The sequence below is a fragment of the Corallococcus sp. CA047B genome (assembly GCF_003612065.1).
GTDB classification, from domain to species: domain Bacteria; phylum Myxococcota; class Myxococcia; order Myxococcales; family Myxococcaceae; genus Corallococcus; species Corallococcus praedator.
In genome coordinates, this window is the sequence record NZ_RAWD01000013.1 from 1 (window position 1) to 55773 (window position 55773).

General features: G+C 69.5%; 52 protein-coding genes and 1 tRNA gene (1 of these 53 only partly in view). 32 read left to right on the top strand and 21 right to left on the bottom strand.

Annotated elements, in window-relative coordinates; all coding sequences use genetic code 11:
• Positions 1-86 precede the first annotated feature (86 nt).
• The 4 genes from dnaG to D7X74_RS04175 all read left to right on the top strand — a co-directional run bounded on the left by dnaG (position 87) and on the right by D7X74_RS04175 (position 4713).
• A complete protein-coding gene (gene dnaG, locus D7X74_RS04160) occupies positions 87-1922 on the top strand; it encodes a DNA primase (RefSeq protein ID WP_120531605.1) in 1836 nt (611 codons plus the stop codon).
• 90 nt (positions 1923-2012) lie between these two features.
• Positions 2013-4133 carry an RNA polymerase sigma factor RpoD gene (gene rpoD / locus D7X74_RS04165; RefSeq protein WP_120531606.1) on the top strand — a complete coding sequence of 707 codons (2121 nt, stop codon included), beginning with the start codon at positions 2013-2015 and terminating at the stop codon, positions 4131-4133.
• A gap of 85 nt (positions 4134-4218) precedes the next feature.
• On the top strand, positions 4219-4548 hold the full coding sequence (locus D7X74_RS04170) for an MGMT family protein (RefSeq protein WP_120531607.1): 330 nt from the start codon (positions 4219-4221) through the stop codon (positions 4546-4548).
• A 92-nt stretch (positions 4549-4640) separates the two neighbouring features.
• Positions 4641-4713: transfer RNA gene (locus D7X74_RS04175), tRNA-Ile, on the top strand.
• Between the two features lie 157 nt (positions 4714-4870).
• On the opposite strand, the gene D7X74_RS04180 is transcribed toward D7X74_RS04175, so the two are convergent.
• The 4 genes from D7X74_RS04180 to D7X74_RS04195 form a co-directional block, all read right to left on the bottom strand.
• On the bottom strand, positions 4871-5752 hold the full coding sequence (locus D7X74_RS04180; protein WP_120531608.1) for an SDR family oxidoreductase: 882 nt from the start codon (positions 5750-5752) through the stop codon (positions 4871-4873).
• Positions 5749-6315, bottom strand: coding sequence for a TetR/AcrR family transcriptional regulator (locus tag D7X74_RS04185; RefSeq protein ID WP_199732729.1), 567 nt, complete (start codon positions 6313-6315; stop codon positions 5749-5751). Before D7X74_RS04185 ends, D7X74_RS04180 begins: the two co-directional genes overlap by 4 nt.
• 88 nt (positions 6316-6403) lie before the next feature.
• Positions 6404-7405 (bottom strand): PD40 domain-containing protein, encoded by a 1002-nt coding sequence (locus D7X74_RS04190; protein WP_158620332.1) that lies wholly within the window; start codon positions 7403-7405, stop codon positions 6404-6406.
• 246 nt (positions 7406-7651) lie between these two features.
• A complete protein-coding gene (locus D7X74_RS04195; RefSeq protein ID WP_120531610.1) occupies positions 7652-9592 on the bottom strand; it encodes a M61 family metallopeptidase in 1941 nt (646 codons plus the stop codon).
• A gap of 114 nt (positions 9593-9706) precedes the next feature.
• Here D7X74_RS04195 and D7X74_RS04200 point away from each other — a divergent pair, with 114 nt between their 5' ends.
• From D7X74_RS04200 to D7X74_RS04245, 7 genes are all read left to right on the top strand, one after another.
• Positions 9707-10618: a LysR substrate-binding domain-containing protein gene (locus tag D7X74_RS04200; protein WP_120531611.1), complete on the top strand. Its 912-nt coding sequence runs from the start codon at positions 9707-9709 to the stop codon at positions 10616-10618.
• Between the two features lie 252 nt (positions 10619-10870).
• Complete coding sequence (locus D7X74_RS04205; protein WP_120531612.1) at positions 10871-12451, top strand: hypothetical protein; 1581 nt, start codon at positions 10871-10873, stop codon at positions 12449-12451.
• A 717-nt stretch (positions 12452-13168) separates the two neighbouring features.
• The gene (locus D7X74_RS04220; protein WP_120531615.1) at positions 13169-13636 is read left to right on the top strand and encodes an FBP domain-containing protein; all 468 of its coding nucleotides are present in this window, start codon (positions 13169-13171) and stop codon (positions 13634-13636) included.
• Between the two features lie 503 nt (positions 13637-14139).
• Positions 14140-14874 (top strand): hypothetical protein, encoded by a 735-nt coding sequence (locus D7X74_RS04230; RefSeq protein ID WP_120531660.1) that lies wholly within the window; start codon positions 14140-14142, stop codon positions 14872-14874.
• 104 nt (positions 14875-14978) lie between these two features.
• A complete protein-coding gene (locus D7X74_RS43975; protein ID WP_233601958.1) occupies positions 14979-15983 on the top strand; it encodes a hypothetical protein in 1005 nt (334 codons plus the stop codon).
• A gap of 48 nt (positions 15984-16031) precedes the next feature.
• Entirely contained in the window at positions 16032-18095 is a 2064-nt protein-coding gene (locus D7X74_RS04240) for a protein kinase (RefSeq protein ID WP_199741759.1), read from the top strand.
• On the top strand, positions 18095-18844 hold the full coding sequence (locus D7X74_RS04245) for a hypothetical protein (protein ID WP_233601966.1): 750 nt from the start codon (positions 18095-18097) through the stop codon (positions 18842-18844). Before D7X74_RS04240 ends, D7X74_RS04245 begins: the two co-directional genes overlap by 1 nt.
• A gap of 87 nt (positions 18845-18931) precedes the next feature.
• Here D7X74_RS04245 and D7X74_RS04250 read toward each other — a convergent pair whose 3' ends face one another.
• Positions 18932-19270 carry a hypothetical protein gene (locus tag D7X74_RS04250; RefSeq protein WP_233601960.1) on the bottom strand — a complete coding sequence of 113 codons (339 nt, stop codon included), beginning with the start codon at positions 19268-19270 and terminating at the stop codon, positions 18932-18934.
• A gap of 218 nt (positions 19271-19488) precedes the next feature.
• On the opposite strand from D7X74_RS04250, the gene D7X74_RS04255 reads away from it, so the two are divergent.
• Positions 19489-20727 (top strand): styrene monooxygenase/indole monooxygenase family protein, encoded by a 1239-nt coding sequence (locus D7X74_RS04255; RefSeq protein WP_120531619.1) that lies wholly within the window; start codon positions 19489-19491, stop codon positions 20725-20727.
• Positions 20728-20790: 63 nt separating this feature from the next.
• Positions 20791-20940 carry an RCC1 domain-containing protein gene (locus D7X74_RS42910; RefSeq protein ID WP_158620333.1) on the top strand — a complete coding sequence of 50 codons (150 nt, stop codon included), beginning with the start codon at positions 20791-20793 and terminating at the stop codon, positions 20938-20940.
• Positions 20941-21015: 75 nt separating this feature from the next.
• Here the strand turns inward: D7X74_RS42910 and D7X74_RS04260 are convergent, their stop codons facing one another.
• Complete coding sequence (locus D7X74_RS04260) at positions 21016-21399, bottom strand: GatB/YqeY domain-containing protein (RefSeq protein ID WP_233601961.1); 384 nt, start codon at positions 21397-21399, stop codon at positions 21016-21018.
• Between the two features lie 125 nt (positions 21400-21524).
• The gene (locus tag D7X74_RS04265) at positions 21525-22919 is read right to left on the bottom strand and encodes an SH3 domain-containing protein (protein ID WP_120531620.1); all 1395 of its coding nucleotides are present in this window, start codon (positions 22917-22919) and stop codon (positions 21525-21527) included.
• Positions 22920-23196: 277 nt separating this feature from the next.
• Here D7X74_RS04265 and D7X74_RS44810 point away from each other — a divergent pair, with 277 nt between their 5' ends.
• The 6 genes from D7X74_RS44810 (at position 23197) to D7X74_RS04290 (ending at position 26249) form a co-directional block, all read left to right on the top strand.
• Positions 23197-23319 carry a hypothetical protein gene (locus D7X74_RS44810; protein WP_255424357.1) on the top strand — a complete coding sequence of 41 codons (123 nt, stop codon included), beginning with the start codon at positions 23197-23199 and terminating at the stop codon, positions 23317-23319.
• Between the two features lie 231 nt (positions 23320-23550).
• On the top strand, positions 23551-24087 hold the full coding sequence (locus D7X74_RS04270) for a DUF4833 domain-containing protein (protein WP_120531621.1): 537 nt from the start codon (positions 23551-23553) through the stop codon (positions 24085-24087).
• Positions 24088-24183: 96 nt separating this feature from the next.
• Positions 24184-24564, top strand: coding sequence for a hypothetical protein (locus D7X74_RS04275; RefSeq protein ID WP_120531622.1), 381 nt, complete (start codon positions 24184-24186; stop codon positions 24562-24564).
• A gap of 65 nt (positions 24565-24629) precedes the next feature.
• On the top strand, positions 24630-25508 hold the full coding sequence (locus D7X74_RS04280) for a DMT family transporter (protein ID WP_120531623.1): 879 nt from the start codon (positions 24630-24632) through the stop codon (positions 25506-25508).
• Between the two features lie 109 nt (positions 25509-25617).
• The gene (locus D7X74_RS04285; protein WP_120531624.1) at positions 25618-25878 is read left to right on the top strand and encodes a hypothetical protein; all 261 of its coding nucleotides are present in this window, start codon (positions 25618-25620) and stop codon (positions 25876-25878) included.
• A 107-nt stretch (positions 25879-25985) separates the two neighbouring features.
• Entirely contained in the window at positions 25986-26249 is a 264-nt protein-coding gene (locus D7X74_RS04290) for a hypothetical protein (RefSeq protein ID WP_120531625.1), read from the top strand.
• Positions 26250-26295: 46 nt separating this feature from the next.
• On the opposite strand, the gene D7X74_RS04295 is transcribed toward D7X74_RS04290, so the two are convergent.
• Complete coding sequence (locus D7X74_RS04295; RefSeq protein WP_120531626.1) at positions 26296-26775, bottom strand: STAS/SEC14 domain-containing protein; 480 nt, start codon at positions 26773-26775, stop codon at positions 26296-26298.
• A gap of 515 nt (positions 26776-27290) precedes the next feature.
• On the opposite strand from D7X74_RS04295, the gene D7X74_RS04305 reads away from it, so the two are divergent.
• Positions 27291-28571: a S8 family peptidase gene (locus tag D7X74_RS04305; RefSeq protein WP_120531628.1), complete on the top strand. Its 1281-nt coding sequence runs from the start codon at positions 27291-27293 to the stop codon at positions 28569-28571.
• Positions 28572-28669: 98 nt separating this feature from the next.
• On the opposite strand, the gene D7X74_RS04310 is transcribed toward D7X74_RS04305, so the two are convergent.
• The gene (locus D7X74_RS04310; RefSeq protein ID WP_120531629.1) at positions 28670-30097 is read right to left on the bottom strand and encodes an alpha/beta hydrolase; all 1428 of its coding nucleotides are present in this window, start codon (positions 30095-30097) and stop codon (positions 28670-28672) included.
• Positions 30098-30235: 138 nt separating this feature from the next.
• Positions 30236-31393 (bottom strand): hypothetical protein, encoded by a 1158-nt coding sequence (locus D7X74_RS04315; RefSeq protein ID WP_233601962.1) that lies wholly within the window; start codon positions 31391-31393, stop codon positions 30236-30238.
• A 284-nt stretch (positions 31394-31677) separates the two neighbouring features.
• On the opposite strand from D7X74_RS04315, the gene D7X74_RS04320 reads away from it, so the two are divergent.
• Positions 31678-32313: a hypothetical protein gene (locus tag D7X74_RS04320; RefSeq protein WP_147446466.1), complete on the top strand. Its 636-nt coding sequence runs from the start codon at positions 31678-31680 to the stop codon at positions 32311-32313.
• A 39-nt stretch (positions 32314-32352) separates the two neighbouring features.
• Here D7X74_RS04320 and D7X74_RS04325 read toward each other — a convergent pair whose 3' ends face one another.
• From D7X74_RS04325 to D7X74_RS04340, 4 genes are all read right to left on the bottom strand, one after another.
• Positions 32353-32631 (bottom strand): DUF2867 domain-containing protein, encoded by a 279-nt coding sequence (locus tag D7X74_RS04325; RefSeq protein ID WP_120531631.1) that lies wholly within the window; start codon positions 32629-32631, stop codon positions 32353-32355.
• 87 nt (positions 32632-32718) lie between these two features.
• On the bottom strand, positions 32719-33861 hold the full coding sequence (locus tag D7X74_RS04330; RefSeq protein ID WP_158622176.1) for a serine hydrolase: 1143 nt from the start codon (positions 33859-33861) through the stop codon (positions 32719-32721).
• 339 nt (positions 33862-34200) lie between these two features.
• Positions 34201-34734 (bottom strand): hypothetical protein, encoded by a 534-nt coding sequence (locus tag D7X74_RS04335; protein ID WP_120531633.1) that lies wholly within the window; start codon positions 34732-34734, stop codon positions 34201-34203.
• Between the two features lie 82 nt (positions 34735-34816).
• The gene (locus D7X74_RS04340) at positions 34817-35209 is read right to left on the bottom strand and encodes a hypothetical protein (protein ID WP_120531634.1); all 393 of its coding nucleotides are present in this window, start codon (positions 35207-35209) and stop codon (positions 34817-34819) included.
• Positions 35210-35488: 279 nt separating this feature from the next.
• Between D7X74_RS04340 and D7X74_RS04345 the strand changes: the two genes are divergently transcribed.
• Positions 35489-37288, top strand: coding sequence for a DUF4157 domain-containing protein (locus D7X74_RS04345; RefSeq protein WP_120531635.1), 1800 nt, complete (start codon positions 35489-35491; stop codon positions 37286-37288).
• Positions 37289-37309: 21 nt separating this feature from the next.
• On the opposite strand, the gene D7X74_RS04350 is transcribed toward D7X74_RS04345, so the two are convergent.
• Positions 37310-39775 carry a PQQ-dependent sugar dehydrogenase gene (locus tag D7X74_RS04350; protein WP_233601963.1) on the bottom strand — a complete coding sequence of 822 codons (2466 nt, stop codon included), beginning with the start codon at positions 39773-39775 and terminating at the stop codon, positions 37310-37312.
• A 188-nt stretch (positions 39776-39963) separates the two neighbouring features.
• The gene (locus D7X74_RS04355; protein WP_158622177.1) at positions 39964-43596 is read right to left on the bottom strand and encodes an HYR domain-containing protein; all 3633 of its coding nucleotides are present in this window, start codon (positions 43594-43596) and stop codon (positions 39964-39966) included.
• 221 nt (positions 43597-43817) lie between these two features.
• Between D7X74_RS04355 and D7X74_RS04360 the strand changes: the two genes are divergently transcribed.
• Both D7X74_RS04360 and D7X74_RS04365 read left to right on the top strand, forming a co-directional pair.
• Complete coding sequence (locus tag D7X74_RS04360; RefSeq protein ID WP_120531637.1) at positions 43818-44741, top strand: hypothetical protein; 924 nt, start codon at positions 43818-43820, stop codon at positions 44739-44741.
• A gap of 20 nt (positions 44742-44761) precedes the next feature.
• Complete coding sequence (locus tag D7X74_RS04365) at positions 44762-45775, top strand: hypothetical protein (RefSeq protein ID WP_147446467.1); 1014 nt, start codon at positions 44762-44764, stop codon at positions 45773-45775.
• Between the two features lie 26 nt (positions 45776-45801).
• On the opposite strand, the gene D7X74_RS04370 is transcribed toward D7X74_RS04365, so the two are convergent.
• On the bottom strand, positions 45802-46602 hold the full coding sequence (locus D7X74_RS04370; protein ID WP_120531639.1) for an alpha/beta hydrolase: 801 nt from the start codon (positions 46600-46602) through the stop codon (positions 45802-45804).
• A gap of 125 nt (positions 46603-46727) precedes the next feature.
• Here D7X74_RS04370 and D7X74_RS04375 point away from each other — a divergent pair, with 125 nt between their 5' ends.
• Both D7X74_RS04375 and D7X74_RS04380 read left to right on the top strand, forming a co-directional pair.
• Positions 46728-47405, top strand: a complete 678-nt coding sequence (locus D7X74_RS04375; RefSeq protein ID WP_120531640.1) for a response regulator transcription factor — start codon at positions 46728-46730, stop codon at positions 47403-47405.
• Positions 47398-48594, top strand: coding sequence for a HAMP domain-containing sensor histidine kinase (locus D7X74_RS04380; RefSeq protein ID WP_233601964.1), 1197 nt, complete (start codon positions 47398-47400; stop codon positions 48592-48594). The genes D7X74_RS04375 and D7X74_RS04380 overlap by 8 nt, the downstream gene beginning before the upstream one ends.
• A gap of 28 nt (positions 48595-48622) precedes the next feature.
• On the opposite strand, the gene D7X74_RS04385 is transcribed toward D7X74_RS04380, so the two are convergent.
• The gene (locus D7X74_RS04385; RefSeq protein ID WP_120531642.1) at positions 48623-49528 is read right to left on the bottom strand and encodes a LysR family transcriptional regulator; all 906 of its coding nucleotides are present in this window, start codon (positions 49526-49528) and stop codon (positions 48623-48625) included.
• Here D7X74_RS04385 and D7X74_RS44815 point away from each other — a divergent pair.
• Positions 49527-49661, top strand: a complete 135-nt coding sequence (locus tag D7X74_RS44815) for a hypothetical protein (protein WP_255424358.1) — start codon at positions 49527-49529, stop codon at positions 49659-49661. The two genes, D7X74_RS04385 and D7X74_RS44815, sit on opposite strands and share 2 nt — an antisense overlap.
• Positions 49662-49867: 206 nt before the next feature.
• Positions 49868-50806 (top strand): hypothetical protein, encoded by a 939-nt coding sequence (locus D7X74_RS04390; RefSeq protein ID WP_233595633.1) that lies wholly within the window; start codon positions 49868-49870, stop codon positions 50804-50806.
• A gap of 18 nt (positions 50807-50824) precedes the next feature.
• On the opposite strand, the gene D7X74_RS04395 is transcribed toward D7X74_RS04390, so the two are convergent.
• Positions 50825-51724 (bottom strand): LysR family transcriptional regulator, encoded by a 900-nt coding sequence (locus tag D7X74_RS04395; protein ID WP_120531644.1) that lies wholly within the window; start codon positions 51722-51724, stop codon positions 50825-50827.
• Positions 51725-51830: 106 nt separating this feature from the next.
• Between D7X74_RS04395 and D7X74_RS04400 the strand changes: the two genes are divergently transcribed.
• Positions 51831-52427, top strand: a complete 597-nt coding sequence (locus tag D7X74_RS04400) for a glutathione S-transferase family protein (RefSeq protein ID WP_120531645.1) — start codon at positions 51831-51833, stop codon at positions 52425-52427.
• A gap of 40 nt (positions 52428-52467) precedes the next feature.
• On the opposite strand, the gene D7X74_RS04405 is transcribed toward D7X74_RS04400, so the two are convergent.
• Positions 52468-52833, bottom strand: a complete 366-nt coding sequence (locus D7X74_RS04405; protein WP_120531646.1) for a helix-turn-helix domain-containing protein — start codon at positions 52831-52833, stop codon at positions 52468-52470.
• Positions 52834-52955: 122 nt separating this feature from the next.
• Here D7X74_RS04405 and D7X74_RS04410 point away from each other — a divergent pair, with 122 nt between their 5' ends.
• Positions 52956-53381, top strand: a complete 426-nt coding sequence (locus D7X74_RS04410; RefSeq protein ID WP_120531647.1) for a DoxX family protein — start codon at positions 52956-52958, stop codon at positions 53379-53381.
• Positions 53382-53418: 37 nt separating this feature from the next.
• Positions 53419-54714: a M48 family metallopeptidase gene (locus tag D7X74_RS04415; RefSeq protein ID WP_120531648.1), complete on the top strand. Its 1296-nt coding sequence runs from the start codon at positions 53419-53421 to the stop codon at positions 54712-54714.
• 121 nt (positions 54715-54835) lie between these two features.
• Here the strand turns inward: D7X74_RS04415 and D7X74_RS04420 are convergent, their stop codons facing one another.
• On the bottom strand, positions 54836-55303 hold the full coding sequence (locus D7X74_RS04420) for a YciI family protein (RefSeq protein WP_233601965.1): 468 nt from the start codon (positions 55301-55303) through the stop codon (positions 54836-54838).
• Positions 55304-55671: 368 nt separating this feature from the next.
• On the opposite strand from D7X74_RS04420, the gene D7X74_RS04425 reads away from it, so the two are divergent.
• A protein-coding gene (locus D7X74_RS04425; RefSeq protein WP_120531649.1) for a hypothetical protein crosses the window boundary here: on the top strand, positions 55672-55773 show its beginning. The gene runs 516 nt beyond the window's last position; only the first 102 of its 618 coding nucleotides appear in the window; it begins with the start codon at positions 55672-55674; the stop codon falls past the right edge of the window.

Consider the following 55773-nt stretch of genomic DNA (forward strand, 5'->3'; position numbering starts at 1 on the left):
AGATATGTATAAGAGACAGGTGTCAGGCCCTGCCGTCAGGATGGCAGGCGGATGGCCGCGCTCATGCGGATGCAGGGAGGGGCGTCGTGATTCCAGAACACAAGATCCAGGAGGTCCTCGACCGCGTGGACATCGTGACGCTGGTGTCCCGCCACGTGGAGCTGAAGAAGGCCGGCCGCGAGTTCAAGGGCCGCTGCCCGTTCCACCAGGAGAAGACGCCCTCGTTCTACGTGGTGCCGGAGAAGCGCTTCTACTTCTGCCACGGCTGCCGTGCGAGCGGCGACGCTGTGTCCTTCATCCAGCGCTACCTGGGCAAGACGTTCCAGGACGCGGTGAGGGATTTGGCGCAGGAGGTGGGCATCGACCTGGAGGCCGCGCAGGACCCGGGCCTCAAGGAGCGCCAGCAGGTCAAGGAGGCCACGGATTTCGCCGCCGAACACTTCCGTTCCCTCCTCTGGGAGGACGGGGGCCGCTCCGCGCGGGCCTACCTCGCCAGCCGGGGCGTCACCGACGAGGTGGCCCAGGGCTTCGGCCTGGGCTGGGCGCCCGCGGAATGGAGCCTGCTCGCCGACCGCCTCCAGAAGAACGGGATGCTGGAGTGGGGCCTGAAGGCGGGCCTCATCACGAAGCGCAACAGCGGGGAGGGCTGCATCGACTTCTTCCGCAGCCGGCTGATGGTGCCCATCCGCGCCCCGGAGGGCCGGCCCATCGCCTTTGGCGGGCGGCTGGTGGCGGCGGAGGACGGGCCCAAGTACCTCAACTCGCGCGAGTCCCGGCTCTACAACAAGAGCGAGACGCTCTTCGGCATGGACCAGGCGCGCGACGAAATCCACAAGCGCAAGACGGCGGTGCTCGTGGAGGGCTACTTCGACTGCATCGGCCTGCACCAGGTGGGCGTCCGCCACGCGGTGGCCCTGTGCTCCACCAACCTCACCGCCGGCCACCTCCAGGGCCTCAAGCGCGCGGAGGCCCGCGACCTGGTGCTCCTGCTGGACGGGGACTCGGCGGGGCTCGCCGCCGTGGAGCGCCTGGCCGGCCCCCTGCTCGCCGCGGGCGCCCCCACCCGGGTGGCCCTCCTGCCGCAGGGAGACGACCCGGACGTGTTCGCCCGCCGGGAGGGCACCGACGGCGTGGAGAAGCTGCTGGAGGGCGCCCAGCCCCTGACGGCCTACCTCTTCGCCACCCTGCTGCCCACGGGCAAGCAGGCGAGCTTCGAGGAGAAGATGGCCGCCCTGGAGCGGCTCAAGCCCGTCACCGCCCAGGTGCCCCCGGGCCTGACGCGCTCCACCCTCATCAGCGCGCTGGCGGGGCATTTCGGCTGGATGCCGGCGCAGATTGAAACGTCGCTCCAGTACAAGCCGCCTCCCACGCCCAAGCCCGTCTCCGGGCCGGGCGGCGTCCCCATGGCATCCCAGGACGTCCCCCGCCCGGTGCCCAAGCCCCAGGCGGAGCGCCCTCCCCCGGAATCCGAGTGCCTCTACGTGGCCGCCGTGCTCCGGGAGCCCCGGCTGCTCACCCGGGATGTCTTCCGCGTGTGTGATGAGTTGTCACACATGGGGCTCAGGATGGTCCTGGCCCAGACCACCTCCGGGCAGGGGGTGGAGGAGGCGCTCTTCGAGGCGACGGAGGTGGTGAAGCGAGCGCTCCTGGAGGCCGGCCGCCGGCTTTCGGCCGGGGGTTCGGAGCTGGAGGGGGAGTTCGTCCAGGTGTGCCGCGACATCATGGTGCGGCGGATCGACGAGCGGCTCGTTTATATAAAGCGAGCTACGGAACAGACGCCGGGGGCTTTTGATTTGACAGAGGAGACGCGGCAGCTGCTGTCCGAGCGCAAGGAGCTGCTGGCGCTCCGCAAGCGCGTCCTGGACGAGCTCAGGCCCGCCTCCTCGGGAACGGGAACAAAGGCACCAATGCAACCGGTTTGAGTTCGCGTTTGTAAGAAAGCTCGACTTTGCGGTAGATCGGCCGGCTCGCCCAGGCCAAAGCACCTGATTTTCTTAAGGAGAAGTACCCGAATGCCGACGCAGAAGCCCTCCAAGGCATCCGTGAAGCCCACCAAGAAGAAGGTGGATCCGGTGATCCGCAAGAAGAAGGCACCGGAAAGCCCTGTGGCGAAGGTGACGAAGGCTGCGGATGCCGAGGAGAAGGAGCTGGTGGCGAAGGACGCCACCGCCGAGGCACCCGAGAAGATCAAGAAGAAGAAGGGCGTGGCCGCCCTCGCCGACGACGTGGACCCGGAGGAGGCCGCTGAAGAGGCCGCCGCCGCCGTCCAGGTCGACCCCGACGCCGTCGAGGACGACGTGGAGGAGGACCCGGTCGCCGAACGCAAGGAAGTGAAGGACCTGCTCGCCGCCGGCCGCGAGAAGGGCTTCCTCACCTACGACGAGGTGAATGACGCCCTGCCCGCCGACATCGTGTCGTCCGATCAAATCGACGACGTGATGAGCATGTTCGGCGACAACGACATCGAGATCGTCGACGCGCAGAAGGCCGCGCAGTCCAACGAGATCAAGCCCACCGTCGCGGTCGAGGAAGAGAAGGAAGACCAGGACGAGGACGAGAAGGACGAGGACGACGAGCCGGGTGGCAAGTCCAACGACCCCGTCCGCCTCTACCTGCGCAAGATGGGCAGCGTCAGCCTCCTCACCCGCGAGGGCGAGGTGGAGATCGCCAAGCGCATCGAGGAGGGTGAGAAGGAAGTCCTTCGCGCCCTGCTCGCCTGCCGCGTCGCCGTGGCGGACATCCTGGACATCAGCAACCGCCTGAAGACGGGCAAGCTGCGCGTGCGCGACGTCATCAAGGACGCGCCCGAAGAGGCCCAGTCGGAGAACGCGGAGGAGGCCGTCGAGGAGGTCTCCGAGGCCGAGGCTCCCGCGCAGCTCGCGCAGAGCGAGCTGAACAAGATCGAGCAGATCTCCAAGCAGATCGAGCGCTTCCGCAAGTTCGCCAAGGACTGCGAGGTCCTGGAGGAGGAGCTCTCCGGGAAGAAGAAGCTCACGGAGGTGCGCAAGAAGGAGCTGAAGCAGGAGGTGAAGGACCTTCGGACCAAGATGATGGAGGTCCTGGAGGAGATGCGGCTGAACAAGAAGCAGGTGGACCGCATCGTCGTGAACCTCAAGGGCCTCATCGAGCGCGTGGAGAAGGCCGAGGAGGAGCTGGGCGACCTGGAGCGTCGCTACAGCGTCTCCATGAAGGACCTGCGCCCGCAGCTGAAGGAGTCTCGCGAGAACCCGAACATCGCGAAGAAGCTCCAGAAGCAGCTCAACTTCACCGCCGAGCAGCTGGAGGTCCTGGACCGCGACGTGCGCACCGCGGTGCGGAAGATCAAGCGCGTGGAGGAGGAGGCCAACCTCCCCGTGGACGCCCTGCGCCGCAACTACGACGCCATCCGGCTGGGTGAGAAGCGGGCGGAGCGCGCGAAGAGCGAGCTGGTGGAGGCGAACCTGCGCCTCGTGGTCTCCATCGCGAAGAAGTACACGAACCGCGGCCTGCAGTTCCTGGACCTCATCCAGGAGGGCAACATCGGCCTGATGAAGGCGGTGGACAAGTTCGAGTACAAGCGCGGCTACAAGTTCTCGACGTACGCCACCTGGTGGATCCGTCAGGCCATCACCCGCGCCATCGCGGATCAGGCCCGCACCATCCGCATCCCGGTGCACATGATCGAGACCATCAACAAGCTCATCCGCACGAGCCGCTACCTCGTGCAGGAGATTGGCCGCGAGCCGACGCCGGAGGAGATCGCGGAGAAGATGGAGCTGCCGCTCGACAAGGTGCGCAAGGTCCTGAAGATCGCCAAGGAGCCCATCTCCCTGGAGACGCCCATCGGCGAGGAAGAGGACAGCCACCTGGGCGACTTCATCGAGGACAAGAGCCTCGTGTCGCCCGCGGACGCGGTCATCAACATGAACCTGGCCGAGCAGACGCGGAAGGTGCTCGCCACGCTCACGCCGCGCGAGGAGAAGGTCCTGCGCATGCGCTTCGGCATTGGCGAGAAGAGCGACCACACGCTGGAAGAGGTGGGCCAGGACTTCGAGGTGACGCGCGAGCGCATCCGTCAGATTGAAGCCAAGGCGCTGCGCAAGCTGCGCCACCCCAGCCGCTCCAAGCGCCTGCGCTCCTTCGTCGAGAGCTAGACCGCATTCCTGAGCTGTCCTGAAGGCCCCCGCTCCCGCGCGTCGTGGAACGGGGGCCTTCTCGTTTTCACCCCGAGGTCTCCGCGTGCCTCCGAAGAAGCCCGCTGCTCCCCTGCCCTTCTCCGAGACCGTGATGCGCCAGGTGCGCTCCATTCCCCGGGGCGAGGTGCGCTCGTACGCGCAGGTGGCGCTCTACGCGGGGCGGCCCGGCGCGGCGCGCGGCGTGGGCCGGGAGTTGAAACACCTTCCGGGACAGGCCACGCAGGTGCCCTGGTGGCGCGTCATCCGCTCGGACGGGACGCTGGCGCCCCCGGTGGCGCACGAGCAGGCGAAGCGGCTGCGCGCGGAGGGCGTCACCGTGGCGCAGCGCGGGCAGGTGTTCCGGGTGGCGCTGAAGGACCGCGAGGACGGCTGACGGCGAGTCCTTGCCACGGGCGCGCTCGCGGGGAGATAGTCAGCCCGCGCCGCGCGAGGATGTCTGTCACGTCTGGCGTTGAAGACCCGAGGGGGCCCTTAGCTCAGCGGTTAGAGCTGTCGGCTCATAACCGATTGGTCCCTGGTTCGAATCCAGGAGGGCCCACTCCCCTTACCCCCGCACAGCGCCTCGGGAAGCTCCCCAGAGGCGTGAAGTTGCCCCGGTTTCGTGGCGTCCCTGGAGGGGAGCAGCAGTGGCGTCCCCAGCCGCGCCGGTGACGAGCGCCGACCTACCCGCGAGCCATCGCGCGGAGTCGTGATGCTCATTGGCTCTCCTTGGGAAAATAGGGACGCAGGCCGGCGGCGGAGACGGCGTCGAGTATTCGATCAGGCAGGATGCGCGCCAGAAGAGTGAGCAGTGCCGCGTCGCGGCCGATGGTGTAGCGAATGCGCGGCTTGCGCGCTGTCACGGCCTTGGCGATCACCTGTGCCGCGGCGTCAGCGGACACGCCCGACCCGGGCCCGGTGAACGCCGCGGTCTGCGCGGTGATGGCTTGAACCAGGCCGCCATAGCGTTGGCTCAGCTCGGGCGGCATGGCCGAGGCGAGCTCATTGGCGGTGGCGATCACCCGGCCGGGCATTTCCGTGCGCACCCCGCCCGGCTCGACCACAACCACTCGGACGCCGAGCGGAGCGACTTCACGTCGCAAGGAGTCACTGACGGCTTCGAGCGCGAACTTTGTACTTGCGTAGGGACCATAGGTGGGCCCGGCAACCTTGCCGCCTACGGAGCTGATGTTGACCACGCGCCCCTTGCTGCGGATCAGTGCCGGCAGGAGTGTCTGGGTCACGGCGATGTGGCCGAAGAAGTTGACGTCGAACAGGCGTCGCCACTCATCGATGGCGAAGGCCTCGAACGGTACGTTGACCCCGACGGCGGCGTTGTTGACCAGCGCCCGCACGGCCCGGCCCCGCGGGTCTGCGTGCACTCGAGCCGCCAGCGCCCGAATGTGCTCAGGGATGGTGATGTCGAGGATCAGCGGCTCAATCCCCGGCCCCCGAATTGCGTCGGCGTCCCGGTCGCGCCGAACACCCGCGAGGACATGGAACCCCCGCCCGGCCAGTTCGCGCGCCGTGGCCGCACCGATGCCGGTGGATGCACCGGTGACAACGACGAGCTCTTGGATTTCACCTGACGCGGTCATGACCTTGAGCCTTTCTTCGACGAGCGAGGAGCGAAGCGCGCCGCGAGGAGCTGCGTCCGCTGCTCGAGCACCTCCATCGGGGGCTTGTCGGCGAGCAAACCGTCGAGCGCGAGCAAGAAGACCTCGGCGCTCGCTTCGTCGCCCAGGATCGCGGCGACGCACTCGAGCGCGACCTCCTGGTAGAGCGCCTCACCCTCGGGGTCGATCAGCTCACAGGCCTCGAGGAACGCGCTCCCCATCGGTGCCCCGACCATCTCCGCCCAGGGTTCGAACACCATCAGACGGCAGAAGCTGAGCAAGCGCTCATAGGCGCTGCCCGGACCGTTCGCCGCCTGCTTCGCCGCGGGGTGTCGAGAGACCAGCCAGTCCACGAAGACGGCCCGGTAGATCTCCTCCTTGTCCTTGAAGATCCGGTAGAGGAGCGTGCGCGAGAGCCTGGCGCGCTTGGCGATATCCTCGAACGACGTCTTCGCGAAGCCGAAATTGAGGAAGCACCACCGCGCGGCGACGAGGACCCTCGCGCGCCGCGCGGCTGCTTCGTCATCTGTCATCGTCGCCGGCATCTGCACATCGTGACAATCAGCGCACTTACTGTCAATACGCTCCAAAAAGACTCGGGCAGCTTGAGCGCGCCGTTTCACCGGGCTTCCGTCACTGCCAGGACGGTTCGACGTCGTGCGCGCTCACGGTGTTCGTCAGGTTGGTGAGGGTGCCGTTGACGGACCGCATGAAGATTTCGCCACTGCTCGTGCCGCCCGGGAGGCGCTCGAACACCAGGGTATCGGCAGTAGGACTGTAGGCCGGGCATTGGTCGTCCTCCGGCCCGTTCTGCAGCGCGACCAGACCCGTCCCGTCCGCGTTCATGGAGTAGAGGTCCCGCTCGAACAGGCCCTGCACCGAGATGCTCGCGGTGAAGGCAATCTTCGTCCCCGCCGCGTTGTAGACCGGGAAGAACGAGGTCCAGTCGGAGGGGCCTTCATTCAGCCTCACCAGTCCTGTCCCATCCACGTTGATGCGGTAGATGCCCCGGAAGGGAATGTCCGACGTGCTCAGCGCCTCGTAGCCGAACACGACCTTCAGGCCATCGGGGCTGAAGCTCGGCGTGAGGTAGCTGCCGGAGCCTTGCAGGTCCGTGGCCAGGAGGGTCCGGTGCTCGCCGTTGGCGTCCATCAGGTAGAGGCTGCACCGGGAGGCGCAGTGGGCGAAGACGATGCGCGTCCCGTCGGGGCTGAAGGCAGGCTGTTCGTCATCACCTTCCCAGTTCGTGAGCCGCTGCATGTTGCTGCCGTCGATGTTGGCGGCGACGATCTCGAAGTCGCCAAAGTACGGGGACGTCTGGCCGTAGTCTCGCTGCCAGACCACCCGGGTGCGCGCCTTGTTGAGTTTGGGGCGCCGGTCCATCACGAGGTCGCTCGTGAGGCGGGTCAGCACGGTGCCATCGGTGCCCATCACGAAGATGTCGTAGGTGTTGATGGGGTGGGCGGGGTCGCTTCCCCGGTTCGACGCGAAGGCGATCTTCGTCGGCGGTGGGCAGTTGGGGAGGCACGTCTTCGCCGTGACGTCGTCCTCCGCGACCTCTTGTTCAGGGTTGGAGACACCACACGCGGCCGTCAGCAGGACTGCTCCAAGGATGCAGCTTCTTCCCATCATCATCGCACTGGCTCCCAGCTGTGGTTCAGGTTCACCGTGCCAGCCCCGGCCCAGGTGGACCGGGACGGAAGGGGCGAACATGACGTCGACAAAGCAAGGGCAGGGCCAATCCACGTTCAAGGCCGCTTCCCCTGGAGCGACCTGTGAGGACGGTAAGTCCTGCCGCGATCCGGCGCTTCGGACCGGCAAGAGTCGCCGTTGGCGGTTGGGTTTGCCCTTCCATCCCCGCCGGTTGCGACTTCCTCCGGGTCAGTCGCGTGGCTCCAGGATTTCATCCAGGATCGCCGGTGTGCCCTCGACCCGCCGCAGCCGGGGGTAGCGCAACCCCCCATGCCAGGGAATGAGGGCGGAACGGGTGGCCGTGCCCTGGCGCCAGGAGAGCCGCAAGGGCTCCTGGTGCGCGGTGGCCTTGACGGCGTCCTTCAGTCGTTGCGCGTCGTAGGGGCTCCCGTTCACGGCCGTCACCACCGCGCCGGGCAGCAGGCCCGCCTTGAAGGCAGGCCCTTCCCAATCCACCCGGAGCACCTTGCCGTCCTTCGCGAGCATCATGCCGAGGGAGTCGCCGAGGTCCACGTTCCCGCTCGCCGCCTCGGCCCGCCGGACGGCGTCCGTGGGTTCCTCGCTCCAGGCGAGCGTGTAGCCGCCTTGCGTGATTCCACCCAGGGGCGGGGCGTCGCGCGTCTCTTCAATCCGGGAGCGGAAGAAGCCTGACCAGTCATGGGGCAGGATGTCATTGAGCGTGGTGACGATGTCTTCCAGCGTGTACGTCATCGTCACCTGGCTGCCCGCGCGGACGCCGAAGAACGCACGAGCGAAGTCATCCAGCGACTTGCGGCCGCCACTGCGCTCCCGGAGCAGCGTGTCGGCCTCCAGCCAGATCAACGCACCCTCGGAGTAGGCATCGAACATGTCGCGCTGCCAGCCCTGCCAGGAGAGCGGCTTGCGGCGCTGCACGACGGCGTCATTGGTCACGTCCCGGAGCGGGCGCCAGCGCCGGCCGGGGCGGCTGGCCATGGCCGCCGCGGTCGCGGCCCAGTCGTCGAGCGCGTCCTCCCGCGTCCACAACCCCGCCCGGGTGGTGAGCACGTCCTGCCAGTAGGACGTCAATCCCTCGAATACCCAGAGCAGTGAGTCGCGCTCCGGCGTGTTGAAGTCCGGCGTCCACATCTCCGCGGGACGGCGGAACAGGCCGTTCCACGAATGAACGAACCCATGCGCCAGACGTCCACGGCGCTCGGGCCTGTCCTTCCAGGTCGTGAAGAAATCGGCGGGCACGGCGTTCTCACCGGAGCGGAGGTGTTCGAAGTAGCTGGGGCCGAAGCCGTCCGACAGCCAGACCATCAGGTCGTAGTGGTCGTAGTGTTGCGAGCCGAAGAGCCGGTAGGCCTGTTGCACGAGTGCCTGGTAGCCCTGGACGAATTCGGGAGGCGGTTCGAGCCCCGCGGCGTCGTCGGCGACGATGTTCACGTGGACCGGGACGGGATCGTCGCTCAACAGGATGCGTTTGAAGGCACGGCCGGCAATCACAGGTGAGTCGACCAGCGTGTCCAGCGTCACCGGCTGGAACCGGACCTCACCACCATCCCGTCGGGCGACGGTCAGCGACGTGGCGAACTCCCAGGCGGGCGGCAGCTTCACGCTGGCCACATAGGTGATGCGCCGGGCGTAGTGGCCCGCAGGATACAGCACCAGGTTGTGCCATTGCAGGTCCAGCATCGTGGACGTGGCCACCACCGGGCCCACGCGCGGCTCCGTGGCGCCAAGGAACTGCGAGTGCACGTCGATGGACGTCACGCCGGCGGGGATGTCGATGTGGAAGGCCGCGACCTGGACGGCGTCGCGGGTCCAGGCAATGACTCTCTTTCCGGCCTGGACCTTCAGCCCCGCGAGTCCTTCCAACCGACCGGTGGGCCCATGATCCCCCGGAAGCCACTGCGGGAAGAACAGCGTCAACCGCCTTCCGGGCGCGACCGGGAGGGTTTCCTTGACGCGGAAGACACCGCGCGCCGCGTCGGTGGCGTCGACGTGCAAGCGGATGGTGCCGGGGAAGGGCGTGTCACGCGGCGGCTCGATGGGCGGCGGCATGGGCGCGGGTTGGGGCAGCGGCCAGGACTGGGATGCGGAGGGTGCCTGAGCGTGCGCCGCCGTCGAAACCATCCAGACGGCCACCGTGGCGACAACACATGGCATGACCCTGACGCTTCGAGGATGGGCGGGAGAGGCCGGCATGATCCGCGTCGTATCCCGGGCCCGTCTTGCCGAAAATTCCGAAGTCTGGAAGCCTGGGTTCGAGGAAATCGAACGATGCTCCCCCGGATCAACCTGGACATGGATGTCTTGCGGACGTTCGTGACGGCCTTCGAGCTGGGCAGCTTCGCCCGGGCCGCCGCACGGGTGGGCCGTTCTCCGTCAGCGGTGAGCTCCCAGCTGCGCAAGCTGGAGGAGCAGGTGGGCCGCGCGCTGGTCGAACGCTCCGGGCGGGGGCTGGTCCTGACCGAGGCGGGAGAGGTGCTGCTGGGCTGCGCGCGGCGGATCCTCGAACTGAATGATGAGACCGTGGACGGCCTGCGGGGCAGCGAGTTGGAGGGCGAGGTCCGCCTGGGGTTGCCGCAGGACTTCGCCGAAACCTGGCTGCCCCGGGTGCTCAGCACCTTCGCGCGCGCGCATCCGGCGGTGCGCATCGAGGTGCGCACCGAGCGCAACGCCCACCTCGTCAACCACGTCATGACCGGCAAGCTGGACCTCGCGCTCGCCTGGAGCGGTGGGGCTCGCGGCTGCAGTGAACGCATCGCGGAGCTGCCGCTCGTGTGGATTGGTCAGCCTGGATGGCAGGTCACTGGAAGCCGCAGCCAGCCGCTGCCGCTCATCGCCTTCGAAGCGCCCTGCGTGTTCCGGGAGGCCTGCACGACCGCCTTGGACCGGAAGGGGCTCGCCTGGCGGATCGCGTTCGCGAGCCCGAGCCTCGCGGGCCTGTGGGCGGCGGCCGAGGCGGGGCTGGGCGTGACGTTGCGAACGGCCTTCGGCCTGCCGAAGACGCTGGCCGTGCTGGAGCCCCGCGCCTCGGGCCTGCCCGCGCTCGGGAGCATTCCGGTGCACCTGCTCAGGGCCGAACGGGAGCCGAGCAAGACCGTGGCCCAACTGGCCGGCATCCTGCGTGAAGCGCTCGCGCAGGAGCTGACGACACCCCGGCGGGCGCGGCCGCGCGGCGGGGGCTGACGCCCGGCCGTGGATCTCTCGTCATGGGTTCTGCCCAGCCCACTCGCGGCGTCCTCTGCCTCATCGGCTCCTTGGGGGCCACTGCCTGGGGCGCCACCCTCACCTCCTCCTCTCCTGCTTGGGGGAACGCCCCACGCTGAGCGAGGGTTTCGGGCGCCGTGCGCAGTTCACGCATCCGTCACGAAGCCGGCCCGTCGTGAAGGCGAACATGCTTGGTTGTCAGGGGCCGGGCTCATTCCAGAAGGAAGCCACATGCGTTCGACCTCCGCCTCATGCAGCCCCTCGCTTCACGCCTCGTGGCGCTACGGGACAGGGCTCGTGCTGGCCCTCTGCCTCGTCGCGGCCACCGGCTGCGGCGAGGACGACGTGGATCCGCTGCCGCCGTCCGAATTCCAGCCTGACACCGCGGCGCTGGATGTCCTTCCTGGCGTGTATCCCAACGCCGTCGACCTGACGGGTGCGGGAAGCCTCGACGTCGCGGTGCTCGGGGATGAGACCCTGGCCGCCGAAGAGCTGTTGGCCGAAGAGGCAACGCTGTCCGCCCCGGAAGGCAAGGCGAAGGTGCGGGCACTGGCAGCCGGCACCGCGCGGGATGTGGATGGGGATGGCCGCCTGGATGCCATCCTGAGCTTCTCCCTGCCCGAGTTGAAGGCGGCTGGCGTCCTGACGCCGCGAACGGCCCAGGTCGTCTTCAGCGCTCGGACGCGCGGCGGCGCCACCGTCAGCGCGCGGGATTCGGTCCATGACGTCCACCACCCGGTGGTGCGGCTCCCGCCTCCCACCGGTCCCCATGCGGTGGGGACGTTGGAGGACGCCTGGACCGATGAGGCGCGAGAGGAGACGCTCACCCCCGCGTCCGGCGACAAGCGCGAGCTGAAGGTGCGCTTCTGGTACCCCGCGCGGGCCCGCCCCCAGGCACAACCCGCCTCCTACTTCCTCACGTGGCGCGAGGGCGAGCTTGTCGCCGGGACGCAGGGGCTGCCGCCGTCGTTCTACAGCTTCTTCTTCGCCGGTGCGGCTCGCGGCGTGCCCCTGGCCGACGGGGAGGAGCGGTTCCCCGTGCTGCTCTTCTCCCACGGCTACGGCATGGCGACGGCGATGTACAGCGGGGTCGCGGAGGAACTGGCGAGCCAGGGCTACGTGGTGGTGGCCATCTCCCATCCCCGGGGAGGCGGCCCGCTGGTCTTCCCGGACGGTCGCGTGGTGGATGAACTCGTCCAGCTCTCCCCTCTCGACCCGGCCCTGAACACGCGCGTCCAGGCCCAATGGGCGGCGGACGCGCGGTTCGTGCTCGACCGGCTGACGGCGCTGGACTCCAGCGACCCGGCGGGGCGCTTCACCGGAAGGCTGGACCTGGGCCGCATCGGCGCGTTTGGCCACTCCTTCGGCGGCTCGGCGGCGGCGGAGCTCTGCCGCACGGATGCACGCGTCCATGCGGGACTCAACCAGGACGGCACCTTCCACGGGGACCTGGAGGTGCAGGTCCAGGTCCCCTTCCTCGTGATGAACAGCGAGGGCGCGGAGGGCGACTCCAGCCGGGACCGCTTCTTCCAGCATCTGGGCGCCACGGGCTACGACCTGGACCTCCAGGGGGCCGGCCACATCACCTTCAGCGACCTCGTGCTCGCCCTGCCCCTGATCCGCGTCGATTCGCCGCAGGCGACCGCCAGCGAATACGCACTGGGCACCCTCGACGCGCAGCGCTCCTTCACCCTGGTGAACACCTACGTGCGCGCCTTCTTCGACAAGCACGTGCGCGCACGCCCCACGCCCCTGCTGGACGGGCCCTCCGCCGAGCACCCGGAGGTGGAGCTCGTCGTGCACCTGCCTTGATGGGCGCCCGCCTCCCGAAGCTCGCTCCGCTCCGCCAGCGTCGGATGCCGCCCTCCGTTCGCCCGGGCCACCGGGATGTCCTGTGCGCCGGGAGCGGGCGCGCCATCCTCTGCGTCCTTGAGCACAGTGGACCGTTCATCAGGTCGGTGTTCAGCGAAGACGCCGTGGCACACCCCATGACGTACTGGCCCGCGTCGTACGCGCCGCCCCCATCGTAGGACGGACCGGAGGCCGGCCTCGGAGGCCGTACCCGCGCCCAGCGACGGACATTGTTGGGGGTGCCGATTCGCTCAACCCTCCGGCCCATGGGCTTCGAATACGTGATTGCCGGCCGACGTGCGCTCCCTCCGCACGATGCCCCGTGGGTCTACGCGCCCGAACAAGCTGACGACGAGGACGACGAGGACGACGGGGGCACGGAGCGGTTCGACGAAGGCTCGCTGGATGCCTGCGAGATCCTGCCCGAGAACAACGAGGAGTTCTTCGCCGCGGTCGAGCGTCTGGTGGGCTTCATCCCCGCGGTCGTGATTACAATCGATCCTGCGGCGTGGGAGGCGAGCACCCTGGTCGCGGAGGTGCTGGCGGACGCGCTCGACGGCGTCATGTACCCCGGCGCGGGAGCCCGCTACCTGCGCGTCACCGAATCCAGCGCCATGGCAACATGGCGGCGGACCCGCCCGGTCAGAACCGTGGCGGTGCATCGTCTGAGCGACCGCCATGTTCAGAATCGAGACAGAGAAAGAGTTTCTGCGCGCGTTCCGTTCGCGGGACCGCAAGTTCGTGGAGCTGCCCAAGGGCACGAAGTTCCCCCTCTTCATCCGGGATTACTTCGCCTGGGTGGACCCCTATGGGGTGCGCGTCTTCCTGCTGTTCACCGCACCCGGAGGCAGGCAGCCCACAGGCATCGCCTTCCGCCGTGATCATCAGGGGGACAAGTCCCTGGTGCCCCAGGTGTGTGATTGGTGCCGTACTTCCGAGGCGGAGATCGGCCTGCTCACCACGGATGTCGACTCGAAGCGCCGGGTGGGCGTGAACCTCTGCATGGACCTGCGCTGCGGCGAGCGGCTGGAGTCCGTGGCCAACCTGTCCGGTCGCAGCGTCCTGGACGACACCCAGCGGCTCGTTGAACGGATGGCCCGCTTCGCGAGCGAGGCGTTGGGCCTCGAGCCCGGCTCGGACGCGTGAGGATGCGGGCGCTCAAGCCCGCCGCCCCCTCCAGGAGTTTCTCACCCCAGCTCGCGCAGGTGGTGGCGGAGCCGCTGCGCCAGCCGCTCCACGGTGGAGTGCTGGAAGAGGACAAAGACAGGAAGCGGGCAGCCGCTGGAGCGCCTCGGGCATCTCCCGCCAGAAGTCGGGGCCCATCGCGTTGCCCTTGCCCGGGCCGGCGTAGCCGCGGCGGCGGCAGGAAGGACGCGGCGGCGGCGCTGGGCATCGGTCTTCGCTCGCTGTTCCGCTACCTGGGCGGGGGGGACTGACAGGCCGCCTCCTCTGGAGGGTCTGTCCGCGTGCCAGTCCTGGCACGTTTCCCCCCGCGTCAGGCCCTCGGAGGGTCAGGGTCGTCATGCAACCCCTTGGAATCGGGGCGATCCGGTGTCTCGTGAGGCTTCGGCACGCACGTTGCGATGGGGTTGCCCCGTGCACGCTGGCGGAGGGCCGCCACGGTGCGAACGAACCTCATGGAGACGAACATGAAGCATGTGCTGATGGGATTGTTCCTGGCGCTGGCGGTCGTGGGTTGTGGCAGCACGAAGGACGATGACAGCGAGGGGCCGGACGGCAACCCCAGCGAGCAGAGCGCGGAACTGTGCGGCACGAGCAAGGCGTGTCCCTCCGGGCAGTTCTGCTTCAACGGCCTGTGTGCCCTCGGCTGTCAGACGAACGCCAACTGCGCGGCGGACCAGTACTGCGACGCCGAGGACACGGGCACGCTCGCCTCCTATTGCAAGAGCAAGAAGGTGGCGACCTGCGATTCCGACAGCCAGTGCCAGAGCAACCAGCGCTGCATCGAGGGCCTGTGCAGCCTGACGCCTCCGGCCAACCCGCCCACGTGCGACCCGAACACCCCCGACTTCAAGGACGGCTGCGACACCTATGCGGTGTGCCTGGACCCCGATGACCAGGGCTCGAAGCAGCCGTACTGCGCCAGCTTCCCGCCGTGCCCCGAGGACGGCGTGTGCCCGACGGGCCTGGGCGGCGCGGTGTGCAACGACGGCTACGTGGCCAACAAGGGCCGCTTCTGCATGCAGGGGCTCTGCCGTGACAACTCGAACTGCCCCTCGGCGTGGAGCTGCGTGAAGCCCGTCTCCGCCTCGGTTCTCGGGTTCTGCAGCCCGGGTGACTTCGGCTTCCCGTGCGCGGAGAACGCCCAGTGCAAGAGTGGCCAGTGCTTCGCCGTGCCGGGCGTCATGGGCACCTGCATGTAGCTGGTGAAGGCGGCCTCGTGTTCCCCAGTAGGGAGCATGGGGCCCCTGGCGTTGGGGGCTGCTCTTCGAGCGACCCTCGGCGTAGAGTCGCCCGGGCCTTGGTGATGCGCCGCCTTCTCCTGCTCTCGTTGTTGCCCGCGCTGGTGCTGCTCGTCGCGCCGGGCTGTCCGCTCGACATCCGCGTCCGCTGCGACGACTCCCAGGGCTGTTCCCAGGGGCAGGTCTGTGTGCGAGGTGACTGCGAGCCCATGGATGGGGAGCGGCTGGGGGAGGCCTGTGGCGCGGATGCTGAATGCGGTCCGGGGCTCACCTGCGGCACGGGCTTTCCGGGCGGGTATTGCCTGCTGGCGTGCTCCGAGGAGAGGTCCTGCCCGCCAGGAAGCGTGTGCGCGACAAGTCTGGGGCAGTGCCTGCGAACCTGTGGCGAGGCCTGTGCCCGGCCGGGGTACGGCTGTGGGCCCGTGCCCGATTCGTCCGGCTCCCTGAGTGCCTGTCTGCCGGTGACGACGCCGACGGATGGTGGCTGCACGGGCACGGGATGCGTGAAGCCAGATGGAGGCTGCACGGGGACGGGGTGCGAGGTACCGGACGCTGGATGTTCGAGCACGGTGGTGGTGGGAGGGACGTGCTCGCGGGCGTGCGAGTGCGCGGAGGCCGCGGCGGCCTGTGAAGGCGGGAAGTGCACACTGACGTGCACGTCGGACTTCACGTGTCGCGACGAGCGACGGTGCACGGATGCGCACTGTGTCGTGGGGCCTCGACTGGGAGAGGCGTGCAAGGACTCCTTCGACTGTCCCAGCTTCGCCCAGTGCCCCAGGGAGCGACTGCGGTGCGAGGAGAAGTGCAACCCGGTGGGGGGTGGCCTCTGCGAGTCGGGCTACCAATGTGCCCCGGACGGACTGTGCGTGCGGGAATGCTCGGGCACTCCGTCGTCGGTGGGAGAGGTCTGCGAGAACTCGTTGGACTGCGCGCCGTGTAGCGTGTGCCTGTCGTCGGGGGCTGCGCCGCGGTGTCGGCAGCCCTGCCGGCTGGACCGGGATTGCCCCGGGGGGGCGCCGGGTGCCTGCGAGCTGGTGGGGGACACGAAGGCCTGTCGGCTGTCGCCGTAGTCCGCCCGGGTTGCTCGCGGGAGCGCGCTCCCGGAGAATGCCCGGGTGATGATGGGTGAGGTGCTTGCGGGCCGCTACCGACTCGAGCGGGAGTTGGGGCGTGGGGGAATGGCCACGGTCTTCCTGGCCACGGACCTGCGGCTGTCGCGCCCGGTGGCGCTGAAGCGGATGCACCCGGGAGGCGGTACGGGTCGCGCGGAGCGCTTCCGGCGGGAGGCCGAGCTGGCCGCCTCGCTCCATCATCCCAACGTCCTGGAGGTCCATGACTACGGCGAGGATGGGGCCCATGGCCCGTTTCTCGTCTGCGAGTGGGTGCGGGGCGAGGACCTGCGCTCGCTGGCGGGGAGGCTTTCGCCGGTGCCGCCCGAGGCGGTGATGGTGCTGGGCTGGGAGCTCGCCCGGGCGCTGGCGGCGGCGCACGCGCGCGGCATCGTCCACCGCGACGTGAAGCCCGACAACGTGCTGGTGGCGGAAGGAGGGCCGCTGAAGCTGGCGGACTTTGGCCTCGCCGCGCTGGAGGACCAGGAGCGCCTCACGAGTACCGGGGCGGTGACGGGCTCGTTGCCGTACATGGCGCCCGAGCGCATCGACACGGGCGCGTACTCGCCCGCCTCGGATGTGTACGCGGTGGGGGTCATCCTGTTCGAGCTGTGCTCGGGCACCACGCCGCATGCGGGCAAGGGCGCGGCGCACCTGGCCGCGTCGGTGATGACGAAGGATGCGCCGTCGCTGACGGAGGTGGTGCCGGGCACGCCCGAGCCGCTGGCGTCCCTGGTCGCGCGGTGTCTGGCGAAGGATGCGCGGGACAGACCGCGCGACGGGGCCGTGCTGGCGTTGGCGCTGGAGGCGTTGCTCCAGCGAGGGGTAGGTCCGCCCGCCGACGTGGCTCGGGAGTTCCTGGGAAACCCGGTGGCAGGTGCCATCCGATGGCGTCGGGCTCGCTTCGAGCGGTTGCTGGAGGAGGGGCGCGCTCTGCTGGCGCGCGGCGAGGGGGCGCGGGCCGCGAAGGTCCTCAACACCGCGCTGGTGCTGGAGCCGACATCCGCCGAGGTGGCGGCGCTGTTGCGCGAGCGGCCGAGGCGTTCCGGGTGGAGGACTGGCGCCGTGGGCGCGGGGCTCGTGCTCTGCGCGGCGGCGGTGGTGTGGAGTGGAGGGACGCTCGCTCGACGGAGCGGAGGGATGGCGGGTGGCGCTGCGTCCTCCGGAGTGGAAGTGGCGAGCGCCACCGCGCGTTCGAGCGAAGACCTCGCGGCGGACCGGGTGAAGTCCGCGCGGAGGGCGGTTGAGGACCCTGCCGCGGTGAGGACGCACCAGGGCGTCGAAGGAGCGAAAACGTCGCGTGGCGCGGAGTCCTCGTCAGGGAAGGCGTCCCCGGAAGCGGCGCCCGTTGAGGGCTCCTCCATCGGCGAACTCCTTCATGCGCCCACGCCTACGGGCCAGGTGCTTCCTGCCCCGAGGACGGAACTCCGGAGGCTGGACGCTTCGCGGGGACTGGGGCGTTTGGCGAGAAGCGGCGCGGATGACCCGGTGCAGCCCTCCGTTTCGAGAGGGCGTTCGGAGGGAATTGATTCGGCGAAGCTGGCCGTATCGTCCCTGCCGACAGGGCACTCGGCGGGAGCCGGGTCCACAGGAGCCGCGCGGCCCCCGGTACCGACCACGGGTCCGGACGTGGGAACCACCGTCCCCGCGCGTCCCGCGGTGCTGAAGGTGACGGCGCGCCCGTGGGCAGAGGTGTTCGTGAACGGCGAGAGTCAGGGCTACACGCCTCGCGTGCGTGAACTCTCGCTGCCAGCGGGGACCTACCGACTGCGCTTCGTCAATCCCCTGTGTGACGAGGTCGACCAGGAGGTGACGCTCGCGCCGGGGGAGACCGTGACGCGCGACGTGGTGTTGTCACTGCGCAAGGCGGAGGTGCTCATCCTCGCTCCCGTGGGCGCGCGGCTCTTCGTGGACGGCCGAGAGGTGGGCGTCGCGCCCCTCTCCGGTCCGGTGGTGGTCGAGCATGGACGACACACCGTGACGGCACGCCGAGCGGGTGCGCCTCCCTTGCTGCGAGAGGTGGACGTGGTCGCCGGTCGTCGTCTCGAAGTGGCGCTGGACGTGACGCCGTGATGGGCGCGGCCTTGATGATGATGGTGGTGCTCGCGGCGTCCCCGCTCGATGGCGCGCGCGGTGCCTACCAATCCGGCGAGCTGTCCCAGGCTCGCGCCGAGCTGGAGTCCCTGCTCTATCCGCTGCGGCTCGACGGAGATGCGCTGGAGGCCGAAGCGCACCTGTTGCTCGCGGCCACCTACCACGCGCAGGAAGAGCTGGCCCGCGCGGAGGACGAGGTGGTGCGAGGGCTGGCCGTTCACGGCGACCCGGTGCTGGACCCGCTGCTGTATCCGCCGGACTTCCTCGCCTTCGTCGAGCGCGCGCGAGCTCAGCACCCGACACGCATCGCGGAGCTGAGCGCCGAGCGACATCCTCGGCTGTTGCCGCCGCCCACCGCCATCGTCGACCCCCTACGCAAGGACGAGGTGCCCACCCCGCCGGCGCTGACCCGTGCCTGGTATCTGGCGCCCTTGGGCGTGGGGCACTTCAAGCACGGGCGCTCGAGGATGGGCACGGTGCTGGCGGTGACGCAGGGGGTGGGACTCGCGGCGGCGGGAGTCTCCCTGGGGACCTCGCTCTCGCTGCGCGGGCCGGACGGCCGCTACAGCGCGAGCGACGCGGGGACGGCGCGGACGCTCAACGTGACGTACCTGGTGGGGGCCTATGCATTCGCGGTGGCCTATGCGTATGGAGTCCTGGATGGGATGGTGTTGACGCCCGCCCCCTCCAGCGCGCAGATGCGATTGGCCGTGCCACAGCGGAAGTAGGCGGAGTCCCGACGTGCCTCACGCCCGCTGTCCCATCCGGGAGCAATGACGTCGGCCGCAGGTCCCTGCCCTGCCCTTTCTCTTTCCTCAGAAGTCGAAGTTCCAGCCGGCAAGATGTTGCAGGTCGCGGGCGCCACCGAATGGGAGGCGTTCCGGCACGGGCTGGTCGTGCGCGGGGGCGGGCACATCGATCGCGATCCGTTTGACCCCGGGGGTCTTCTCGAGGCCGCTGCACCAGCTCTGCCAGCGTTGGCCATCCCGACGATCACGGAACGCGGTGCCTGGCAGTTGGTCGGCCGTGGGAGGATTGGGGGACAGCAGGTCGAGGTATTCCATCCGGCCCCGCACACTGCCCCGTTCATCGGTGCGCACCTCGTGGCAATAAGCGGCACCCCACAGGTCTTCGCGGTAGCGGACGGCATACACGCTGCCCGGAGTCGGCGGGCCTGGAATGGATTGGGGCCGGGGGCTGGCCGGGCTGCCTGCCTTGCGGCGCCCCGCGGGTCTTGCCGGCGGCGGCCATGTCCCAGGGGCGAAGCAGGCGCGGCCTCCCCACATCCCGCGGGACGGATTGCCAGGACCGCGCCCCCACTGCGTAGTGTCCTGGGAGGGCGTCATGCCCGCTCATCACCCCAGGGGGGATCATGAGGAACATCGGCATCATTGGAGCGGGCCAGGCGGGCCTGCAGCTTGCCTTCGGCCTGCTCGCGAAGGGCTACTCCGTCACCGTCTACTCGGACCGCAACCCCGAGCAGCTCTTCAACGCCCGGCTCGCCGCCACCACCTACCTCTTCGGCCGCGCCTACCAGTACGAGCAGGAGCTGGGGCTCGACTTCTGGCCAGGCCCGGGAGCGTCCGCCCAGGGTGGCGACCTCGACATCTGCATGGCCCCCGGGCAGCGCGCTCTCAACGTGCGGGGACGCATCCTCAACGCGGGCAAGGCCCTGGACCTGCGGGCGAAGTACTCGCGCTGGCTCGCGGAGTTCGAGCGGCGCGGCGGCACCGTGGTGGTGCGCGACGTGGACGTGGAGGCCCTGGAGGCGCTCGCCCCCCGTCATGACCTGGTGCTCGTGACCGCGGGCCGCAACAGCTTCATGTCGCTGTTCGAACGGGATGCCGGGCGCAGCCCCCATACACAGCCGCAGCGCAACCTCATGGCAATGATTGTCACCGGCATGAAGCCGCTGCATGAGACGCCCTACCCCGCGCTCAAGTTCATCCTGGCCGCGGGCCACGGCGAGTACTTCTCCATGCCGTACTTCGACCGCATCCGCGGCCCCCTGCACTGCATCCTGCTGGAGGCCATCCCCGGCCAGGGATTGGATCGCTTCCGCGGCCTCACCACCGCCCGGGATGCGTTGGCGCGGATGAAGGACGTCATGCACGACTTCTCACCGTGGGTGGAGGACCGGCTGAAGGACGCCGCCATCGTGGACGAGTCGTCCTGGCTCACCGGCGCGTTCACGCCCACGGTGCGAAAGCCCGTGGGACGGCTCCCCTCGGGCCGGGCCGTGATGGGGCTGGGGGACGTCGTGATGCTCAACGACCCCATCGCGGGCCAGGGCCTCAACAGCGCATCGAAGCAGGCCCACTGCGTGACCCAGGCCATCCTCGCGCACGGGGACCAGCCCTTCACCCCGGACTGGATGGACCAGACCTTCGAGCACTTCTGGCGGACCGAGGGCCAGTACATCACCGGGTTCACGAACATGCTGCTCCAGCCGCCTCCGCCGCACGTGATGCAGTACCTCGGGGCCGCCTCGAAGGTGCCGGCACTGGGCGACACCTTCTTCGACAACTTCGGAGAGCCGCAGCGCTTCTGGCCCTGGATTGCCAGCCCGGCCGAGACCGAGGCCCGCATCCGGCAGGCGACCGCCGCATAGCCAAGCAATCACAGACGCAGGTTGGGGATGCCTCGCTTGATTCCCTGACGAATCCAGGTCTTCATGCTCAGGTTGCCAGACCTCCCTCATTCGCTGGCGCTGGTGCTGCGCTCGGACGGTACGGTCCAGGCGTGGGGCGAGGCCCGGTACGGTCAGCGTGGAGACGGCTACAGCCAATACCAGACGACCCTGGCGGCGCACCCTTCGCTGTAGTTCCGCGTTCCGGACTCCCGCCTGCGACACACCTTGAAGCCCGGCCCTCCGAAAGACAGAGGGCCGGGCTTCTTCTCAAAGCGCCAGGAGCACATCCACTTGCGCGCTCAGCGCGCGGGCCTCTTCGGGCCTGCCGAGCTGGGTATAGAGCGCCACCGCGTCGCGACGCTCCTGGATTTCGCGCTGGATGAGCACGTCCACTGCCTCCGGGGACAACAGCAGTCGAGGCACTTCCCCACTCCCGAGTCCCTCCGCGCCGCCAGCGATGACACCACCGACCGATGCAGGCGCGACGCTCATGTCGGGCGCCTCGGCATTGTCGATGGCGGCGAGCGTTTCCCGAAGGACCGCCGAGGCGGGTGCATTTCGAGTGCGCAGTGCGTCTTTCAGCGCGGCACGCAGCGTTGCCTTCCATTCATCCACGGTTCTCATACGCATACAGTAGTAGAGAACGCCCATGGTGCGTATCGAGATGCGGGATGAGGTCGGCAGCCTCAATGGAAATGCTGTACTGCCTTCCCGGTGGTCGATTGGAGCGGGTGACGCGTGACAGCTCCCATGTCCGACGCCCGGCGGACCTGCCTTCAACGGCAGGTGGGGGTACCGCGCCTCGGCCTGTAGCTGGGGGAGGGAGCCTTCACGTCCTCCAGGACCTCGCTCCAGTCGAGCGTTTGGGACTCGGCGAGCGTGCCTTCATGGGGCGTGGTCTTGCTGTACTGACGCACGCCCTCCACTCCTTCCGGAGGTCCGATGGGCTCCCCCACGCCAAGCTGCATCGTCTTGCGCGTGAGCTCCAGCTTCAGCGTGTCCCCGTCGAGCGTCCAGGTGCCGTACTTCTTGAAGTCGTCGACGAGGAACTCGAGCACCACCCGGCCGTCTGGACAGAAGTTGTAGGTGTCCAGGGTGCTGGCGTACTCGTTCTCGAGGATGAGGCCCGCGGCGCCGGGTTGCCAGTCCTCGCGCCCGGCGGAAGGCGCTGGCATCGCCGCGCGCAGGCGGCGCTGCAGGGTGGAAAGCTGGGCGCGCTTGTCGGGCACCGCGGCCTTCTTCAGCGCCGACAGCCCCTGCGCGAGCGTGCCGGCCCGGGCCCAGCCGATCAGCCGCGTCTCCGACTGGACGAGGTACCACGTCCCATCCGTGGCCAGCAGGGTGACGGTGCTCCCCGCGCGCAGCTTCGCGACCGTCTCCGCGTCGTCCCGGCGCGTGCGCAGCAACGGGAAGGAGGTGGCCACCTTCGGCTTCAGGCCCGAGGCGTACAGCTCCGGCAGCACGACAATCGCCCCGAGCATCGCACCGTCGTCGACGCTCACCTTCTTCCGGAGCACCCGGGCCGGAATCCAGCCGAGCACGTCCTCCGACTTGCCCGCCACCCCCGCGAGGTACCAGCCTCCATCAACCTCCGCCGGGTCCGGCTTGAAGGCGTGCAGCAAGAGGGCGCGCTCGGGCCCGGCCAGGGCGACGACGTCCGTGCTTCCAGGAGTCTGCTGGAGCGGCACCCAGCCCGGAGGCGGGAGGACGCGGCTCACGGCGTAGAGTTCCTGCGGCACGTCGGTGAAGCCCGGCTGCTTCGCGTCGTAGAGGTACTTGTCGCGGCGCGCCCAGCCGTCCGTCATGGGAACGTCGCAGAGGAGGATGCCGTTGCCGGAGGCGCTCGGTGTCCCGGCCGGCAGCGGCACTTCCTGGAGCGCGGTGCCCTCCTGACGGAAGAGGCGGAAGCGCCCCTCCCCGTGGACGAGCACCTCCCGGCGCTTGTCGCTGTTGTCGAGGTCCAGCACGGTGACGCCGCGCACTCCGGGCAGCTCACCTTCGGCGACGGCCGTGCCAGCGCTGAGACGGAAGGCGCCGGGCTTCGTCACCTCGAGCGTGATGTGCTCGCGCGTGCCGTCGCCATCCAGATCCGCGTCGGCCTCCCTCAGGGGAGAGGACGATGCGGTGGCGGTGAGCACGGCGGCGAGCACCAGGGCGCATGCGCTGGACATGCAGCGACTCTGATGCACGACCGCCGTGCCAGACAAGGCGGCTTGCTGGCGTGCCAACGGCGGGCCCCCGGTGCGGGTCTACCTCCAGCAGCCGTAACCTCCCGTGTTCCGCAGGCCCTCCCGGCCCCTGACGATGACCGTGGGCAGCGGCGTAGGGGTCGTGACTTGCACGCCGGCTCCGGGTCCGGGGAAGGTGCCGTCCCATGGAATCCAATCCAGCCGTGCTCATCATCACCGGTCTGGTGTGCGAGCCCTGGTGCGCAAGCGGATGACAGTCGTGAACCCCGCCCATTCCGGCGCGTGGCCGGGCCCTCGGGTGGCAGTGCTCCACCTCGTGCTGGGCGTGGCCTTCCTGGGCATGGGTGTCTTCGCCACGCTCGTGGAGAATGGCGTGCCCTGAAGCAGCGGCCCGCCCGCGGCAACCCCGCAGCGTGCGGATTCACCTTGCTTCCGCAAGTACCATTGCCCGGGGTGCTTCGACAGGCGGACGAGGAGGTACTCGGAGTAGCGTGCGTCGTGTTCGGTGAAAAGTGTATAGGGCGCGTGACAGTTCCAGGGGCCAGGGGTGTTCGTCATCCCGATACGACCCCACGGGTGACCGCCGTCACTCCGCCATGTAAGGGGGACCCCCATGTTTCCTGAATCCGGGCTTCGCCACCTCGCTGCCGTCGCGCTGACGACCGTCGCGCCCCTGGCCTCCGCGGCCGGGGCGCCCCCACCCTCGCAGTCCGCCTTCTTCCTGACCCGGAGCGAGAACCGGAACCAGGTCCACTACGCCCTGCGCCTGGATGAGGCCTGTCGCCCCGTGGGGACGCGTCCCGTGCAGGTGTACTGGCGGATGTTGGAGCGCGGGGCCTCGGAGGTGGAGGAGCTGCTGGGGGTCGAGCAACCCGTGTATGGGCTGGAGGACCCGCAGCCGGTGGACGCCACCGCGGAGGGCTGGCGAGTGCGGGTGCGCCTGCGGGCCTTTCCCTCGCGCCCCATCGACATCACCACCGCGCGGGTCGACGGAGAATGCCGGGTCCAGGCGTGGACGAAGCTGGACAACAGCGTCTGTCGACTGGAGCACGTCTTCGTGAAGACGTCCTGGCCCTTCTCGGTCGACTTCGTGCGGCTGGAGGGTGTTGGACCGGATGGGCAGCCAGTCCATGAGCTGATTCGCGAGTGAGGTGGAATTCCCCGCACTCCCGCAGGCGCGACTCCGTGGCGGAATGAGGGCATGTCGTGATTCGATGCCGCTCAACCCCTCAAGGAGAGACACGCCATGAAGAGCTTCCTGGGTGTGCTGACGGTGCTCGTCGTCCCGGTGCTGGTGGCCTGTGGTGGATTGGAGCCTGTCGAGGCGCCGGAGCTGGGGCAGGCGTCAAGCGCCCTCGTCACGTGCTCACAGACCTGTCCGAATGGCTCGACGGTGTCTTGTGAGGGGAACACCTGTTCGGTGCAGGCGGACTCCGTCGAGTGCGATGGCTTCTACAACATCTGTCTCCCATCCACCCCCATCTGTGGGCTGAACAATCGCTGCAGCAAGCTCGCGGGGACCCCGTGTTCGCCCGTTGGCGGGTCGCGGAGTTGCTGTCTGACGGGCCACCCCAATCCCAATTGCTTCTGTACGCCGCTCGGCGTCTGGGCCTGCAGCGCGTTGTGAACTGCCCGGGGCCGTGTGTGCGCCATGCATGACGCGCGTCACGCGGCCTGCCAAGTCCCTGCTGCGTGAGCACTCCACTCCTCACCCTGCTTGCCCTCCTGGGCTTCGCAGCGAACTCGCTGCTGTGCCGTGCGGCCCTCTCGGGTGGCGCGGCGCGCAGCATCGACGCGGGTTCGTTCACGCTGGTGCGGCTTGCTTCGGGAGCGCTGGTGCTCGCGCTGCTGCTGCGGCTGCGACGGGGTGGCCGCGGGGCGACGGGGCACGGGAGCTGGGCCTCGGCGCTCGCGCTCTTCGCGTATGCGGCCGGCTTCAGCTTCGCGTACGTGCGCATCGGGGCAGGCGTGGGCGCCCTGCTGCTCTTCGGCTGCGTGCAGCTCACCATGCTCGCGGCAGGGCTCGCGCGCGGTGAGCGGCCGCGCGCGCTCGAGTGGGCAGGGCTCGCGGTGGCACTCGCAGGGCTCGCGGGCCTCACGCTTCCTGGAGCGAGCGCGCCGGATGCGCTCGGCGCGGGGCTCATGGCCGCGGCGGGCGTGGCGTGGGGCATCTACAGCCTGCGGGGGCGTGGGGCCACGGATCCTCTGGCGGCAACGGCCGGCAACTTCGTGCGCAGCGTGCCGCTGGCCCTGGCACTCGTGATGCTCGCCCGCGCTCTGGACGCGGCCCCACACCCGTCGTCGAAGGGGCTGCTGCTCGCGGTCACGTCAGGCGCGCTCGCCTCGGGCGTGGGCTACAGCCTCTGGTACGCAGCGCTGCCCCACCTGAGCAGCGCGCGCGCGGCGGTGGTGCAGCTGTGCGTCCCGGTCATCGCAGCGGTGGGCGCGGTGCTGCTGCTCGGAGAGGCCCTCACCCAGCGGCTGCTCCTGGGTGGCACCGCGCTGCTCGCGGGCGTACTGCTGAGCCTGCGTGCGAAGCACCCAAATCCGTCGCGCAATCTCAAACGCTGAAACCGCTCCGTGCGGAGATTTTCAGTGACATCGCGGGTTCCAGGTAAACCTTGACCGCAACTCTCGTACGCTGTTGCATCAGCACCTCACCAGCGAAAAGGAGTGTCATATGTTTCTTCGTGGGCTCGCGATGTTTGCCGTCGTCTCTGTCTTTGGGATGGGCTGTGGTGGCGCGGAAGTGACGGAGGGTGCCGAGAGCGGAGAGTCGCTCGGTCAGGAGTCCGCCGAGCTCATCAACAGCTGTGAGACGCTCCAGACCCGCCGCTGTAGCCCGGGGGCGGAGACGGGCTGCCAGTTTGCCAATGGCACCTTTGGCGAGTGCTTCTGCCAGGAGATCCCCTTCAACAAGTGGGTCTGCTTGAGCAACTGAAGTTCCTGCGGCACCCGCCTCTGGCTGGGAATGCCCTGTCAGAGGCGGCGTGTCGCCAGCGACGGTGCTGCTGCATCCGCAATTCATCAGCGAAAGGGAGTGTCATCATGTTTCTTCGTGGGCTCGCGTTGGCCGCTGTCGTCTCTGTCTTCGGAATGGGCTGTGGTGGCACGGAAGTGACGGAGGGTGCCGAGAGCGGAGAGTCGCTCGGTCAGGACTCCGCGGCGCTGACCGACACCTGTGAGACGCTCCAGACCCGCAACTGTGTCTATGACTCGTCGACAGGCTGTCAGTGGGCCAATGGCGCTCAGGGGGAGTGCTACTGCCAGGATGTCCCCTTCAACAAGTGGTTCTGCTGGGTCAACGACTGACGTCCATGCCGCGACCGCCTCTTGTCGGCGCTGTGCCGGCGGGAGGCTACGGCTCCGGCGGCAGCAGCGCAGAGGCAACGTCCAGGACGTGCTGGAGCTGCGCCTCCGTCATCTTCAGGTGCACGGCCGCGGCGGCGACGTCCCCGGGCGGAAAGGCGCGCATGGCGCGCGGGGTGAACCAGTTGAAGAGGGTGACGACGCCGCGCACCAGGGCCGAGCGGGTGAATACGGCCGTGGGCGGAATGGCGAAGCCCTTGGGCACCTTGTTGAGCGCCTGCTGGCGCTGGGAGGCACTGGGGCCGGGCCCTTCCGCCAGCACGAGCTGCGCGGTGCCGGTGTGCTGGAAGGCGTCGATGAGCGCGCAGTAGTGCACCCACTCGTCCTGGGCGGGAGGCAGGGAGTTGTGCGCCACCACCAGCACGGTGCCCACCACGGCCGTGCCCATCGTGCGGCCCTTGAAGGCGCCCTGCACATCCGGCGCGCGGAGCGCCGCCACGGAGTTACCCGGCCCAGGAGGTGCGGTCATGCGCGGAATGCTCACCTGGAAGCCGCGAGTGCCACCACACACCGCCAGTGCGCCCCCGCGTGAGTGGAGGGCGCACCACTTCCCGGGTGAAGGCGCTACTTCGCGCTCGAGACGCACGGGCCGCGGATGGCCGGGCTCATCCGGGACGCCCTCGCGCGTCACCTGGAGGGAAAACGCGCCGAGGGGCCAGCGTCTGGCGGAGCGGAGCTGGGTCCCAGGACCGGCTCCATCGTTGCTCACACGTCATCAGCGCCGACGCATCGTGTCGTCCCCGGCCAGGGGGCGGCGGCCCGACGGCGCCTCGGGCCCGGGTTGTTGGGAACCCGTCTGACACGCGCGAGACCTGAAGCCCAAGCAACACATCATGTTTCACGGGTAGGGGTTTCGGACGTTTCGCGGCTCCGCGGGGCAGCAACCGCTTTGAGTCAGAAGGCGTTACTTCACTGGGAACGCCGCGTCAGCGTTGATTTCCCGGCTTCCTGCCGAAGCTGGAAGTGCCACCCCCGGGGGAACCCATGTCGCTGAAGCTCCTGTCGCGGACGGTCGCGTCCGCCTGCGTGCTGTTCCTGCTGTCGGCGTGCCGGAGCGCGGGCAATCCCATACCGCCACCCGGTGACACGCCCTGCCGTGACACCGCGTCCGTGCAGACACCGGTGCGCGAGAAGTTCCTCACGGTCGCGAAGCCGGTCCCCGGTGAGTACGTCGTCGTGCTCAAGGAGCCCCGGGAAGCAGACGCCGCGCTGGCGCCGGTGGTGGGCGCGCGGAGCCTCACCGAGCGCTTCGGCGGCAAGGTCTTCCACGTGTACGCGCACGCGCTGCGGGGCTTCGCCGCGCGCATGAGCGAGCTGCAGGCCCGTGCCATGTCCGCCGCGCCCGAGGTGGAGTACGTGCAACAGAATGGCGTGGTGACGCTCGACGAGAGCCAGTCCGATGCGACGTGGGGGATTGACCGCATCGACCAGCGGGACCTGCCGCTCAATCAGCTCTACCTGTACCAGACGCAGGGCCGGGGCGTGCACGTGTACGTCATCGACACGGGCCTGCGCCCCACGCACCAGGAGTTCGCCGGGCGGGCGGACATCGCCTTCGATGCCGTCGACGACGGTCGCGACGGCGTGGACTGCAACGGCCATGGCACCCACGTGTCCGCCACGGTGGGCGGCAACGTGTATGGCATTGCCAAGAGCGCGTCGCTGCACGCCGTGCGCGTGCTGAACTGCGAGGGCTCCGGGACGACGGCGGGCGTGGTGGCGGGCGTGGATTGGGTGACCGAGCACCACCAGTCCCCGGCGGTGGCCAACATGAGCCTGGGCGGCGGGGAGGACGCGGCGCTCGACGATGCCGTGCGCCGCTCCATCGCGTCGGGCGTGACGTATGTGCTGGCGGCGGGCAACGAGAACCAGGACGCGTGCAAGCGCTCTCCCGCGCGCACCGCCGAGGCAATTACCGTGGGTGCCACCACCAGCGTGGACCGGCGGGCGTCCTTCTCCAACTACGGCGACTGCGTGGACGTCTTCGCGCCCGGCGAGGGCATCCTCTCGGCCTGGGCCAGCGATGACACGGCGGCCCGATCGCAGAGCGGCACGTCCATGGCCACCCCGCATGTCACCGGCGTCGTCGCGCTCTTCCTGGAGGCCCATCCCGCCTCCGCGCCGCAGGAGGTCAGCACCGCCATGACGGGCAACGCCACGCCGGACAAGGTGGCCAACCCCGGGCACTGCTCACCGAACCGGATGGTCTATTCGAGCTTCATCACACCCTCGCGGGCCCCCACCGTCCGGAACGGCGGGGAGTAGGCACGTGCGAACCGAAACAATGGGGGCTGCGCAGCCTGTCCACCGGCCGACAGCATCTTCGGAGCCATCGACGCGGGGGCGGAGACTGACGTCCGGGGTCAAAGCGAACAAGCCACACGAGGAGCACGCCGCTTCTGGACGAAGGTGCTCACCGCGGCTTTGAAGCAATCTGGCGCCGTGAAGAGCAGGAAGTGCGGCCCACCCTTGACGGTGAACAGGTTGACGCCGGCGGCTTCCGGCAGGAGGCGCAGATGGGCCTGGGCGCCAGCGAGGGGCGTCTTGGGGTCCATGTCTCCCTGGAGGACCAGCACCGGCGGAAGAGCGGTGGGAGACCGGCCGAACCACTCGTCGCGCGGATAGGCCAGGGACGTTCGACCGACGAGCTGACCTGGCAGGCTGCTGACGAACAGGAACCGGGCGGCTTCGGCCTCCACCTGGGCCTGCGTGAGGCCGGGCCGGGCGTTGTTCTCGGAGGCGCTGATCACGGCGACCAGCGGGATGGAAACCGATGACTGCGGGAAACGGCCGAACCAGGCGCCCAGTGCCTCCAGGTCCTGCTCGATTTGCCGCAGCGGCTCCAGGTCTCCGCCTCTGAGGCCCGAGAGGACGAGCGGAATCCGCGCCCGCAGCTTCGGGCTGTCCAGCAGGGCTCCAAAGAAGAGTTTCGCACGCCCCCCGGGGACGGCAGCGGACAGCTTGGGATCGTCGACGAGCCCCTGCATGGCGGCGACCGCCGAGTCCCCGAGACGGGCACGGCAGGCCGGGTCCGCGTCGCACTGCGCGAGCACCGCGCGGCCCACCTCGTCGACGACGGCCGAGCGATGACTGAGGTCCCATTGCTCGGTCGTCTCCGGAGGAACGAGGGAGTCGAGCACGATCCCATCCAGGCGCTGCGGCGGGGCGACCGTCATCATGCGCAACACCAGCTGCGTGCCGTAGGAGACCCCATAGAGCCACGTCTTCCGGCCGGCGGAGTATCGCTCCATCAGCGCGCGCAAATCGCGGGCGGAGTGGGTGATGGTGAAGGCGCGAGTGCGCTTGGAATCGGACTCCAGCGCCTCGAAGCAGGTCGCCCACTCGGCGCCTTCGAGCGCGGCGCCCCCCTCACTGTCGGCGGCCTCCTCCTTCTGGCAGAGCCGGCTCGAGAAACCCGTCCCGCGATGATCGGGGACCATCAGGTCAAATCCTGGGAAGGAGGCCCGCAGGGTCTTCAGCAGAGGGTAGAACGAAGCCCCTGACTCGCCGGGCCCACCCGCCACGAGCCAGACCTGCCCGGCCGACCGCCCTTGAGCCGGGAACTTGCGGACGAAAAGCTCGATCTGCTCACGGCTCGGGTCCGCGTAGTCCAACGGCGCGCTGAAGCGAGCGCAGAGGGAACCGGTGAGAGCGGGATCCTTCTTCGCGTCCTGGCAACCGACGAACCCATCGGCCTGGGTCGCCGTGCCTTGCTCGGCCGCGTGCGCGAGGCTGCCCAGAACGAGTGCACCCCAGATGGCGACCACGGCTGCGAAAGTGGGACATTTCATGTTCACGCTCCGAGAAGGCCCGGGAACTTCCCAGAGAGGCCCCACGAGCGCAATTCAACGTGCATCGAGCCCACCCCTCGTCACCAGGTCAATCCCAGCCGGTTGAGGCAAGGCGACTGCGTCATCATCCACTGCGCACTACCACGGGCGCACGGTGGTGCCCCACCCATAGAGCGAGGCTTCCAGGGGGCGCTTCCAGGGGTGCTCCAGGGTGGTGCCGATGCCCATCTCCCTTGCGGCATTGAGCAGGTGGAGGTGCCATTGCCCGTGCTCGCCGGACAGCCGGGTGGCGGCGATGGCCAGCGCGCTCGCGCCCAGCGAATAGCCGCCGAAGACGAGCGGGCCGCTGGCGGAGTCCTCCGGGCCCTTCACCCCGCGCGGCCACTCGCGGCAGGCGGCGAGGGGCAGCGCGCTGCCGGCGGGATGGTCGCAGTAGCCGTCCACCAGCGTGGCCGTGAAGCGCCGTGCCGCCGAGTGCGCGGCCATGGCCAGGAAGGCGCCCGTCCACGCCAGCGTGGTGCCTCGTTGCGTGGGCTCCACGAGGCGCCCCTTCGCGTCCACCTTCGCGGGGAAGCCGGTGGGCAGGTCCGCCAATTCGACGAGGCGCGTGACGAGTCGCTCACCCGCGGCCCGCGAGTCCACGTTGCTCCGGAGCCGCCCGTGCAGCAGCAGCCCCGCCGCGGCCGGAGCGCTGTCGCAAGGCCAGATGGTGCGCCCGAAGCTGGGCAGGAGGAGCTGTCGCGAGAGCGCCTCCACCAGCTGTGCGGCCAGTGCGTCGAAGAGGGCGGTGGACTCCGCGTCCGCGAGCCCAGCGCGCTCCATGCCCGCGAGCATCAGCAGCACGTAGCCCCGGTAGAGGACGCTGGGCGGGAGCATGTGTCCCGCGACGTGCGTCCCCTTCTGTGCGTTGAAGGGGCGACGGGCCCGTCCGAGCGCGTCCGAGAGAAGGGCCTTCAGCCGGCGCTGCGTGTCCGGAACCGGGTGCCCGTCCAGCGTGGCCTGGATGAGGATGAACGACAGGTGCGCATCGCAGAGGAGCTGCGCCTCGATGAAGCTGCGGGCCGCGTCGCCGAGCAGCTTCGGCTCGCAGCCCTGGCCGAGGATTCGCTGCTCCAGCGCTGCCAACGCGTCCCTGGAAAAGGCGGCGGTCGTGGGCTCCGGCGAGGCAAGGGGCGCGGTGGTGCCTCCGTCGGTCGGCGTGCCCTCCGCGCGGGCCACGACCGGAAGCCAGAAGGACAGCACCAGGAGCGGGAGCAGCGCCCGCGGGCCGCGAAAGGAAGAGGAGGCTTCGGACATGCGCGGAGACGTCACCACGTCCCTGGGTGCCCGGGCCAACCGTGTGGCTGGCGGTCACGACCTGAGGCGGAACGGTCGTTCCGGCGGGGTGACCGGCGGCTCGGGGTGAGGCCCCCCTCGCTTCCCGCCTCAGTTGATGACATGGCCTGACATTCATGTCGTGAATGACAGGGCATTTCAGGAAGGGTCCTCCCCTGGGACTCGGTTGGGGCAGTCTGGCTGCGGCCTTGCAATGCGCGGCGCCGTCGCAGCCCCCCCACCGGCTGGCGATTCGCGTGAACGACATGACTGCCCGTCCTTTCCTCTCTTCGTTGATGGTGTCCCTCTTCCTGCTGTGGGCCGCGCCGGTGGAGGCGCTGCCACTCGAGCCCAAGGGCGCGGGGTTCGCGCTGGGCTTTCGCGCGGCCTATGGCATCCCGTCGGGGAAGGCGGTCGGGAGCGCGAAGATGATGGACGTCATCGGTGAGACGGCGGCAGCGCAGGTGGAGTTCGCGTACTTCTTCAACTCGCAGCTTTCGCTGGGCCTCTACTTCCAGCTTGGCTTTGGAAGAGCGCCCGCTTCGTGCATCGAGGCCCTGTGCGGCTCCAATGTGAGGCGGTACGGCATCGACCTGGACTACCACTTCCGGCCGGGAGCGTTCGTGTCGCCCTGGGTCGGCGTGGGTTTGGGTTTCGAAGACGCCACGGTGGAGCTCGATGAGGAAGAGTCGGTGTTCGGCTCCATGCCGTATGGGGGCTTCGACCTGGGGCACGCGCATGTTGGCGTGGACTTGCGGCTCAATCGCACGATGGCGGTGGGTCCCTACCTCTCCGCGTCCTTGGGCCAGTACAGACGGTCCGGTTCCCGTGACTTCTCCAGCCACAGCCGGAGCGTGCACGCCTGGATCCAGCCCGGCGTGCGCATGCAGCTCCATTTCTAGTCCCGGCCCGCGTCCGGGCGACGCCCGAAGCGGGAAGGCTCATCTCGCCTTTGCCGCGGTGCGCGCCATGCCTCCGACGACGAGGTGGTGGAAGGGCCGGATGACGTTGAAGTACACGGGCCCGGCCCAGTTCCGGTAGTGCACCAGCGTGACGACGTGGAAGCGGCGCCGGACCCCACCGCCCGGCGCCGGCTCCGCGACGACAGCGAGGGTGGCCTCCAGGTGCTTGTCCGTCGCGGCCACCACCCAGACGTGTTCCTCCTCCGCGTGGCGCACGGTGAAGAACGAGGCCGGGCTGCCCGGGGCCAGTCCTGTCATCGGATACGGCACCGTATACCCTGGCCCTCGCCACCGGTCCGGCAAAGGGCAGAGGTGCCGAGTCCGCCCCGCGTTCCACGCCAGGACTCAAGGCCGTCCCGCGCGGTCCATGATGGGCACGAGCACCGCGGCCAGGTCGCCCATCACATTGATGTTCCCCGTGATGTAGCGACCCGTCTTGGGGACGTAGAGCATGAAGCTCTGATAGCCCGCCGTGGTGCCCAGATGGCCGATGGCGACGACCCCTCGGGAGTCGAGCTGCATCACTCCAAGCCCGTAGCCCACCAGTCGCGACTCAGGCTCGGGCGCCGGTTGGAACGCGAGCATGGACTCCAGCGTCTGCTTGCGCTCGAAGAGCGCGCCAGCGCGCAGCTTCTTCCAGAAGGTGAGGAGGTCGGAGACGGTGGTCTCAAGGGCGTGACCGCCAGAAGCTCCGGCCATCGAAGGGTCGACCACGGTGAGATCCGCCAGTCCCTCATCGAGCGGGACGTAGCCACGAGCGCAGGGCGCGGGGCAGTCCAGGTCTCCCGGCTCGGGGAGGCGTGTGTGGGAGAGCCCCGCTCTCTCGATGACCCGCTCGCGGACGATGGCGCGCCAGCTCCGGCCTTCCGCGGCCGAGAGGATTTCGCCGAGGAGCACGTAGTTGGTGTTCGAGTAGCCATATCCAGAACCGGGAGGAAACGCAGAGGGCTGGGCTCCGGCGATGCCGAGAATCTCTTCGAGCGTCCAGAGGTGCTCCGGGTCCGCCATGATGGCCAGGTTCGTCTCGTCGGTGACCCACTCCGGAATGCCCGAGCGGTGAGCGAGCAGCATGGCCACGGTGATGGATTGCGCGTTCTCGATGCGGTCCGTCACGCTCGCCGGCAGTCGCTCCGTCAGGGTGTCCTCCAACGCGAGCGTGCCCCGCTCGACAGCCTGGAGTACCGCGGTGGCGACGAGGGTCTTGAGGATGCTGCCCGCGCGGAAGCGGTGCTGCGCGGACATGGGCTGATTCCGCTCGACGTCCCCGACACCGGCGGCCCCCAGCCACGTCGAACCTTCGTCGGAGGCCACGGCCAGCGAGACGCCCGGAGTCACGCCCTTGGAGACGGCGTCCTCGATGATGGACTGGAGATCCACGTGCAGCCTCGAAGACTCATCATCGTCGTCGCAACCCGTGACGACTCCGGCCGCCAGACCGAGGCACAGGGCGAAGCAGAGCGAGGCAAGCCTCGACCGCGTACGGGACATTCCGCCGGGGTCTCTCACGGGCGAACGAATCGGCGACGCTCGTGAGGCCCCATGCTCGAGTGAATCACCGTGACTGACTTCAAGACGCCGGGAGTGAATGTCCATGCGCAAGGAACACCGCTCGGCTACCGCGGTGTCACCTCTCCCCCGACACAGGCGGGAGGGAAAATACGCGCATGGGATTTCTTGGACTCGGCAGGCCGAGCACTTTGGGGGGCCCTGCTCCAGGTCCGTCACCGTGCCAGGTGTTGAGTTTCTTCGTGCTTCTCCCGGCTGTTCAGTAGACGCCCCCCACCCCGCTCCCAACCCTGACTGCATCGACGACGTGCAACTCCTGGCTCAGAAAGGGGCGCCGACCAGTTCGACCTTCACCTTGCCGCTGTTGATGCTGACGACGAGCGTGCGGATGAGCTCCTGCCGCTGCTCCGGGGTGAGCTGGGGCAACAGCGTGCGCAGCTCCTGGCGCTGCGCCTCGCTCCATCGCCCGGTGGCCACCGCGTTCTCCACCAGCCCTCGCCCCTGGTTGAAATCGGCCACGCTCCGCGGGGTCGGCTCGGGGGACCGAGGCTCCGGCGCGGAGGGCGTTGGCGCGGAGGTGGCGGCGCGCAGCTCCTCCTTGAGGATCTGACGGATCTCCTCGCGCAGCCCGGAGGTGTCCACGGCCACCGTCGCGCGCATGGGAAGCGCCTCCGCGGGAGGCTTGCAGGCCTCTAGCTTTCGCAGGGCCTCCTCAAGCCGGGCCTCCTGCCGCTCCAGTGCGTCGGACCGCACGGCGCGCCCCTCCGCGGGCCCGAGCCAGGCAGCGGTGCCGAAGCCGGCGGCTCCGGAGAGAATGGCGACGCCCACGAAGGGCCACAGGCGGGAGGTGCTCATGGGCGCGTTTCCACCCCGGAACGAAGGGCCCGCCGTGGGCCGGCCTGGGAGAGGACGGCCGGCGGGCGGGCCCGCGAAGGGGTCACGGCGTCTTCGGGTCGTAATACGACACGGTGTAGACGGAGAGCTCCGTGCATTCGCCGAGCGCATCCCACGCGAAGTGGATGTACGAGTCACTGGCCAGCGCGCGCGCCGCCGCGACGAAGCTGGGCCGGTAGGAGTAGCAGCTGACGTAGGTGCCGGAAGAGTCCTGCGCGAAGACGGATGCGGCCTCGCCGCCCGCATAAATCGTCGTCGAGACGCCGATGTACTGCTTGGTGTCGGCCGACGCACGGGCAGCGCCGAGGCTGCCGATCGCGTACCGGTTCGAGAGGTCGATGGCCACGGGCACGGTGAGCTTCACACCGGCCCAGGCCGCGGTGCCAAGCCCCAACGTCGCAACCGCCAACCCCGCGATGAGTGTCTGCTTCTTCATGGTGTTTCCCTCTGGAATGACGCAGCCGAAGAGCCACGGGAAAGCGGGCCTGAGTAGCGGACCGCTTCATCCGCCGTCAAGCAAGGAACCCCTGGATTCGATGTGAATCGCTGCGCCAGTCCGGATCTCACGCCTGCTCAGGCCGCGCTCTCCTCAGGGGCGTGGCAGAGGGCTTGGGCCCGTGGGCAGCCTGCCTTCAGGCGCTCGCGTGAGCCGGGAGCCCCGGGTGTAGAATATGTCCTTCACGGGACATGACCCGCCCCCCTGGGAGCACGGATATTGGACACTCGGCACCGTTGGTTCTCACCCGCGCTCCTGGAGCAGGCCTGCGCTCGGGGCTGGGCACTCCCGAGCCGGCTGCGTGTCCGGTTCGAGCGCGCCTTCGGGGCCGAGCTGAGCGGTGTGCGCCTGCACGAGCATCCCCTGGTCGCGAGGCTGGGGGCCGAGGCCCTGTGCTGGGGAGAGCAGATCCTCTTCGCGCCGGGAGCACTGGAGCTCGACTCGGCTCGCGGGACCCGGATCCTCGCGCACGAGTTGGTGCATGTGCTGCAACAGCGCGCGGGGCGCGCACCTCATGGGCACGGCGGGACCGGGCTGCTCGTGGACGGGGCCCTGGAGGCAGAGGCCGAGGCCCTGGCGGCACGGGCCCTCTCAGGTGAGCGTGCGCACCTCACGGCTCCGGGGACGGGCGGGGGCCGGTGGGCTTCACCCACCCCCGCGCTTCAGGCGTACCACGTCATCCCCAACGCCCAGTTCGTCGCCCAGGACGTCAATCTCCACAACGCCACCTTCGAGACGCAGCGGGACGGACTGCGGCCCCACCCCCACCCGAAGACGCACGCGGACAGCTTCCTCATCGACGCGGGGTCGGCGAACGTCATGGTGCGGGCGCACAACCAGGTCGCGCTCCGGTTCTCGGATGACAACGAACTCGCCATCGAGGACACCGATCCCCACCACGAGCAGGCCAAGTATTTCTTCGCCACGGACAGCGCCATCGGTCGGTGCAATCGCGCGTTGAAGTCCGTGGGCTCCAGCTATCGCATCGCCAAGGTCCCCGGGCCGCGCTACCTCGAAATCGGCCCCCCCGCGCAGCCGGGCTGCCTGCCCTTCCTGAACGGCCCGGGACCCAAGCGACTGTTCCAGGTGGCGATGTCCGAGAACGGGCAGCTCGAGCCCGCCGTCTCGCAGAACTGCAACGAGATCTCCGGCAAGGTCATGGGGGAGCAGCAGGACTCGCACCGCACCGCGAGGTTCAAGCAGTCCGGCAATCAGCTCTTCCTCAATCTGCCGCGCTGGCAGCTCGGAGGCTGGGCCCCTGCCTACGCGGCCCATGGCGACATTCCCTTCCGGCTGGCGGCCCTCATCACCACGTTCCTCTTCCATGGACAGGGAGAGGGACCCAACGCCGCCGCGGCCCGGCAACGCGCGGTCAACGACTACCAGGTGGGATTGCAGAACGCCCTGGCGGGTGCCAATACCCCCAATGCCCAGATGGCGGCGCTCTTGGGCTACTGCGGCCCCATCGGCCGCAACTATGGCCGGCTGGTGAACCGGGTCCGTGCCAATGCAGCCATGACGCTCAACGCTGTCACCCTCAACAGCGCCACGCTCGGCACCCGTTACGAGCAGCTCCTCTTCCGTCTGGGCCTCAATGCCTATGCCGACCCACGGGTGGGCGATGCGTTCCAGACGTACTCGGTGGGCGGCATGGAGCGCTATCAGGATGCCCAGCACCGCAACTGGATGCGGATGCGGGACGAGGTGGCGCCCCGCCCGCCGGGGCCCGTTCCTCCGCCCGTCTACTGCGAGCCGGTGTGGGAGTACCACTGGGGCGGAGTGGTCGCGGAGAGCGGAGCGGACCGCATCACCTTCGAGAACTACGCCCGCAACTACGAGGATCGCGATGGTCCCCAGCTGCATGGCAGCGAGTCCCGCTCGTTCTTCCAGATGACCCGCGTGCCCACCCAGATCAATGATCCGCTGATCGCCCAGTCCTGGCACGAGAGCTGTTACGCCCACGGCTTCGCCAATGCCCTGACGATGACCGTCTCCAAGATCAGCCGCTGTGGGCGCTAGCCGGCCATCCCTCCGCCGGGCTCAGCGAGACCAGCGGAGCCCGGCCACGGCTTCGCCCCCGTGCTCGTAGTACTCGATGACCACCGTGTGCTCGCCGGCGCGCATCCGCCGCCCCACGAGGAAGCTCGTGGTCGCCTGGTCCCTCCACCCGTTGATGATGCGGACGCCGTCCACGAACACGCGGATGCCGTCATCCGCCTGGGCGAGGAAGAAGTACAGGCCTGACACGAAGTAGAACCGTCCCGTCCAGCGCACGGAGAAGTCGTCGGGCCCGACCTCCGGCACGGGGCTGCCCGTGCCCCAGGAACGCGCGAGCGGCGCCCGCTCGCAGCGCACCCGCGCGGGGGCGTCCGCCAGGTCCCGGTTGCCGAAGTACTCCGCCCGATACTGTCCGAGCGGGCACTCCGCGGGGGCGACGGTTTCGAAGAAGGCCGTGTAGCTGGCGTCGCTCGGCCCTGCCTGGATGATGTGCTCCGCGGCCCCGCCGTCCGACCACTCGCGGAACTCGAAGACGCCTTGCGGCGACGGCGCGATGAGGGTGTGCGTGGAGCCGACGATGACCTGGCGGACCCGGGGCGCCGGAGCGCTCGTGCCGTCGAACACCAGCTCCAGCCCCGGCGGTGACGTCTGGAGCGTCACCTGCACGAGCTGCGGTTGCACCGTGAGGGTCCGGCTGCCTGTCAGCCCCGCCAGGTCGGTCGCGGTCAGCGTGAGCTCGAAGTGCACCTCGTCTCCGTGGTCCGGGATGGTGAACGACCCGGCCGCTCCCGTGCTCGTGGCGTACGGATGGGAATGACAGGTCCCCGCCGAGCAGTGGCGCAGGGTGACGGTCCACGCCAACCGGTCGTCGGGAATGGGGCCCTCCTCGGCGTCGCTCGCCGAGCCCGAGTAGGCCACCACGTCGCCGACCTTGAAACGGAACGTCTCCGAGGGCGAGTGGATGACCGCGACGGGCGCCAGGTTGCCCACGGAGATGCTCACGGTGGCGGAATGGCTGCCCCCACGTCCATCGCTGACGGTCAGCCGGGCCACGTAGGCGCCGGCCGCGACATACGTGTGCTCCGGGGCGGGCAGCGCCGACACGGGGGAGCCGTCCCCGAAGTCCCACTGGTACTGGAGCGTGTCATTGTCCGCGTCGCTGGAGCCCGCGCTGGAGAAGCGCACGAGCAGGGCAGGCGGCCCCTCGCGCGGCGTCGCCGAGGCCACCGCGACGGGCGGCGTGTTCCCCACCGTGTAGCGGATGCGGCGCAGCTCGCCCGCGAGGATGTCCACGAAGAAGAGGTTGGAGTCCGGCCCGATGCCGAGTTCGACCAGCCCGCCCACCCCGGTCGCGAACAGCGTCACGCTGTCGGGCACGAGCTGATCATTCGCATCCACCCGCAGGGAGCGGATCCACTGCTGGCTGTAGTCGCCGAAGAAGTAGGCGCCCCGCCACGTCTCCGGGTACGCGGGGCCCGTGTAGAAGGCGCCGCCCGTGGCCGTCTGGCCGACGCCGTGGTCCCAGACGTACAGCGGAGCTCGCACCGCGCCGGGCCCTCGTGCGTAGAGCGCCTGGCAGAGGGGCTTGGGTTCGTAGCCGCTCTGGCGGAAGTTCCCCTCGTAGCAGGGCCAGCCCAGGTTCGCCCCCGGGAGCGCGACGTTGATCTCCTCGTAGGTGGCCCAGCCGACGTCGCCCAGGTAGGGCGTGGCGGTGCCCGGGCGCAGGCTGAAGCGATAGGGATTGCGCAGCCCCAGCGCCCACACCTTGGAGCGGTTGGCCCCGGCATCCCCGTTCCAGAACGGGTTCGAGGCCACGCCCTCGCCGGTGCGGGTGATGCGCAGGACCTTGCCCGCGAGGGAGTCCAGGCGCTGCGCCCGCAGGGCGTTGTCGTCGACCGCGTCGAAGCGGGCGCCATCTCCCGACGTCACGAAGAGGGTGCCGTCCGGCGCGAACCGGAGGGAGCCCACGGAGTGCGAAGGACTGTCCGCGGGAATGCAGTCAGCTCCCTCGGGAAGATCATTGCAGGAGTCGCCCACCGAGGTGCCGAGCAGCACGAGTTCGCTCGCGGGCGAAGCCCTGTCCCCCACGGCGGTGTAGCGCGCCAGCCGCGCCGTCTTCGGCCCGGAGTCATCCGTGTCATCGTCGTCGTAGGTGTAGAGCAGGTAGATGAAGCCATTGGTGGCGAAGGCCGGATCCACCTCCAGCCCCAGCAGCCCGCGATCATGGTGCGAGTTCACCCGCCCACGGATGTCGATGAAGGGCACGGGCTGGAGGAAGCCGTCCTTGAAGAGCCGGACCACCCCTTCCTTCTCGGCGATGAGCAGGCGCCCATCGGGAAGGGGCGCGAACGTCGTCGGGTACTGCAGGCCGGCGACCACGAGCTCGGAGGAGAAGCCTCCCGGGAGGGCGAGGGGGGCCTGGGGATGGGCCACGGCCGGTGGCCCCCATCCCAGACAGAGCTGGAGGAAGACCGCGAGGTGAGGCAGCCAGCGTCGCAATGACAGCATGAACTCATCCCATGGGTGGGAGAATGTCGGAAGACGGGAAGCTGGCACCTCCCCTTCCCTCGGCCATCCGCCCCCCAGGCCCCGGAGTGCTGTCAGCCATTGCGCGCCGGTTTCCTCCGCGGGTCGCACGTCCGTGCCTCTGGGGGCATGGACGTGGCAGATGGGCGGCCCCGTACTCCGGTCCGGCGCTACACGGACCCGAGCGGGCGCGCACGCCGTCGGGACATCCACACGAGGGTCAGCAGGAGCAACGGCGTGCCCGCCATCGCGCCCGAGCCCGAGCAGCCACAGCCGGAGTCCTCCGGCTTCGCGCCCCCATCCGTGCCGGCATCCGTCCCCGGACCGGCATCCACGCCCGTGCCCGCGTCCACGGAGGTCCCCGCGTCCACGGAGGTCCCCGCGTCCACGGAGGTCCCCGCGTCCACGGAGGTCCCCGCGTCCACGGAGGTCCCTGCGTCGGTGTCGGTGCCGCCATCCGTGCCGGCATCCACGACCTCCGGCGGGAGCACGGTCACCTGGAACTGGCACGAGGCGCGGTTGCCGGCCACGTCCGTCGCCTCGGCCTGGACGGTGTGCTGGCCCACCGGGAGCACCGTGGCGGGCGTGACGCGGAGGACGGGCGCGGCGTCGATGACATCCGTCGCCTTCACGTCGTAGGTCGGCGCCGCGCCCCAGGTGACGACGAGGTCCGCCGGGCAGCGCACCGTGGGCGGTGTCGTGTCCCGCCGCACGGTCACCGTGCGGCCCGTGGCGCCCCCGAGGGAGTACGCGGTGCAGGTGACGCTCTGTCCCGGCGTGTCGCTCGTCACCGTCAGCGGCTCACAGCCCACGGTGGAGAACGCGGTGCCGGACTCCGTGTCCCCGGCCTGGAAGCGGACCGAGACGTCGCTCCGGTAGAAGCCTCCGCCCCCCAGCGTCCCCTCCACTTCGGACGTCACCGTGGGCGGCGTCGCGTCCAGCTCGATGGCGAACGGCTCGCGGCCCTCCTCCACCGCCGTCGCGGCGAACACCATCCGGGAGCCCGCGAACACGGGCACTCCGGGCGCCGAGCCGAGCGGCCCCGGGGTCACGTCCCCCAGCAGCGTGGAGCCGCTCGCCCCCGGCAGGTAGAAGCGCGGCTCCAGGCCCGTGGCGGGCTCCGCCGCGTCGAACAACAGCGCGCCGCCCCGCGAGACGAGCCACGTCGCACCCGACGCTTCGGCCACCTTCACCGTGCCCGCCGGGGTTCCGTCGGTCCGCACCAGGAAGCGGCCCTGGGCGTTCTGCAGCAGCAGGTACGGCGTGCCGTGGTGCAGCGTCGCCGCGAGCAGCCGGCTTGCGCCCTCCCCCGGCTGGAAGTCGGCGATGCGGTGCGTTCCCGCCACTGTCCCGTCCGACACCCAGGGCTCACGCCCCACGCCCGCCTCCGTCGCGGTGAAGAAGAGCAACCCGCCCGTCGCCTTCAGTTCCTCGGGCGCGAGTCCCTGCGTCGCCGTCAGCGCCAGCGTGCCCGCCAGCGTGGCGTCGCTGCGCCACAGCGCGCCCTGCGCCACGTACCAGGCGAGGCCGCCCGCGCTGGTGAAGGACTGCGGCTGCGCCGGCATCTGCGTGACCCGGGTGGTGCCCGAGGCGGTGCCGTTCGTCCGCATCAGGTCCCAGCGATACGCGGGGGCGTTGTAGTACGCGAACACCAGCACGTCCCCCACCGGGAACAACCTTGGCGAGGTGCTGAACGTGCTGGACAACGACAGCAGCCGCGTCGTGGTCGTGCTGCTCTCCGTATGCGTCCACAGCTGGAAGTACGGGCTCTGCCACCACAGGCCCACCAGCTTCGTCCCCACCGGATTGAAGTCCATCAGGGACCCCGCGCCGTTCGAACTCACGGCCGTGCCCGCTCCGGGGTTGCCCACGTAGAGACTGGAGTAGGCGGACTGGAACGCGAGCCTGCCCCCGTCCAGGAGGGTGAGCTGGTTGGGATACCCCGTGTTCTCCCCGCGGAACAGCGCGATGGCGTCCCGGGTGCCCTCCGGGGTGCCGTCCGTCTGGACGATGGGGTCCATCAACCCGCCCTTCCGCACCGGGACGAAGTACGCCGTCGCGCCCGAGGAGACGAAGTCCTTGGGGTTCGAGCTGCCATTGGACGCCGCCATCACCCGGACGGGCGGCGGGTCGGTGACGGTGCCGTCGCTGAGCCAGGCCTTCATCCGGCCGTCCTCCTCGGCACCGAAGAACGCACGGCCGAGCGTGTCGGGGGACCACAGCAGGTGCATCGCTGGATCCAACGCCTTCACCCGCCGCGTCCCCGCGACCGTCCCATCCGTGGCCCAGACCTCCTTGTGGCCCTCCACCGTGGCCAGGAAGTGCAACCGGTCTCCGCTCACCGCGAACTCGTCCGGGGAGGAGCCCGGCGCGCCGGGGTTCAGGTCCCCGAGCCGCAACGTGCCTTCCGCGGTGCCATCGCTGGTCCAGGGTTCTGAGCCCGTCACGCCGTCATTCGCGGTGAAGACGAGCGCCGTGCCCACCCTGCGCAGGTCCACCGGCGTGGGCAGCTTCGCGGCGAAGGCCATCACCTCCACCGTGCCCTCCGCCGTCCCGTCCGTCCGCCACAGCGCGGAGCCCGTGACCGTGTTCGAGAGGAAGTAGACGCGGTCCCCCAGCAGGAGGCCCCGCGTCGGTCCCGAGGACTCGGCGCCGGGCACCAGGTCCTTCACCAGGACCGTTCCCGCGGGCGTGCCGTCCGTGCGCCACAGCTCCGAACCCTCCGCGGTGGTGGCCCACGCGAAGATGAGCTGCGAGCCGACCTTCCCGAACGACGTCGCGCCGGCATAGGAGAGGCTCGACGACACGGTCTTGAGCAGCCGCGTGGACGTCGGGTCCTCTTGCATGAGGGACAGGGAATGGGAATAGGGCGCCGTGGAGCCGCTGACGCGCTCGAAGAAGAGCCGGTCGCCGTCCTCCGCGATGATGGGCCCGGAGGCGCCGCTGACGCGGCGGGTGCCCTCGGACGTGCCGTCGCTGGTCCAGAGCGTCCAGGAGCCGCTGTAGCCCACGTCGAAGAACAGCCGACCCGCGCGGGTGAAGACGCGCGTCTCCACCGTGTGAGCACTGTCGTCGAACGTGGAGAGCAGACGGGTGCCCTCGACCGTGCCGTCGGAGCGGTAGAGCTTGTTGCTCGACCCGAAGTAGAGGACGTCCCCCACCGCCACCATCGCCTTGACCTCGTGGTAGTTGTACTGGCCGAACGGGCTCACCCCCAGCCGCCAGGTGCCCTCGCTCGTCGCGTCCGAACGCCACAGCTCCCAGGCCGTCCTGCCGTTGTCGGCGATGAAGTAGAAGACGCCGTTCATCACCACCGACGTTCCGGTGACGCCCCCGCCGCCCTCCACGCTGTCCTTGATGAGGCGCGTGCCCTCCGGGGTGCCGTCCGTCACCCACCACTCGGTGCCGTGCACGGCGTCATGGAGAGGCATCAGCAGGCGCGAACCGAAGGGCGTCTCCGCCCGCACGCTGAGGCTTCCCTGGGGGCCCGGGTTCAAGTCTCCCAGGGGCCGCGTTCCCTCCGGGGTGCCGTCCGTCACCCAGGGCTCATAGCCATTGCCGTCGGTGTCCGCGAAGATGACCTTCCCGCCCGCCACGCCCATGAGGTCTGGCACGATGTACGTCGCGTTCTCCACCACGCCCGTGCGGAAGTCCCCGAGCAGGACCGGAGCGCTGGCGCCCGAGGACAGCGCCGACCGGGAGCGCGAGGGCTCCGTGCCGCTGGGGGACGCGCCGTCCGTGGAGGGAGGAGCGCAGGAGACGAGCGAGGACAGGAGGAGCACGAGCCCCGGGAGCGAACGCATAGGTTCGCCAACCCTACCCGAGCCCGCTCCGGCGAGGCACCTCCCCTCCGGACGGGGTACGGGCCTGCTCAGCGGTGCAAGGTCGGCTCCGTCGAGGTCGCCTTCCCGGGCTGCCCAGGCGGAGGCCATGTCCCAGCGCGCCGGGTCCGCGTGTCTCAAGGGCCATGAAGACACCTGGATGGACCGCGCTGAGCGTAGGAGTGTTCCTTGGGGCCTGGGGCATGGCACGGCCCCCTTCGGCGGAGGCCTGCAGCCCCCCGCTGTGCATCGCGAGCAACAGCATCGTGCCCCTGCCCCCGGACGCGGTCGTCCCCGCGAACGTGCCCGCCCTGGTGGTGCTGCCCCCTCCCATCAACTTCGTGGATGAGCAGAGCCTGCGCCTGCGCACGGAGGAAGGCGTGGACGTGGAGGCGCGCGTCCTCAGGGGCCCGCGGGGCAGTGGCGTCCTCGTTCCGGCCGCCCCGCTCATCCCCGGGACGCGCTACCACCTCGAGGGCACCCCTTCCTGCGGTTCCAGCCCCCATGAGCCGGGCGGCGCGGCGGCGGCCTTCACCGCGGGGCCGCAGGTCGCGCTGCCCACGGTAACCGGGACGCTGCAAGCAGCCCCCGAACAGCACGGGGCCTTCCGGGTCAGTGGCGGCGCATCCTGCTGGCAGAGCGTGGAGGGCAGCACGGTGACGCTGGGCTTCACGCCCGCCCCCGAGCTGGTGCCCTTCCTGCCGTGGGTGCACTGGACGTTGAAGGTGGATGGACAGACGTGGGCCACGGCATGGCATGGCGCGGTGGACTCCAGCGGCGGCGTCACCCCTTCGGATGGGTTCAGGACGATGCGGGACCTGCTGACCGTCTATTCCATCTGCGACGACCCGCGGTCCCCGCAGGATTCCACCGGCACGGGCCTTGTCCCCGGGCGGCACGTGGCCACCCTGCACCCGGTGCTCGAACAGTCGGGGACCGCGCTGCCGGTCCTGGAGGCCTCCTTCGACCTGACGTGCCCACAGGACGCGTCCGACCCTGAACCCAAACCCGAGCCCGAGGCCCCCCGGAGCGAAGGTTGCTCGCAGGCGGGCGGAGGTCTCACGGCGTTCGGCCTCCTGGCCACACTCCAGCTCTGGCGCCGCCGGACGGCGAAGGACCGCGCCTGAGCGAAGCCTCCGGTGGCGACATGTCCCAACGCGCCAAGCTCGCGTGTCTCAAGGCCATGACGACACATGGATGGAAGGCCCTGGGCGCAGCGACGTTGTTGCTCGGATGGGGGGTCGCGCTGCCCCCTTCCGCGGAGGCCTGCACCAGCATCGCGTGCGACCCGCGGATGATCCGCTTCCCGCTGCCCCCGGACGCGGTCGTGCCCGCGAACGTGCCGGCGTTGGTGGTGGTGCCACCGCTCCTGAACACATTCGATGCCGGAAGCCTGCGCCTGCGCACGGAGCAAGGCGCCGACGTGGAGGCGAGCCTCCTGACGGGCCCCCACGGAAGCGGCATCCTCGTTCCGGCCGCCCCGCTCGTGCCGGGAACCGGCTATCGCCTGGAGGGCAACAGCCCGTGCCAGGGCCAGTCAGAGGAATGGGACACCGTGGCGACGACGTTCACGGCGGGCCCGGCGGTCACGCCTCCGGCGACGTCAGGGTCCTTGCTCGCCGGGCCGGAGCAACACGGCTCCTTCCAGGTCTGGGGCGGCGGGTCCTGTTCCGTGGGCGTGGAGGGCAGCACGGTGACGCTGGGCTTCACGCCCACGCCGGAGCTGGTGCCCTTCCTGCCGTGGGTGCACTGGACGCTGGTGGTGGATGGGCGGACGTGGGCCACGGCGCCGCACGGTTCGGTGGATTCAGCGGGCACCGTCAGGATCCAGGACCGCACCAAGGCCCCGCATGATCTGCTGACCCTCTACGCGGTCTGCGAGGTCCTGCCGGAGCAGCCTCCCCCTTCGGACCAGGGGCTTTCCCCCGGAAGGCACGTGGCCATGCTGCGTCCGGTGCTCGAACAGTCCGGCACGCCGCTCCCCTCCCTGGAGGTCGCCTTCGAGCTGACGTGCCCGAAAGAAGAGCCCAAGCCCGAGCCCGAGAAACCCCAGCCCGAGGGATGCTCGCAGGCAGGCGGAGGGCTCACGGCGTTCGGGCTCCTGGCCACGCTCCAGGTCTGGCGACGCCAGGGGCGCCAGGGCCGTTGCGGCGAAGGCTGAAGCCAGGAAGGGAAGCCCTGAGCAGCTCAGCGCTCGGCGGCGAGCCAGCGCTGCACCTCCTGCAGATAGTCGCGCGGCAGGGCGTGGCCACTCTCGAAGGTGCGGTGCACCTTGTGCTTGGAGGGCGCGGCGGAGAAGAGCGCGGCGCTCCGGGCCACCGGCGCGAGCTCATCCTGGTTCGCGCTGAGCAGCAGCCAGCGCTGCCGCACCCGGCCCACCACGTTGAGGGGCGCGACCTCTCCGAGCGTGGGCTCGATGTCCGGAGGCACCATCGTCACCAGGTGGGTGATGCGCGGCTCGCGGGCCGCCAGCATCAGCGCCACCTGCGCGCCCATGCTGTAGCCGGCCACCAGCACGCGCGCGGGCCGGCCCCCTTCGAGCGCGTGCGCGAGGACGACCTGCGCATCCGCGGCCGTGCCGGAGACCATCGACACGTAGGGCCCGGACTCCCCTGCGTGCAGCCGCTTCACCAGGAGGCTCGGCTTCTCTCCGGGCAGCTTGCGCTCCCCATGATGGCGGGCGTCCAGGAGGTACACGCGATAGCCCGCCGCACGCAGCGCCTCGGTGAAGGCGCCGCCGTGGGTGGGCGGGGCATCCGCGAGCCAGTCCTCCTTGTGGCGGGTGAGGCCGTGGACAAGCAGGGCCACGGGAGGATGGGCGGCCCGGGTCTTCACGTGGGGTTCGAGGACCCGCACGGGAATGTTCGCACCGTCCGAAGCGGGCAGCGTGAGCGCGACGGCACCGGTCACGTCGGGGGCGGGCGGCGCAGCGAGGGCGACCGGGGAGCAGAACAGCCAGGCGAGGACGAGGTGCAGGGAGGGCTTCATGGGAGGGCTCCGATGACAGGGAGGCCCCACCCTGCCCCGGGCGGCGTCAGCCCCAGGTCGGGCGCGAGTTGACCTAGAATTGACCGGGCCTCGCGCAGGATGCGCGCACCAGGAAGAGGCGTTCCATGCGGGTGCTCGTCGTCGAGGACAATCAGGACCTGCAGGCCAACCTGGCCAGCTTCCTTGCGCCGGACTTCACGCTCGACTTCGCCTCCACGGGGCCGGAGGGCCTCTCGCTCGCGCTGGCGAATACCTACGACGCCATCGTGCTGGACCTGGCGCTGCCCGGCATGGACGGGCTGGAGGTGTGCCGCGCCCTGCGCCAGCTCGCGCCACGGTTGGTGCCCGTGTTGATGCTCACCGCGCGCGACTCGCTGGACGACAAGGAGGAAGGCTTCTCCGCGGGCGCGGACGACTACCTGGTGAAGCCCTTCTCCCTGCGCGAGCTGCGCTGGCGGCTGGAGGCGCTGGGACGCCGCCCGGTGCCGCCCAGCGGACGGCGCCTCCTCTTCGGAGAGCTGGAGTTGGAGCCCGAGGGCGGATGGGCCCGGCGTGGGGAGCAGCGCGTGCGACTCAACCGCACCGAGGCGCTGCTGCTGCGGCTGTTGATGGAAGCGGCACCCTCGGCGGTGCCCGCCGCCACCCTCGCCCACCGACTGTGGGGCGACGAAGCGCCGGAAGGCAGCACCCTGCGCACCCACGTCTATGGCCTGCGCCGCACGCTGGGCGCGCTGGGGCTCGAACAGCTCATCGTCACCCGGCGCCACGAAGGCTACGCGCTGGACGGGCCGCCGCATGGCTAGGCCCCTGCGAGTCCTCCTGCGCCGCGCGTTGCTGCTGTCCTCGGCGCTCGCACTGCTGCTGATGGGCGGCTTCTTCACCCTCTTCAGCTACGACCTGGAGGACACGATCTTCAACCGGCTCGTCGCGGTGGAGGCCGAGCGACAGTCGGGCGGCCGCGCCGCGCCGCCCGGGCTGCCCGTGGGGATGAGCGTGCACCGGGGGCATGCGGCCCTGCCGCCCGCGCTCGCGCGCAAACTGCCCCCTTCCCTGTCGCGCGGCGAGTACGAGGTGGCCACGGACGGGGCGGGCCACTTCCACGTCGCCGTGCGTCCGGATGCACACGGGGGCGAGCCGCTCTACGTCGCCTTCCGGGTGGACACCTTCACCAGCACCACGGGCCAGCTGGGTCGCAACGCCTGGCTGCTGTTGGTGAGCGCGGCGCTGTCGCTGCTCGCGGCCTCGGGCATCGCCGTGGTCGTGGCCCGCCGCGTGAGCCGGCCCCTCGAGCAGCTTGTCGCGGCGCTCGGGGAGGACGCACCCGAGGCCGAGGAGGACCCTGGCGCGGTGCGGGAGCTGGGCACGCTCCGGGACGCGCTGCGCGAGCGTGACGCGCGCATCCAGCGCCTTCTGGAGCGCGAGCGACAGTTCAACCGCGACGTGAGCCATGAGCTGCGCACGCCGCTCGCCGTCGCGCAGGGAGCCGTGGAGCTGCTCGAGCGCGCACCGCCCCGGGACGTCGCGGCCTTCGCCCGCCTGCGCAGCGCGGTGCTGCAGATGGGGTTGCTCACCGAAGGCATCCTCTGGCTCGCGCGCACGCCACATCCAGGCGAGCGCTGCGAGCTGAAGGCGGTGTCGCACGAGGTGGTGGCGCTCTACGACGGGTTGCGACAGTCCACCGTCTCGGTGGTGGTGGAGGCGGAGGGGCCCGTGGAGGCACCGGTGAGCGCCGAGGTAGCGCGCGTGCTGCTCGGCAATCTGGTGAAGAACGCCTTCGGCTACACGCGCACGGGCAGCGTGCGGGTGCATGTGGCGCCCGGCCTCTGGAGCATCAGCGACAGCGGCGAGGGCCTGGGGAACGTGGCGCCCGAGCACGCGGGCTTCGGTGTGGGCCTGTCGCTCGTGCAGCGGCTGGCCCAGAGACTGGGCTGGAGCGTGACCTTCACCCCGCTGCACCCGCGGGGCACCCGGGTCGAGCTGCGCTGGACCTGAGCGGCGGAGGCGCGCCAGCGGGCTGGCCTCACACCGTCTTCACGGCAAGCTCCCGGGCCACCTCGATGAAGAGGCTCAGCGGCCCCGAGCGCTGTGCCCTGCTGGGGAAGTAGAGGAAGAAACCGGGCACCGTGGGCGCGTACTCCTCGAGCACACGCACGAGTCGCCCCGTGCGCAACCGCTCCTTCACCGCCGGCTCGAAGGCATACGCCAGCCCCAGGCCCTGTTCCACCATGGCCAGCGTCAGCTCGCGGTCGTTGGTGAGCACGCTGCCTCGCACCGGCACCCGCCAGTTCCTGCGCCCGCGCTCCAGCTCCCAGGCGTAGAGCCCGCCGCTCGAAGGCATGCGGATGGTGAAGCACTCGTGGCGCAGCAGGTCCTCGGGACGCAGGGGCGTGCCGTGTCGCTTGAAATAGGAGGGGGCGCCCACCACGACGAAGCGGAAACCGCCGGTCAGGCGCACCTGCACCATGTCGCGCTCAAGGGCCTCGTGCAGGCGCACGCCCGCGTCGTAGCCCTCCGCCACGATGTCCACGAGTCGGTTCTCGGCGATGACCTCCACCTCCACCCGTGGGTGGCGTGCGCGGAAGGCAGGCAGGACCGGGGTGATGACGAAGGGCACCGCGACTTCCGGCACCGTCAGCCTCAGTCGCCCCACCGCCTCGCCCGGCTGCGCCGCCACCTCCGTGAGGCTCGCGAGCGCCTGGTCGAGGCCCGGCCCCGCGCCCTCCAACAGCCGCCGCCCTGCATCCGTGAGCGACATGCTGCGCGTGGTGCGGGCGAAGAGCACGACGCGCAGTTGCTTCTCGAGCTGGCGCACCGACTGGCTCACCGCCGCCGGAGAGACGCCGAGCTCGCGCGCCGCAGCGCTGAAGCTCTTCAGGCGCGCCACCACGAGGAACACCTGGAGCTGTGGGAGGAGCGTCGTCTTCATGGAGAGCGTCCTTGCGGGCCACCGCTGGCGCGCTCCGAAGGCCCATGGCGCCCCGAGCGTCGGTGCCCGTTCAGCGACGGTGTCCCAGCAGCAGCCCCTCTTCAAGCGCAGCTTCAAGGCCCATCGCGAATGACCCTACTTCCAGGGCAGGAATGGATTGAAAGGAGAGCCCGACTTGCGGGACTCACGGGGTCAGGTCAGTTCAACCCCTCACGTGAGGGTGGAAGTTTTCAGGAGCGGTGCTCGCTAGGCTTCAGTGAATCCAGGCCCGCGGCTGCCGCGGGCCTGGACCACTGGATGTCATGTGGGGGGGCTTCAATGAAAGCACAGACGTCGTGCATGCAATGGGTCGTTGCTGGCGTGTGCCTGGGACTGCTTCTGGGTGCGGGAGGCTGCGTCGGAGACGTGCCGGACGAGTCGCCTCCCCTGGAGCCAGGCTGGATCGCCCAGGAAACCCTCGCGACCAACGGACTGTCCACGAATGGGTTGTCCACGAACGGCCTGTCCACGAATGGACTGTCGACAAACGGCCTGTCCACGAATGGGCTCTCCACGAATGGGCTGGCCGCCATTTCGTTCGTGAACTGGTTCAATGGCAATGAGTCCGTCGCATACTCCGACATGGTGATGAAGTATGTCGTTGCCTGCGCCCTGCCCTCCGGCCAGACGCGCACCTGGACCAATCCCGTCACGGGCGCCAGCCATTCCTGGGCGGGCCGGCTGGGCCTGGCCACGGACTGGGCCAATGGAAGCCCCGCCACCGTGGCGGAGCAGCAGCGGCTCTCCGCCTGCCTCGCCGCGCACGTCAACAAGTTCGGCGTTTCGGTTTCCATCTCGGTGCGGGGCCGTGATTCGGCGGGAGCCGCCCTCTCCGTGACGTCCAGCGAGACCACCGCCTACACAGAGCCAGAGGCCTGCTTCTTCGGCAACCTGTTCACCGGCCAGGGGGTCTTCGCTGGCAGCGACCGCGTCCTCAAGAAGAAGGAGAGCACCGCTCGGGCCTGCGGGTTGTCCTCCAAGGTGATGGGCGAGAACACGGAGTGCCCTCCCATCGTGCACATGGGCCCATGCTCCAGCGTCTGCACCCGCGATGCGACGAACGCCTTCTGGAAGAGCTGTGTCGTCAATGGCGTGTCCTACGTGCCCATCACCACCTACCTGCGCCCCCAGGACATCTACACGTGCGGGGATGGCATCTGTCAGTTCACCGAGTCATGCGGCACGGGTAATACCTACGACAGTTGCTCCTCGGACTGTCTGGCCTGCGGCACGCACTAGGCCGGGGTGATTCCCCCGTCACGAACGCCTGCGTCGCGCCGCTCCGTGCAGTGGCAACATCGGCGCGACCCGGGTGGCCAGTGTCTCCACGAAGAGCCGGACCTTGGTCGGAAGATTCAGCCGGCTCGGGTAGACGGCGTGAACGGAACGCAACAGCGCTGGCTTGGGGCCGAAGAGGACCTTGAGCCGGCCCTCACGGACCGCGTCCTGGCAGAGGAGCGTCGGAACACATGCGATGCCGACCCCGGCGATCGCCGCATCGCACGCCACCTCCAGGTCATTCACGGTCAACACCGGATCGATTCGCGACTTCACGCCCTCGACGCTCCACGTCTCGAACGCACTGAATCCAATGCAGCGTGCGTCCCGAAGCTCGCGGGCGCTCGGCGTCCCGTACTGCGCCAGGAACCCTGGGCTCGCCACCAGGTACATGGGCCCTTCTCCGAGCTTGCGCGCCACGAGCGACGAGTCGTCGAGCGTCCCGATGTGGATCGCGACGTCCAGCCCCTCCTCGATGAGGTTGATGCGTCGATCCGCCAGCACCAGCTCGACCCTCGCCTTGGGGTAGCGGCCCAGGAACTCAGAGACGACGGGCGCCAGGTAGCGGCGTCCGTAGAGCATCGGCGAGGACACCCGCAACAGGCCGACCGGCTCCGCCTCCTGCTGCTGCGCCTCGCTGTTGGCCTCGTCGATCTGCGCGGCGATGGCGGCACAGCGGTCGTAGTAGGTCGCTCCCGCGCCCGTGACCCGCAGCCGCCGCGTCGTCCGCTCCAGGAGTCGCACCCCCAGCTGCTCCTCCAGCTTGCTGATCCGCTCGCTGACGGTCTGCTTGGTGATGCCAAGCTGTCGTGCCGCGCGGGTGAAGCTGCCTTCTCGGACAACCCTCGCGAAGAGGACCATGTCGGCGGGTGAGATCATGACCGTCAAGGCTACCCTGACAAAGAGTTCGTGCGGGGCCCCATTGTCTGGAGGCCTCGCGGATCGCAGGGTTGCCGCAGCCTGACCCATCTCCAGGAGTGCTCACATGAAGCTCTACTTCGCCCCCAGGACCCGGGCGACCCGTCACCGCTGGCTGCTCGAGGAACTCGAAGTGCCCTACGAGCTGCTGAAGCTCGACCTGTCGAAGCAGGAGAACAAAACACCGGCCTACCTGGCGCTGCACCCCTTCGGAGAAGTCCCTGTCCTGGTGGACGGGGACGTGACGCTCTTCGAGTCGTCGGCGATCTACCTCCATCTGGCCGACCGCTTTCCGGAGAAGCACCTGGCGCCGCCCCCGGGCTCGCCCGAGCGCGGCCCCTACCTCCAGTGGGTCCTCTTCGCAGAGGTGACGCTCGAGCCCGCGGTGCTGGAGCACCACCGCGATGCGCAGCTGCCCACGGAGCAGAAGACGAACCTGGCAAGGCAGCACGCCCGGCTCGACGAAGTGCTCACGGTCATCGACACCCGGCTCGGAGGCAGGGAGTTCGCCGTGGGCAACGCCTTCACCGCCGCCGACCTGACCCTGGCGTCGATCCTTCACCTGGCGCACACGCTGAGGCTGCTTGAGAAGCACCCACGGCTCATCGACTACGTCATGCGCCACACGAAGCGCCCCGCCACGAGGCGAGCCGTCGCGGGGTGAATGTGCCTGCTTGTCAGTGGCACGCACTTCCTACGCACGTTCACTTCGATTTGGCGGCGCGTTGGAAGGCTTCGCGGGCGCGTTCAATCTCCGGCCGGTGGCTTTGCGCCCAGAACGCGAGCGCGGACACCGGCTCCAGCAGCGTTCGTCCGAGCCGCGTGAGGTCGTAGTCCACTCGCGGCGGACTCGTCGGGTAGACGGTCCGCGTCACGAGCCCATCCCGCTCCAGGCCGCGCAGCGCGAGGGTCAGCATGCGCTGCGAGATGCCTTCGATGGCTCGCTTGAGGTCGCTGAAGCGCAGCGTGCCTTCGCCGAGGTTCACGATGACCATCACGCTCCACTTGTCCCCGACCAGGCTGAGGATCTCACGCGTCGCGACACAATCGTCGTCGAAGCGTTTGGTCATCTTCCCGTTCCCTAGTGACTTCAATGTGCCTCCTTCCCGGCGTCCTCGCGGTATGCGAGATACCCAAGGTCACTTTTCGTAACCAGGCACACGACGGTAACCAACAAGTCCAGAGGAACACCATGACCCCTGCGATCGCCGGCAGCGCGACGCCGTCCAAAGCCCTTCCCGTCAGCCTGTGGGTCGTCCAGGCGCTGCTGGGACTCCTCTTCGTCGGGACCGGCTTCTGGAAGCTCCTGACCCCGGTCTCACAGCTTGCCGCGATGATCCCGTGGGCAGGACAGGTTCCGGAAGCGTTCCTGCAAGCGACGGCGGTGATCGATCTCTGCGGCGGGCTGGGCATCGTCCTGCCCTCGCTCACGCGGATCAAACCGGCATTGACCGTCCTCGCCGCGCTGGGCTGCACGGCGCTCCAGCTCAGCGCCATCGTCTTCCACGTCTCGCGTGGCGAGGCCGCGAATACCCCGTTCAACTTCCTGCTCGTCGCGCTGTCGCTCTTCGTCTTCTGGGGACGACGCTACCGGGCCCCCATCCCGCCTCGGGTTTGACGGGAAGGGGGAAGCGGATGCTACGAATGTGCATCCCGTGCGACGCCTCCTCTTCCCACTGCTCGCCCTGCTCGGCGTCCTCACCTTCGGGCTCACCGCGCTCGCCTCGGTGGCGCTCTCGCTGCTCCTGCCGCTCGCGCTGTTCGGAATAGGGGCGGCGGCGTTGGCCTCGATGCGGCCCTTGCTCGCGGCCCGCGCGATGCTCGCGGGGCTCAAGGGCATGGGCGCCTCGTGGCAGTACCTGGGCGTGTTCGCCCGCTGCGTGCTTTCGCCCCTGCGCGAGCAGGAGGAGCGGCAGCTCGCGGACAGTCCCCTGCCCGCCCTCTCGGTGCGGCTGAAGCCCGCGCAGTTCCTCGCGCTGCATCGGCTGCAACAGCAGGTGGCGACGGCGACGGGCACCGCGCCCGTGGACGCCTTCGAGCTGAGCCCGGACACCACCCTGGGCATCGCCGTGGTGCGAGCAGGCAAGCGCACGGAGCGGGTGCTCTACGTGGGACTCGGGCTGTTGCAGCAACTGTCGATGGATCAGCTCGCCGCGGCGCTCGCGCATGAACTCGGGCACGCGCGCGCGGGCCACCCGCGCATCGGACGCTGGGTGCACCACTGCATGCGGATGGTCCTCGACGCCCAGCTGCGCTTCGGCGCCTGGAACCCCGCGCGCTGGGGAAGCTGGGTGGCACTCGAAGTGCTGTCGGCCGTGTACTACCCGTGGTCGCGGGAGCGCGAGTTCCAGGCAGACCACATCTCCGCCCAGGTGGTGGGCGCGAACCATGCAATCGCTGCGCTGCGCGCGGTGCGGGACGGGGCGCCCGCGTACGAGCTCGCCCTGAATGAGGCGCTGCGGCGGGCGCACGCAGAACCGACGCCGCGCCTGTGCGAGGCCGCGTCGGCGCTCGCTGCCGCGCTTCCGCCAGCGGCGCGCAGACAGCTCGCGGTGAAGAACGAGGGAGACCCGCTGGAGTTGGGCGGCCTCACCCATCCGCCGACGGCGCTGCGCATCGCGGCGCTCGCGGGCCTGCCCTCCCGCCCCGTCACGGATGCGCGCCCGGCCTACGAAGCGCTCGGAGCCGCCGCGCTCGACGAGCGTCTCACGCGTCACTGGCTGCTCGCGCTCGGCGTCCACGCGACGCGGGAGGCTGAGCCGCGCAGGCACGCTGCGGTTGCGCTACCGGACCGCCCGGATCTGGCCCCCTCGCCGGAGCACCCGGACGCGGCCCCCGAGCCCAGCGGACTTGAGCTCGACGTGGAGCGCTCGTGGCGGAGCGAGTCGCTCCCGCACCGAGACGAGGCGGAATTCGAGCCCTTGAGCGCGGGCCGCGGCCGCACGCGCTGAGCCTCGCGGGTGCAGCGCCGCTCGATTCTCCACGGCCCCGCGGCCCTGGCTCGTCGTGGGATGGCGGGTGCATGAAGAGGGCGGCGGGGTTTCCACACCGCACCGGCTCACAGCCCGGACGCTACTTCCCCGTGGGCTTCGGCGCGTCCGCGGGCGGCGCCTTCGGGAAGGCGAGGTAGCCCTTCTCGGTGTACCAGGCGAGCACCTCCACCTGCAGCCGGCCCGCCTTCACCATCGGGTCCTGCTCGGCGAGCTGCCGCGCCTCCTGCTTCGTTTCCGTGCGGTAGATGCACGCGCCGCGCATGCCCACGTCGTCCTGCTCGTCGAAGGGGCCCGCGAGGACCCTCTTTCCGCTCTCCCCCATGCGAGTGAGGTGCGCGAGGTGCTCCTCCTGCAGCTTCTGGAGGGCGGCCGGCTCCATCTTGGGGGCGTTGGGCGCGCGCTTGAGCAGGACGAGGTAGTGCTTCTCGAACTCGAACTTCTTCTCGGCCGGGGCCCCGGGCTTCGTGGCCGACGCGCTCGGCGCGGCAGGGGTGGAGGACAGGGCGAGCAGCAGCAGCGCGGAGGTAAAGGTCAAGGTGCGGGCCACGCTAGGGGAGAGGTCCCCCTCGCGCCACCCGCCGGCCGTGCGGGACCTCCTTGGGGTGCGCAGCGTGCTGACGCCCTGCGTTGATGCTGCTCTTTGACGCGCGAAGCCATCGTCTGTCTTTTGACAAGGCTGTCAGGCGGGTGCTACCGGTAGCTGAAACATGAATCGGCTTTCATCTTGCCTGGGGATGCGCCGGGTCATGTGGGCGGCGGAGCCGGCCTGGAGCCGCTGCTCGACACCGCCCTGACGCTGATCCGTGAAGGGTTCGCAGGGCCTCCGCGCCCTCCCGCGCCCGCGATGCACTGAGTCCGAAGCTTTGTCCTGTCGTCGTCCCGGCGCTGTCGCCGGAAGCGAAGAGGAGCACTCACATGAAGAAGACGCTTTTGTCCGCGATGATGCTGTGCACGCTGGGGCTCTCCGGTTGTGGGGACAACACGACGGATCCGCCGGTCACCCAGCCCAAGCTGGAC

Excerpts from the sequence above, each read along its gene's own strand:
- D7X74_RS04220 (WP_120531615.1), top strand. The coding sequence starts at position 13,169 with ATGTTCAGAATCGAGACAGAGAAAGAGTTTCTGCGCGCGTTCCGTTCG.
- D7X74_RS04310 (WP_120531629.1), bottom strand. The coding sequence starts at position 30,097 with ATGAAATGTCCCACTTTCGCAGCCGTGGTCGCCATCTGGGGTGCACTC.
- D7X74_RS44815 (WP_255424358.1), top strand. The coding sequence starts at position 49,527 with ATGGAGAGCGTCCTTGCGGGCCACCGCTGGCGCGCTCCGAAGGCCCAT.
- D7X74_RS04240 (WP_199741759.1), top strand. The coding sequence starts at position 16,032 with ATGATGGGTGAGGTGCTTGCGGGCCGCTACCGACTCGAGCGGGAGTTG.
- D7X74_RS04410 (WP_120531647.1), top strand. The coding sequence starts at position 52,956 with ATGACCCCTGCGATCGCCGGCAGCGCGACGCCGTCCAAAGCCCTTCCC.
- D7X74_RS04315 (WP_233601962.1), bottom strand. The coding sequence starts at position 31,393 with ATGTCCGAAGCCTCCTCTTCCTTTCGCGGCCCGCGGGCGCTGCTCCCG.
- rpoD (WP_120531606.1), top strand. The coding sequence starts at position 2,013 with ATGCCGACGCAGAAGCCCTCCAAGGCATCCGTGAAGCCCACCAAGAAG.
- D7X74_RS04200 (WP_120531611.1), top strand. The coding sequence starts at position 9,707 with ATGCTCCCCCGGATCAACCTGGACATGGATGTCTTGCGGACGTTCGTG.
- D7X74_RS04295 (WP_120531626.1), bottom strand. The coding sequence starts at position 26,775 with ATGACCGCACCTCCTGGGCCGGGTAACTCCGTGGCGGCGCTCCGCGCG.
- D7X74_RS04385 (WP_120531642.1), bottom strand. The coding sequence starts at position 49,528 with ATGAAGACGACGCTCCTCCCACAGCTCCAGGTGTTCCTCGTGGTGGCG.
- D7X74_RS04270 (WP_120531621.1), top strand. The coding sequence starts at position 23,551 with ATGTTTCCTGAATCCGGGCTTCGCCACCTCGCTGCCGTCGCGCTGACG.
- D7X74_RS04395 (WP_120531644.1), bottom strand. The coding sequence starts at position 51,724 with ATGATCTCACCCGCCGACATGGTCCTCTTCGCGAGGGTTGTCCGAGAA.
- D7X74_RS04185 (WP_199732729.1), bottom strand. The coding sequence starts at position 6,315 with ATGCCGGCGACGATGACAGATGACGAAGCAGCCGCGCGGCGCGCGAGG.
- D7X74_RS04405 (WP_120531646.1), bottom strand. The coding sequence starts at position 52,833 with ATGACCAAACGCTTCGACGACGATTGTGTCGCGACGCGTGAGATCCTC.
- D7X74_RS04285 (WP_120531624.1), top strand. The coding sequence starts at position 25,618 with ATGTTTCTTCGTGGGCTCGCGATGTTTGCCGTCGTCTCTGTCTTTGGG.
- D7X74_RS04330 (WP_158622176.1), bottom strand. The coding sequence starts at position 33,861 with ATGTCCCGTACGCGGTCGAGGCTTGCCTCGCTCTGCTTCGCCCTGTGC.
- D7X74_RS04255 (WP_120531619.1), top strand. The coding sequence starts at position 19,489 with ATGAGGAACATCGGCATCATTGGAGCGGGCCAGGCGGGCCTGCAGCTT.
- D7X74_RS04180 (WP_120531608.1), bottom strand. The coding sequence starts at position 5,752 with ATGACCGCGTCAGGTGAAATCCAAGAGCTCGTCGTTGTCACCGGTGCA.
- D7X74_RS04230 (WP_120531660.1), top strand. The coding sequence starts at position 14,140 with ATGAAGCATGTGCTGATGGGATTGTTCCTGGCGCTGGCGGTCGTGGGT.
- D7X74_RS04245 (WP_233601966.1), top strand. The coding sequence starts at position 18,095 with ATGGGCGCGGCCTTGATGATGATGGTGGTGCTCGCGGCGTCCCCGCTC.
- D7X74_RS04400 (WP_120531645.1), top strand. The coding sequence starts at position 51,831 with ATGAAGCTCTACTTCGCCCCCAGGACCCGGGCGACCCGTCACCGCTGG.
- D7X74_RS04380 (WP_233601964.1), top strand. The coding sequence starts at position 47,398 with ATGGCTAGGCCCCTGCGAGTCCTCCTGCGCCGCGCGTTGCTGCTGTCC.
- D7X74_RS04375 (WP_120531640.1), top strand. The coding sequence starts at position 46,728 with ATGCGGGTGCTCGTCGTCGAGGACAATCAGGACCTGCAGGCCAACCTG.
- D7X74_RS04195 (WP_120531610.1), bottom strand. The coding sequence starts at position 9,592 with ATGCCATGTGTTGTCGCCACGGTGGCCGTCTGGATGGTTTCGACGGCG.
- D7X74_RS04190 (WP_158620332.1), bottom strand. The coding sequence starts at position 7,405 with ATGATGATGGGAAGAAGCTGCATCCTTGGAGCAGTCCTGCTGACGGCC.
- D7X74_RS04340 (WP_120531634.1), bottom strand. The coding sequence starts at position 35,209 with ATGAAGAAGCAGACACTCATCGCGGGGTTGGCGGTTGCGACGTTGGGG.
- D7X74_RS04390 (WP_233595633.1), top strand. The coding sequence starts at position 49,868 with ATGCAATGGGTCGTTGCTGGCGTGTGCCTGGGACTGCTTCTGGGTGCG.
- D7X74_RS04370 (WP_120531639.1), bottom strand. The coding sequence starts at position 46,602 with ATGAAGCCCTCCCTGCACCTCGTCCTCGCCTGGCTGTTCTGCTCCCCG.
- D7X74_RS43975 (WP_233601958.1), top strand. The coding sequence starts at position 14,979 with ATGCGCCGCCTTCTCCTGCTCTCGTTGTTGCCCGCGCTGGTGCTGCTC.
- D7X74_RS04335 (WP_120531633.1), bottom strand. The coding sequence starts at position 34,734 with ATGAGCACCTCCCGCCTGTGGCCCTTCGTGGGCGTCGCCATTCTCTCC.
- D7X74_RS04290 (WP_120531625.1), top strand. The coding sequence starts at position 25,986 with ATGTTTCTTCGTGGGCTCGCGTTGGCCGCTGTCGTCTCTGTCTTCGGA.
- D7X74_RS04265 (WP_120531620.1), bottom strand. The coding sequence starts at position 22,919 with ATGTCCAGCGCATGCGCCCTGGTGCTCGCCGCCGTGCTCACCGCCACC.
- D7X74_RS04205 (WP_120531612.1), top strand. The coding sequence starts at position 10,871 with ATGCGTTCGACCTCCGCCTCATGCAGCCCCTCGCTTCACGCCTCGTGG.
- D7X74_RS04260 (WP_233601961.1), bottom strand. The coding sequence starts at position 21,399 with ATGGGCGTTCTCTACTACTGTATGCGTATGAGAACCGTGGATGAATGG.
- D7X74_RS04325 (WP_120531631.1), bottom strand. The coding sequence starts at position 32,631 with ATGACAGGACTGGCCCCGGGCAGCCCGGCCTCGTTCTTCACCGTGCGC.
- D7X74_RS42910 (WP_158620333.1), top strand. The coding sequence starts at position 20,791 with ATGCTCAGGTTGCCAGACCTCCCTCATTCGCTGGCGCTGGTGCTGCGC.
- D7X74_RS04275 (WP_120531622.1), top strand. The coding sequence starts at position 24,184 with ATGAAGAGCTTCCTGGGTGTGCTGACGGTGCTCGTCGTCCCGGTGCTG.
- D7X74_RS04355 (WP_158622177.1), bottom strand. The coding sequence starts at position 43,596 with ATGCGTTCGCTCCCGGGGCTCGTGCTCCTCCTGTCCTCGCTCGTCTCC.
- D7X74_RS04350 (WP_233601963.1), bottom strand. The coding sequence starts at position 39,775 with ATGCTGTCATTGCGACGCTGGCTGCCTCACCTCGCGGTCTTCCTCCAG.
- D7X74_RS04320 (WP_147446466.1), top strand. The coding sequence starts at position 31,678 with ATGACTGCCCGTCCTTTCCTCTCTTCGTTGATGGTGTCCCTCTTCCTG.
- D7X74_RS04305 (WP_120531628.1), top strand. The coding sequence starts at position 27,291 with ATGTCGCTGAAGCTCCTGTCGCGGACGGTCGCGTCCGCCTGCGTGCTG.
- D7X74_RS04365 (WP_147446467.1), top strand. The coding sequence starts at position 44,762 with ATGTCCCAACGCGCCAAGCTCGCGTGTCTCAAGGCCATGACGACACAT.
- D7X74_RS04360 (WP_120531637.1), top strand. The coding sequence starts at position 43,818 with ATGGCACGGCCCCCTTCGGCGGAGGCCTGCAGCCCCCCGCTGTGCATC.